We start from the raw sequence: 57671 nt of genomic DNA on the forward strand, positions 1-57671 counted from the left end.
TGCGTCTTGGTCGTGGTCATGGACTGCACCGAGATCGGGTGATCACTGCCCACTCCGACATTGCCCACCATCAGCTGGCGGGTCTTACGCCGGGGCCGCAGAGTCGGGCGGGGTGTGGTGGGGACAGGAAGATGGACCGGCGCATGCGTGGTCATGGCGCACTCCAGGTGACGGCGGGCGGGGGCGCCGGGGTGTAGTCGGGCAGCGCCTCCAGCAGCGTGCGGCAGCCGTCGGCGATGCCGGTGCTGGTGAGCCCGCAGTGGGACAGCAGCTCGGTCCGACTCGCGTGCGGGAGGTAACCGGTGGGTACGCCGAGGGCTCGGATCGCGACAGGCGAGCGGGAGGATCGTTCGGCGACGGCGTGCACGAGGCGGGCGCCGATGCCGCCCTCGACCAGGCCGTCCTCGACGGTCACGGTGGCGCGGTGGCGGGCGACGAGCCCGACCAGCGCCGGGTTGACAGGCGTCACCCAGCGTGGATCGACAACCGTGACTCCGATTCCTCGAGCGGTGAGGTCGGCGGCCGCGGCGACGCATGGTGTGGCCATGACACCGACCGCGACAATCAGGATGTCGAGGGGCAGGTGTGGGCTGCGGTAGAGGATGTCGAGCCCGTCCATCCGTGCGTCGGCCGGAATGGTCTGATCGACGGCGGATTTCGGGAAGCGCAGTGCGGTGGGCCCGGGGATGTCGATCGCTTCGCGCAGCAATGTCCGGAGGCGGTCGGGGTCGCGGGGGCAGGCGATCCGCATGCCGGGGACGCTGCTGAGCAGCGTCAGGTCCCACAGGCCGTGATGGCTCGGCCCGTCGGGGCCGGTGATCCCGGCCCGGTCGAGCACCAGTGTGACCGCTGCCTCGTGCAGGCCGGCGTCGTAGAGGATTTGGTCGAGCGCGCGCGGCAAGAATGTCGAGTACAGCGCGACTACCGGGTGCAGGCCGCTGCTGGCCATGCCCGCGGCGGCCGCCAGCATGTGCTGCTCGGCGATCCCGGAGTCGAAGACGCGGTGCGGATGCGCGGCCGACAGTGCGCCCAACCCGGTCGGCAACCGCATCGCCGCCGTTGCGGCGACGATCGTGGGGTTGCTGTCGGCGAGCGCGGCAAGCTCTTCGCCGAACACGTCGGTCCACGTCGGCGCCGGGGGTGTGGTCGGTTTGCCGGTGGCTGGGTCGATTACCCCGCAGGCGTGCATCCGGTCGGCGGCGTCGTTCTCGGCTGGCCCGTACCCTTTGCCTTTCTCGGTGATGGCGTGGACGACGATCGGTCGCTTCGCTTTCTGCGCGCGCGTCAGCGCGGTGGTGATGGCGTCGAGGTCGTGGCCGTCGACCGGCCCGACGTACTCGAATCCCATGAGCTCGAAGAAGTTTCGGTTCCCGGAGTTCCCGCGACGTAGTTGCGCGAGATGGGCGGCGAGCTCGCCAACGGACGGATCGTAGCTGCGGCCGTTGTCGTTGACGACGACGACCAATGGCAGGGCGTCGGCGCCCAGGATGTTGAGGCCTTCCCAGGCGACGCCGCCGGTGAGTGCGCCGTCACCGATGACGGCGACCACTCGACGGCCGGTGTCGCCGAGCAGGTGAAATCCGCGGGCGAGGCCGTGCGCGCGGGCGATACTCACCGAGGCGTGCGAGGACTCCAGCCAATCGTGCGGTGACTCGGCGCGGCTGGGATACCCCGACAGCCCACCCCGCCTGCGCAACGTGTGGAATTGCCCCGCGCGGCCAGTCAGCATCTTGTGCGTGTACGCCTGATGTCCCGTGTCGAAAATGATCGGATCGCGGGGGGAGTCGAAGACCCGGTGGAGGGCAATAGTCAGCTCTACCGTGCCGAGCGAGGCGCCGAGGTGTCCGCCGGTGGAGGCAACCGTCTGAATGAGGCGCGCGCGAACCTCGTCGGCCAGCACACGCAACTGCGCAGAGTCGAGTCCGGCGATGTCCTCCGGCCCCGCGAGAGAAGCCAGCACACCCGGCGCCGCCGGGGTGGCGTCCGGCCGGGTCATGACGGCCTCTCTTGCTTGGGGCTCGGCTGCTGTCGCGGCGGCGTGAAACGCATCGTCTCCGTGGCGATTTCGCGTTCGACCACGTGTACGGGTCCGCGGGCGCGCAGCGCGTCGACGACCTGGCCGACGAGTCCGGGCGGGGTGGAAGCGCCGGCGGTCACACCGATGGTTTCGGCGTGCTCGAGCCACGCCTGCTCGATGTCGCTGGCGTCGTCGATGAGGTACGCGGCGGTGCCTGAGCGGCGGGCAAGTTCGACCAGGCGCTGGGAGTTGGAGGAGTTGCAGGATCCGATGACGAGCAAAACGTCCGCATCGTCGATGACCGCGCGCGCGGCGTTCTGCCGGTTGGTGGTGGCGTAGCAGATGTCCTCGGACGGCGGCTCTTTCAGCCCGGGGTAGCGTGCCCGCAGCGCCTCGATCACCGCGGTGGTCTCGTCGACGGCGAGCGTCGTTTGTGTCAGCACCGCAACCGGGGTGTCGGCGGGCAGCTCGAGGGCTGCGACGTCCTCAGCTGATTGCACGAGCACCGTGGCGTCCGGCGCGACCCCGAGCGTGCCCACTGCCTCCTCGTGCCCCGCATGACCTATCAGGACGATCCGGTCGCCTCGGCGGGCGAATCGCTCCGCTTCGTGATGGACTTTCCGGACCAGCGGGCAGGTCGCGTCGATGACCGTGAGACCGCGGCGGTCGGCTTCTGCTCGCACCGCCGGGGACACACCGTGCGCGGAGAACACCACTACGGCGTCGTCAGGCGCTGGATCGGGGATGTCGTCGAGCTCATCGACGAAGATGGCGCCTCGCGCGGCGAGGGTGTCGACGACGTGCCGGTTGTGCACGATCTGCTTACGGACGTACACCGGGCCGCTCGCGTTCGCCAGGGCACGCTCGACGGTTTCGATCGCCCGCTCCACGCCCGCGCAGTAGCTGCGCGGCGACGCCAGCAACACAGTCGTGGTCTCGCTCATCGCCGGCGCCCGCCTGATGTCGCGTATCTCCACCACCCCGCGATCTCCGGATACGGGGGTGGCGTCAGGTCGTCGGGATCGGCCAGGGCCGGGGTGTCGGAGAGAACGACCTGCGCAGGTGTGAAACTCGTCGGCGTGCTGTCGGTGTGCTGGTGATAGCGGGGGGTCGTCGCCGCCCAGTGGATGCCCGCGGGGATCCAATTGGGCAGGTCGGCCGCCAGCCGGGCGACGGCCGGACGCGGGTCGGTGCGCAGCTGCTGCTGCAGATGCCACGCCAGGGCCACAGTCCGTTCGTACAGTCGCCAGGTCTCCATCACCGCGGCCGCGGGTTCGAGATCATGGTCGTGGGTGAGGATGGCGATCAGATTCGTGGTGGCGGTCCCGGCGCTGCGCTCCTTGGCGGCACTGTAGAGGTCGTTCAGCAGAGCGGTGGCCATCATCGTCGCCTTGACGAACGCATGCACCGGCGGGTCGTCGAGTGCACGAGGCGACAGCCGGCAGCCCATGGTCGCCGGGGTGAACGGCAGCAGCGTGCCGACACCGGATTTCGCCCACCGCATCCGCATGTACTGGCCGAGGCTCGGCGGCGTCGTCTGTCGCTGCAGCGCGGTGTAATGCTGCTGCCCGTTCAGCCACGCCGCGAATTCCGTCCGGAACCAGAGGATCTCGGTGTCGGTCAGCACGGTCTCGAGCTGGCCGCGCAGGTCCCGCAGCGCGGCCGCCAACCGATCGCCGGGTGGCAGCGGCACGTCGGGCCCGTCGGTCATCACCGCATGAAGGACACCGGCGTGCGCGACGATCAGCTCCAAGTGAGGGTGCGCATCCCAATGGTCATCCAGCTGCGTACCCCAGTAAAACAACTTCGTCGCGGCAAGGATCGTGGAGTCAGGGGCGTGCGGTAGCGCCGGGGCGATCCCTGCCGCGCACGCCATCCGAGTCGCGATACTGCCGGGCTCGCACAGGCTCTGGTCGAGACACCACATCACCGCTTGATCGTCGATGGCTCGGGTGTCGAACGGATGTGATCGCAGAGGGAACGGGCAGTACACCGCGACCTCGCGAGGCAGCGGCTGAACCGCCGGACGTTGGGCCGTGGACATGTCGACAGGCTGCGTCGCGGTCATGAATTCCTCCGAACTTCGGGGTGTCTCAGGCGGTGCGGTCGATGACAAGGCCCGCGAGCGCGATGAGCCGGTCGCGTCCATGAGCGGTGGGTTGGGCTCGATCCAAATGCTCGAGCCCAGAGGCGATCTGCTCGTTTGCGTAGTCGCGTACCCAACGACGGGCACCGGTCGCTTCGATCAATTCGGCGGCCCGCTGAACTTGGTCCTCGGTGAGCGGCTGGTCCCCGGAGTAGATGGCAGCCAGCTCAGCCGATTCCGGGGTACCGGCTTGCAGCGCAACCACAACGGGCAGGCTCTGTTTACGGCGACGCAGGTCGGCCAGCGCGGGCTTGCCGGTGACCTCGGACATGCCCCAGATACCCAGCAGATCGTCGACCGCCTGGAACGCCATACCGATATCGCGTCCGAACTGTCCGAGCGCTTCGATGCGATCCTCGGCCGCGCCACCGAGGCGGGCCCCCAGCGCGCATGCGCATTTCAGCAACGCGGCGGTCTTGTCCTGCGTCATCTTCAAACACTCGGCCACGGACACGCCGCGACGCGTCTCGAACGAAGTATCGACCAGTTCGCCCTCGATGAGCTGCAGGCCTTCGTTGGTCAAACTGTCGATCGCTTTCGCAGCGTGCCGCGGTGAACTTCTCAGCAGGGCTCGGATGGCGGCGACAAGCAGGGCGTCACCGGCGAGGATGGCGGTGGTGGGGGAATACGCCGTCCAGACCGCGGGCCGGTGCCGCCGCAGGGCGTCGCCGTCGATCAGATCGTCGTGGATGAGACTGGCGTTGTGCATCAACTCCACCGCGACCGCGGCGGGTACCACCTCTTCCGCGCGACCACCGACTGATTGCGCGCAGGCCAGCACCAGCGCCGATCGCAGGCCTTTGCCCCAGGAGCCCCCACTGTCACGGGCGGTGCCGTCCGCCTCTGACCAGCCGAAGTGATAGGCGGCGACCTGACCGATGCCGTCCGGCAGTGTATCGATCGCGGCACGCAGGGCCGGCGCGACGGCCGCCCGCGCCTCACCGAGAAGGTCGCCGACCACCGATGTCGGTGACGCGTCCAGCTTTTCGGGCGTGGCCGCGATCATCGGCGGGGCCGCCAGGAGCGGCTGGTGTGTGGATGCGATGTGCTGCCGCATGGGGTCTTCCGTTGCCGAGCATATGGTGCATCACCCGAGACCTGGTGTTTACCGCTGGGGACTGCCCCGGTTTCGGTTGACGCTTCACCTGTAGAGACCGTCCAGTCTCTACAGTAAGAGGATTAACCAAGGGGTGGCTCGACCCCAACAACAGCTAATCCCAGAGATGGGAATGCCAACCGGTCTTCCCGTAGTAGTACGGGCATCTCAATATGCCATCCGTCAAGTCAATTGGCGGTAATCCGCCAACGCGTTCAGAGCGGCGGAAAATACCCGAGCGGCGTCACGGCGGCCGAGCGCCACGGCACGGATCTGTTGCGACCAAGCAGACCCATCGGCTGCGGGAGAGTGCCGGGTGTCGCCGCCCTGCGGGGCCTATCGCTGCGTGGCCGGGTTTGCGAGCAGCTCGATCAGTGCCGTGATGCTCTGCTCGCCCCGGCCCTCGGCGACCGCTCGGCGCAGCAGGTGGTGCATGGGCGCGTGCCAGGACATGTCGACACCGGACTCCGTCCCGAGCTGCTCATCATTGCCGATTGCGGCGTGGAACAGTGCGATCGAAGAGCCGAGGTGGGTGTAGTCCCCGGCATCGATCTCCTCGGCCATGACCGGCAATAGCGACTCGATCATCTGTAGCCACTTGGCCGAATAGGGCACCATCGTGCGGGCGGCCAGACCGCGCGCGGCCAGTATCGCCGCGCCTTCGAAGAAGCCGAGCAATGCGGGCAGCAAAGTAGCGCCAACGGCGGATTCGTAGAGAGCGGCCAGATCGGGTTCGCCGCCCAGGTGCACGAGGTCGCCGCCGAGCGCCCGCAGCGTTTCCACGTGCTCGTCGAAAACGGCCTGCTCACCGCCGAAATACAGCAACGTGTCCGGCTTGCCCACGGCCGAAGGCACGTTCTTGATCGCGCCGCCGAGGAAGCGCGTCCCCTGGTCGGCTGCCCATTGCGCGAATTCGCGTGCGTCCGAGGGCGTTCCGCTATTGAGGGTAATGAGCGTGCATCCGCTGAGCGCCAGTCCCACCGAAGCCAGGCTGTCGTGGGTAGCTCGGAATGTGGTCATGCACGCAATGATCACCGGGCTGGCGGCGACGGCATCGGCGATGGCGAGTCGCTGGTTCGCGCCCGCGGCCACCAACGGAGCCGCCCGGTGCGGGCTGCGGTTCCACACTGTGGTCGGATGCCCTGCCGCGAGGAAGGCTTCGGCGAGCGCGCGGCCCATCGAACCGGTGCCGAGCACGGTCACCGGGGTGCGTTCCCGATCGATCATTTGCGACTCCAATCCCAGACAAATGCGGACCGATTCTCTGTGCCTCCGAGTCATTGCGACAAGTACGCACTTTTCAGGTCAGTTACATACGTTCAGGTAATCGGCCAGGTCGCGACAGCCGCACGACACGCGATATGACCGGAGTCACTGCCGGTACTTCGAGGTCGCGTCCGGCGTACCGCGCGACCAGCAATCCGCCGACGGCGCAGGTCGACCGCCTCGCGCAGGCGGGCGACGACGGCCGGATGCCTCGCTACCGCTGATGAGCGAAAGCCCGGCGAACAGACCCGCGACCACCTGCGCGCCTACGACAGAGACCGGTTGTGGCACAACCACACCACCGGCAACGCCGAGGAAGCGACGGCGCGAAACCTCCGGCCCGCCCGAATCAGCGTCCGGTTCCTCGACCGGGTTCGGTGTCGAGAGCACCAGCGCGATCAGCAGCGCGCCCGGGAGGGAACGTGAGCATCCGCGAATGCCACACTCTCACGGCATGGTTCAACGGGCGGGGTCGCGACATCTCGAATTCGGTCGTGCCGCCCGCCGACGGGGGCGGTGCGAGGTGTCCGGGGATGTGATCAGAGTCGCTGTCTACGTGGATACGCCTATGGGAATCGCTATCGGCTGCGCCCGTCGTCGTAGCCGATCGCGCGCCCGGGCAGGAGCGCGGGCAGTCGCGGATGCCGTACTCTCACGGCATGGTTCAACGGGCGGCGTCGCGGCAGCTGTCCGCCTGGTTCTCGCGTCGGCCTGCCTGGTTCCCGGATGTCCTGCTGGCGCTGTTCGTTACCGCGATCCAGGTTCAGAGTGCCGTGATCCCGGTGCCGCTCGAGCCGGTCCCGAAGCCGGTCTCGGGCCTCGGATATGCCCTGCTGATCGTGAGTGGCGTGGCCGTCGCCGCGCGCCGCAGGCAGCCTGTCCTGGTGTTCCTGGTCACGGCGGTGGCCAGCCTCATCTATTTCGGTCTCGACTTCCCCGACCGGGCTTCCTATCTCGCACTCTTCGTCGCCCTGTACACCCTCGCCGCCTATGGCGACGGGCGGCGATCGCTGATGATCGCTGGTGCGGGCATCACGGTCCTCGCCATCGGCTGGCTGATCGCCGGAGCGGATGTCGAGCCGGTCGTGGCCATCGGATGGGTGTTCTTCCGGATCGGCGCGTCGGTGATCAGCACGATACTCGGTGAATCCGTCCGATCCCGCCGGGTCATCGCCGCGGACGCGCAAGAACGGGCGGAACTGGCGGAACGGTCCCGCGACGAAGAAGCCAGGGCGCGGGTCGACGCCGAACGGCTCCGGATCGCCCGCGAAGTCCACGACACCGTCGCCCACGCGATCGCCATCATCAACGTGCAGTCCGGCGTCACCGCACACGTGCTCGACAAGCGACCGGAACAGGCCCGCGAAGCACTGCGCACCATCGAGCAGACCAGTTCGCGGGCACTGCGCGAGATGCGCGCCATCCTCGGTGTCCTGCGCGATGGCGATGACCGCGAACCCTATCCCGGCCTCGGTCAGATCGACGAACTCGTCGGCAAGGCCCGTGCTGCCGGGCTCGACATCGCTTTCGAGCAGACCTCGCCGGTGACGCCGCTACCGAGCGCGGTGGGCAGCGCCGCGTACCGCATTGTGCAGGAGTCGATCACCAACGTGATCCGGCACGTCGGCCCGACCCGGGTCACGGTGGCACTCGAACCCGGCATCGACGCCTTGCGGATACGGGTGACCGACGAGGGCCGCCGCGGCTCCACTCACGTCCCGGTTCACACCGGCAACTCCCCCACTACCGGCCGCGGCATCGTCGGAATGCGCGAACGCTGCCAACTGCTCGGCGGTGAACTCGACGCGACGTCGCATCCCGATGGCGGGTTCGAGGTCACCGCCCGGCTTCCCCTGGCCCCGGTCGGATCGCGCTCGTGAACTCCACGCCACCGATCAAGGTGCTGCTCGCCGACGACGAACGTCTGGTCCGTTCCGGCTTCAAAGTTCTGCTCGACCTGGAAGACGACATCACGGTGGTCGGTGAAGCCACCACTGGCGCAGAAGCTGTCGAACTTGCCCGCGCCACCCGCCCCGACGTCGTCCTCATGGACATCCGCATGCCACGGCTGGATGGAATACGCGCCACCGCGCAGATCGCCGAGGCCAACGGGATGGATCGGGTCAAGGTCCTTATCCTCACCACCTACGACACCGACGAGAACGTCTTCGATGCCTTGCAGGCGGGAGCGAGCGGGTTCCTGCTCAAGGACGCGGGCCCGGCCGAACTCTTGCACGCCATCAGGGTGGTCGCCGCCGGTGACGCGCTGCTCGCACCCCGGATCACCCGCCGCCTCATCAGTCAATTCACCGCGCAGCGCAGGGCTGCCAAGTCCGCCGAGGACCGGCTCGCGGTACTGACCGACCGTGAGCGCGAAGTGCTGGCACTGGTGGGGCAGGGCATGAGCAATGACGAGATCGGTGCCGCGTTGTTTCTCAGCCCGGCCACCGCACGCACGCATGTCAGCCGCGCGATGGTGAAGCTGGGTGCGCGCGACCGCGCGCAGCTGGTCGTGATCGCCTACCAGACCGGGCTGAGTGATTTCACCCCGTAGCCGCAACTGCGCGCCGAACTAACCATGCGTTGCGGCTGTGCACGTTTGGGTGTGCCCGGTGTCCGTTCAACGACCGATCGGCTACGACGACCGTCGCAGCCGATCGCGATCTTCGTACGCGAATTCACGTAGACAGCGACTCCCGTCGCCGGAAGCGGAGCATGCCTGATCGGCGCGAGCATCAACGGCATGATCATGGATCCCGAACTCGAAGCATTCGTCCCGATGTTCCCCCCGGCCGACCTGGGCGACCCGATCACCGCCCGCGCGAACCTCGCCGAGTTGGCCGCCGCGATACCGGTACCGGACACCGCGAACCTGGAGATCGAAAATTGCACGGTCCCAGGGGATTCCGATGTGCCGATACGGATCTATCGGCCGCACGGGGCGCGGGGAGCCATCCTGTGGCTGCACGGCGGCGGATTCGTCATGGGCGATTTGGACACCGAACATCCGTGGGCCACGCTGCTCGCCGACAACTCCGGAACGACGGTGATCTCGGGGGACTTCCGCCTGGCGCCCGAGCACCCCTTCCCCGCCGCGCATGACGACATCTACGCGGTGCTGACTTGGACGGCCGAGCACGCGGCCGAACTCGGCATCGATCCGGCGCGGATCGCGATCGGAGGCCACAGCGCCGGCGCGGGACTCGCGGCCGCGGTGGCGTTGCGGGCGCGTGACGAGCAAGGGCCGCCGATCCGCTTCCAGCTGCTCAACCAACCCGTCCTCGACGACCGGCAGCAGACATGGTCGGCGCGGCATTTCACCGATACGCCGTTCCTGACTCGCGGCAAAGTCGCCCAAATGTGGGGGCACTACCTGGGTTCCACGCCCGCCACGCCGTACGCCGCCCCGGCGCGGGCCACCGATCTGTCCGGCCTGCCACCCGCCTACATCGCCACCGCGGAGTTCTGCCCGAACCGCGACGAAGACATCGACTACGCACTGCGTTTGATGCAGGCGGGAGTGCCGGTCGAGCTGCATCAGTGGCCCGGCACGTTCCACGGATCGCAGGCGATCCTGTCCGCCGAGGTGTCACAGCGGCAGAATGCCGAACTCGCCGCTGCCCTGCGCCGCGCCCTCGTCGGGGATGCGAGCCGTCCGAATATCTAGACATTGACAAGTTCGTGCCCACCACCCTATCTTGCCACTGTCAAGATCGCTCTCGATCCACAGGAGACCCGATGGCACCGCCGGTTGTCCTCGCCGTCGTCACCGCAACCACCCGGCTCACCGGCTTCCGGCTGGCTCGATTCAGGGGCGCACGAGACCGCACTCGAACTGGCCGCGACGTAGCCGCGGCGAAATCGACGAAGACAGGAGAACGATGACGACTATCGACCTTGCCGAGGCGAGGGAGCAGTCCACACCACCCCCAGCAGACGTCGATTCCTCGGTAGAACCGAGCGTGGCAGCATTGCTGCGCCCTTATCTAGGCGGTTTCGCCGCCGTTGTCGTCCTGCAGATCATCGGCGCTGTCGCTGGTCTCGCGCCGTTGCTCGCGGTTGTCGAATTGGGTCGAACTCTGTTGTCGCCGGGTCCCATCGATCACGGTCATGTCCGGATCGTCGTGGTCGCGGGTGCGGTCGGCTTGTTCGTCCGGCTGCTGTTCACCGCCGCGTCGTCCGGAATCGGACATCTTCTCGACAGCCGGGTGCAACTGTCGTTTCGCAGGCAACTGGCCGCTCGACTGGGGCGTGTACCGATCGGCTGGTTCGCCCGGCGCCGCACCGGCGAGCTGGCGAAGATCGTGGGTAAGGACGTGAGTGCCGTGCACCCGTTCATCGCCCACACCCCCGGCGAGCTCGTCGCCGCATTCGTGGTGCCGCTGGTGTCGCTGATCTACTTGTTCGCCATCGACTGGCGGCTCACGCTGATCACGCTGGTACCGGTGGTGCTGGCAGTGGCGCTGGTTCCCCTGATGATGACCCCGGCCCGGCTGCGCGAGCAGAAGGAATTCGATGCGGGGATGAGCCGGATTGCGAGTGCGGCCGTCGAATTCGTGCAGGGAATCTCGGTGGTCAAGGCGTTCGGCTCGGGCGAGCGCGCTCACCGGAAATTCCGCACGGCCGCAGACGATTTCGCGGACTCCTTTCTCCGCATGGTGCACGGTCTCGCCGGAATCGCCGCGGGAATGCAGGTGGTGCTGTCACCGCCGTTCGTGCTGCTGGTCGTGCTGATCGGCGGCACGGTTCTGATCACGAACGGTTCTCTGGCCCCGGCGGATCTGCTGCCGTTCCTGCTGCTGGGCCTGGGCCTGACCGCTCCGGTGGCGGCGCTGGGCCACGGCTTCGACGATCTGCAGGCCGCCCGGCGCGCGGTCGGCCGGATCCGGGAAGTGCTCGAGGTGCAACCGCTATCGGAGCCTTCGCGTCCGGTCACACCACAGGGGCATCGGGTGGAACTGCGTGACGTTCGATTCGGGTACGAAGTCGATCACGAGGTGCTGCGCGGGATCGACCTGGTGCTCGAGCCCGGGACGGTCACGGCGATCGTGGGTCCGTCGGGAAGCGGAAAGTCCACGCTGGTGCAGTTGTTGCCGCGGTTCTTCGACCCGACCCACGGTTCGGTCCGGTTGGGCGGTGTCGATCTGCGCGAGCTCGGCAGCCGGGATCTGTACCGGATGGTCTCCTTTGTCTTCCAGGATGTTCGCCTGCTGCGCGCGTCGGTCGCGGACAATATCGCACTGGCGGTACCGCAGGCCGACCTCGATGACGTGGTTCACGCCGCCCGGCTGGCGAATATTCACGATCGAATTCTCGAGCTGCCGCGCGGATACGACACGGTGCTCGGTGCGGACGTACAGCTTTCCGGTGGCGAGTCGCAACGGATTTCGATCGCACGCGCTCTGCTCGCCGACGCGCCCATTCTGGTGCTCGACGAGGCGACCGCCTTCGCCGACCCGCACACCGAGCAGGCGGTGCGCCGGGCAATGGCGACGCTGGAGGGCGATCGCACGATCCTGGTCATCGCTCATCGTCTGGAGACGATCGCCGACGCCGACACCGTCGTGATGCTGGAGAACGGCTCGATCGTCGAGCGCGGCAAGCCCGCCGAGCTGCTGGCCCGGAACGGAAGGTTCGCCGAATTCTGGCAGTCCCATCGATCCGTGCTCGCCGACGAGATCGAAACCCACGGTGGCGTACTGGGGCGTGAGCTCAGGCAGCGGCCCGCGAACGTCGCCGATGACACTTTGCAAGGAGACGAGCCCCGATGATTCGAATGCTGCTGCGCGTGTTGGGACACGAGTACGCCCAGCCCGTGCGTCGCACCGTGGCCCTGATGACGGCAACCTCGGTAGCCGAAGGTTTGTCCTACGCACTGCTGTTTCCAGTGCTGCGCGCACTTTTCGGGAGCACGCCCGCAGATGCCTGGCCCTGGCTGATCGCGTTCGGGGCGGCGGTCGCCGGCTATGCGGCGCTGCGCTATCGCAGCGATCTGTCCGGTTTCCTCGTGGGGACCACGCTGCTGCGCGGTGTCTATCATCGTTTCGGCGATCGTCTGGCCCGATTGCCCCTCGGCTGGTTCACCGCCGGTCGTGTCGGGGAGGTGTCGGTCCTCGCCAGCGAGGGTGTGCTGCAGGCGATGAGCGTGATCGCGCATCTGCTGGCACCGTTGATCTCCGCCAGCGTGACTCCGCTGACGATCGTTGCCGTAATGCTCGCCTTCGACTGGCATTTGGGGTTGGCCGCGCTCGCCGCCGTACCGGTCGTGGCGGCGATCCAGATCTGGACGGGACGGTCGATGGCCGCTGCCGACGCGGAGCGTACCGAACGCGCCAAGGAGGCCACGGGGAGAGTCATCGAATACCTGCAGGCCCAGCCGGTGCTGCGCGCCGGAGGCCGAACTGCCGAACGATTCCGGTTGCTCGACGATTCGCTGTCGGAACTCGAGCGCGCGTCCCGCCGTTCCATGCTGTCGGCACTGCCCGGCATAGTGGGCCTGACGCTCACGGTGCAGGCGATGTTCACCGCTCTGCTGGCCTTGGGCGCATACCTCGCGCTCGGCGGGAATATCGGTGTGGCAGAGGTTTTGGCGATCCTGGTGCTTACCGCCCGCTGCGCGGACCCGCTGCTGTCGCTGTCGGAAATCGGCGGCCAACTGCGCGGCGCGCGTACCGGGCTGGCCGGACTCGACACGGTGTTGCGCACCGAACCGCTGCCAGAAGCTCCCGAACCGATTCAGCCGGCGGGCCACGACCTGGAATTCGAGTCCGTCACCTTCCGGCATGGCGGCCGCACGGTGGTGGACAACGTGTCACTGTCCGTGCCCGAGGGAGGGCGGCTTGCCGTTGTCGGTCCCTCGGGTGCGGGTAAGAGCACCTTTCTGCAAGTGCTCGCGCGGTTCTACGACGTGGACGAAGGCGTGGTGCGCGTGGGAGGTGTGGACGTGCGCGCGATCAGCACCGAAATGCTGATGCAGCAGATCGCCATCGTCTTCCAGGACGTCTATCTGTTCGACGGCACGATCGAGGAGAACGTGCGTCTCGGCCGTCCCGACGCAGGCGACGCCGAAGTGCGAGCGGCCGCGAGCGCGGCGCGGTTGGACGAAGTGATCGAGCGACTGCCCGGCGGATGGACGACGAAAGTCGGCGAGGGCGGCACAATGCTGTCCGGCGGTGAGCGCCAACGCGTTTCGATCGCGCGAGCGCTGCTGAAGAACGCGCCCATCGTGTTGCTGGACGAGGTGACCTCAGCACTCGACCCGGTGAACGAGGCGGCCGTCCACGAAGGAATCGAGCGCCTGATGGCGGGCCGGACAGTGGTGCTGGTGGCGCATCGCCTACGGACCGTCCAACGCGCCGACCGCATCGTCTTCCTGGACGCCGGCCGGATCGTGGAAGAAGGCAGCCATGACGAGTTGCTGCGCCACGGTGGCCGCTACGCCGACTTCTGGGAAGTCTCCAGAACACCGGTAGCGAGTGAATGAGCCGGCATGTTGTTCGAGCTTTGCGATCGTACCGTTGCAGGCATGCTGAAGACGGCCGCGCGCCGGACGCGGCCAAGAGGGGACGGGGAACGCGACGCGCTCGCGAAGATCGAGCCGGCTTCGACGACACGGCACCTCGACGAAGCACCATGCGGCCCACCGCTTTCACACTGACGAAGGCTGCCGACGAGGCAAGGATCGACGAGGGGGCGAAAACGGGCATTGGGCGTTGCCCCTCGCGATCGATAGGTGATCGATGCCACTGCTGTAGAAGTCGCGGCATTCTGACCTTGTCCCAAACCTGGAGGTAAGTAACCTGGCCCCGAAGTGCGGTCTTCCCGACGTGGCCAGCGGCAGTCACCATCGAGTCCGTCGCAGACACGATCTGGAAAACCGCATTCTAAGGAACGAAATGATGTCTCAGTCAGCTGTTTCGGTGACGGTTATCGGGCTGGGTCCGATGGGGCAGGCGATGGTCCGGTCGTTGCGTGCGGCCGGCACGAAGGTGACCGTGTGGAACCGCAGCCCCGAAAAAGTATCGGCGATGCTGGAATTCGGCGCCATGCGAGCGGATACCGTGGCACAAGCTTTGAGCGCGAGCGAGGTGGTTGTTTTCAGCCTGACCGATTACTCCGCGATGTACGACGTGCTCGAGCCTGTGGCCGAGCAACTGCCGGGCAAGACGATCGTCAACCTTTCGTCGGACTCGCCGGAAAGCACACGCACAGCCGGGGCATGGATCCGGGCACGTGGCGGTCGATTCCTCGCTGGCGGAGTCATGGCCGACAGCGATGGCGTCGGCGGTTCGGCCGCCTATATCTTCTACAGCGGTCCCCATGATGTCTTCGCTGCATGTGCCGATCTGCTCCGGCCGCTGGGCCGACCCGAGTATCTCGGCGAGGACGAGGGAATCGCACAGCTGTACTACCAGGCAGTCCTGGCGATGTTCCTGCCGGGGTTGCTCGCGTTCGAGCAGGCACTGGCCATGATCGATCGATCAGGCGAATCGATCGAACGTTTCCTGGCGTACGCGCAACGATCGATGGGCGACATGACGGATCTGTATGCCGCGGTGGCCGCCATGACCACCACCGGCGGTTGGCGCGATGTCGCCCACCTGCGGATGATGGCGGCTGGGGCGCAGCATGTCGTCCAGACCGCGACGGCCGCCGGAGTAGATACGGCGTTGGCGCAGACGGTGCTGACCTATTGGCGTCAGGCCGTGGCCGAAAGTGAGCGAGCAGGCGTACCGGTATCGACCTTCCAACTGCTGCGAGGCGATGTGAAACCAGCAGCCTGAAACCTGGCCTGAGCGGCATTCTCGGATCCCGTGCTGAACAGCAGGCCCGTTTGGAGGCTGGTGAACAGTTGCGGCAGTTCGCGGCGACTGTCCATCGATTCCTCCGGCCGAGCGAGTCCGACCGATGGCAGTAGACCAGATCTCACCGACATTGACAGGCAAGTGAATGCTTGCCTATTGTCGCTTCATGGGCGATATCTTCAAGGCCCTCGCCGATCCCACCCGGCGGACCATTCTCGATGAGCTGACCGAGCGCGACGGTCAGACCTTGTTCGAGATCTGCGTCCGCCTGACGAGTCGACATCAGCTGAGCCTCACCCGGCAGGCCGTATCCCAGCATCTGGCGGTGCTGGAGGAGGCCGGGCTGATCACGACGCGCAAGCAGGGGCGGTACAAGTTCCATCACCTCGACACCACTCCCTTGGCCGCCATCTTCGAGCGGTGGCCGGTCAGCAGGAAAGGACAAGCACCGTGAAGATCTACATCACCAGCGTGTTCGTTGACGACCAGCAGAAAGCTCTCGACTTCTACACCGAGGTACTCGGCTTCACCACGAAGCACGACATCCCACTTGGCGAGGCCCGGTGGCTGACAATCGTTTCACCGGAGGACCCCGACGGCACCGAACTGCTGCTCGAGCCGGACGGACACCCCGCGGTCAAGCCGTACAAGGAAGGGCTGGTCGCCGACGGCATTCCGGCCACCTCGTTCCAGGTCACGGACGTGCAGGCGGAATACGAGCGGCTGCGCGGGCTGGGCGTGACGTTCACGCAGCAACCGCTGGCGGCAGGGCCGGTGACCACGGCGGTCTTCGACGACACCTGCGGGAACCTGATCCAGATCGTCACCCCGGCCTGAACCGGCTCGACTCGGCCGAGCGGATGTCACCGTCGTCCGAAACAGGTGAGCAGACCGATCAGGAATCGAGAAGCGCCGGTCACCGAACTGCACATAGCGTTACTGCCATGAACATCACCGCTGATCAGACCACTATCGAGTCCGTCATCCTGGAGGTGCCCGACCCCACGGCCGCCGCGGCCTTCTACGCCGCCGCGTTCGGCCTCGGCGACAAGGTGCGCGTGCGCGCCTCCGATGCGCCGACGACCGGTTTTCGCGGCTTCATACTGTCGCTCGTGGTGTCTCAGCCGAGCACCGTCGACAGCCTCATCGGCACCGCTGTCGACGCGGGCGCGACGACGCTGAAGCCGGCCAAGAAGAGCTTCTGGGGCTATGGCGGCGTCGTCCAGGCTCCGGACGGGGCGATCTGGAAGATCGCGACGTCGGCGAAGAAGGACACTGGTCCGGCCACCCGGGAGGTCGACGATATCGTGGTGCTCCTCGGCGTCGACAACGTGAAGGCCACCAAGCAGTTCTACGTCGACCGCGGCCTGACCGTGGCCAAGAGCTTCGGCAGCAAGTACGTCGAGTTCGACGCCGCACCGTCCTCGATCAAGCTGGCGCTCTATGGGCGCCGCGCCGCCGCCAAGGACGCCGGCGTCCCACCGGAGGGCACCGGCTCGCACCGGATCGTCATCGGCGGCGGAATCGGGACCTTTGCCGACCCGGACGGGTTCGGGTGGGAGGTCGCCCCGGTCTGAGCCAGGCGGTCAGAAACTATGTCGGCCTATTCGGACCGAGCACACGTCCGACCGCGCGCGATTTTCTCGGTCGCCCGTGGGCCTCAAAGCTGCAGATCGGCCGGAGAGACTCGTGGAGCCTGCCTTCTCGATCCCGGCCGATAGGTCGCTTGTGCTATCGGGCGACGAATCTCCGTGTAGGACTCCAGGGCCGCAGCAATGGAATTCGCCCTACGCAGGGCCTTCGCCAAGACGATCGCATCCTCGATGGCGGAGGTCGCTCCCCGCCCTGCCGACGGCGAAACGGCGTGTGCGGCATCGCCTATCAGGACGGTGTCCGCGTTGTGCCAGCGCCCTTCGGGCTCGAGTTCATACAGCGCGATCGGTGCACTCACCTCGGAACGCTCCAGCACCTCTACCACCTGCGTTGCCCGCAGCGCCGCGAGAAACACGTCCGGGTCGGTCGACGCAGCCCCGGAATCGGCGTTTCGCCTGCTGAACCAGAACGACCCATCGCGGTCATCCCCCACGTACCCCGCTACACCCTCCGAGTGCGACCAAAAGTGCAGCACGCCAGTCGGTAGCCCACTCACCGGAACTGGGCAATGCCCGTATCGGATCATTTGTCCCGTGTACGTCGGCTCCTGGGGATTGCCGAGCAAACGCCGGGTAGCTGAACGAGCGCCATCGGCGCCGACCAGCAGATCGCCTGTGCGCTCGCTGGGGTCGCCCCCAGTCCCGTAATCGCAGGGTATGTCTTCTTGCTCCAGGCGTTCTCGCAGCAAGGCCAACAGATCCTTGCGCCACACATGGATACTCGACCAGCGATGACCCGGCTCGGTCCGGGCAAAGGATTTCGCTCGCCCAGTGCGCGTGTCGACAGTGCTGACACTGACGACCGGGAATCCGGCCGCCCTGACCTTTTCACCCAGACCGATCTGATCGAGCGCGGTCGACGCCGCAGGTCCTAGCGTGACCCAGCCGCCTACCTCGGCCGTGAGCGCCGACTTCTCGTAGACATGCACGCGGCCACCGACTTTCGCCATGGCCAGCGCCGCGCATGCCCCTCCGATACCGCAACCGATGACCTCCGCGCGAAACACCACGTCAGACCTTCGCCGTAGGGCGACGCAGTTGACCACGCACCCGAAACATATCCTCCCCGGACTCACCGCCGCAGCCACGAGCGATTTACGGTCTGCATCGAACGTATCAGCTTTGCCAGTGCCAGCTGGTCATGGAGGACTGTCTGAGATCTTCTGGGCGGGACGGTGATCGGAGGGGCTGAGGCGGCTTGGCCCGCCCCGAGCACGAACTCGCCGCTGACGTCGCGAGGGCCTCCACATTGCGGCATTCCGTCAACCTCGGCGACCTCGACACGCTCCTGCCCGGCCTGCTCGCCGACCTCCGCGTCGCATGGCACTGCGCTACCGGAGCCGAACGCGAGCGCATCTTCGGACTTCTCACAGAAGCGTTCGCAGCGACCGGACAGGTCGTGTACAAGCTCGGCTATTTCGACCTTTCGTGATCAGTTCGACGCGCGAGTTGCGCTAGCGGGATCCCGACCCTTGGGGTCGGCAATATGCTGGGCGACTGTGACCGAAACCAACCCCCGAGACACCAGCGACCCGACGATCCTGCCGACGACATTCGTACCGGTGGAGCTGGAAGGTGAGCTGTACGTACGGTGGGTGGACCGGGGTTATTTCAAAGCCGACGCCAACAGCGACAAACCGCCGTACGCGATCGTCATTCCGCCGCCGAATGTCACCGGCCGCCTGCACATGGGTCATGCCTATGAGCACACTCAGATCGATGCGCTGACCCGGCGCAAGCGCATGCAGGGGTATGAGACGCTGTGGCAGCCCGGCATGGACCACGCGGGCATCGCCACGCAAAACGTCGTCGAGCGCGAGCTTGCCAAGGAAGGGTTGTCCCGGCACGATCTGGGCCGCGCAGCATTCGAGCAGCGTGTGTGGCAGTGGAAAGCCGAATCCGGGGGCGCTATCTCCGATCAGATGCGCCGCCTCGGTGACGGTGTCGACTGGGACCGCGAGCGGTTCACCATGGACGAGGGCCTGTCCCGTGCTGTCCAGACGGTCTTCAAACGGCTCTACGACGACAAGCTGATCTACCGGGCCGAACGCATCATCAATTGGTGCCCGCGTTGCACGACCGCGATCTCCGATATCGAAGTCGACCATCAGGAACTCGACGGCGAGCTGGTGTCGATCCGCTATGGCGACGGACCGGATTCGATCGTGGTCGCGACTACCCGCGCGGAGACCATGCTGGGTGACACCGCCGTCGCGGTGCACCCCGACGATGACCGCTACCGTCGACTCGTCGGTCGCGAGATCGTTCTGCCACTGACCGGCCGCCGCATCCGGGTCGTCGCCGACACCCACGTCGACCCTGAGTTCGGCACCGGGGCGGTGAAGGTCACCCCAGCCCATGACCCGAACGACTTCGAGATCGGTCAACGCCACAACCTGCCCTCGCTGACGGTGATGGATGAGCGGGCGATCATCACCGCACCCGGCCCGTTCCAAGGGCTCGATCGGCTCGAGGCGCGCAGCGCGGTCGTCGCCGCGTTGCGCGCGGAGGGACGTATCGCCGCCGAGAAGCGCCCATATCGGCATGCGGTCGGGCACTGCTCGCGCTGCGGCACAGTCATCGAGCCGCGCTTGTCGATGCAGTGGTGGGTCGAGGTCGCGCCGCTGGCCAAGGCCTCGGGTGACGCCGTCCGCGACGGCCGGGTCTCCATTCATCCGCCAGAGTTGGCCAGCCGCTATTTCGACTGGGTCGACAATCTGCGGGACTGGAACATCTCCCGCCAGCTGTGGTGGGGACACCGCATTCCGATCTGGTACGGCCCCGGTGGCGAGACGATCTGTGTCGGGCCCGACGAGACCGCGCCCGAAGGCTGGGTGCAGGACCCCGACGTGCTCGACACCTGGTTCTCCGCGGCGCTGTGGCCGTTCTCCTCCATCGGCTGGCCCGACCAGACCGACAGCCTCGCCAGGTTCTACCCCAATTCGGTGCTGTTCACCGGCTACGATCTGCTGTTCTTCTGGATCGTCCGGATGATGATGTTCGGGCTCTACGCCACCGGCCGACCACCATTCGCGACGATCGCCCTGCACGGCATGGTTCGTGACAAGCACGGCAAGAAGATGTCGAAATCCTTTGGCAACGTGGTGGATCCGATCACTTGGATGGACGCCTACGGCACCGACGCGCTTCGCTTCGCGCTTGCCCGTGCCGCCAACCCGGGCACCGACGCCCCGATCGCCGAGGAATCCGTCGAAGGCGCCCGCAACTTCACCACCAAGATCTGGAACGCAACCCGCTTCGCCCTGCTCAACGGCGCCACCACCAGCGGACCACTCCCCACACCGGAGACGCTCTCGGCGGTGGACCGGTGGATTTTCTCGCGGCTGAACACCGTGATCGCCGAAGCCGATACCCTTTTCGACGACTACCAGTTCGCCAAGCTCACTGAGCTGCTGTATCACTTCGCGTGGGACGAAGTTTTCGACTGGTACCTCGAACTGTCGAAGGCCACCTACGCTGCCGGCGGGTCAGCGGCCGACGCCGCACGGCGAGTCCTCGGACATGTCCTCGACAGCCTGCTGCGGCTGCTGCATCCGATCGTCCCGTTCGTCACCGAGCAGCTGTGGACCACCCTGACCGGGCAGGAATCCGTTGTCATCGCCTCCTGGCCCACCGATTCCGGCTACCGCGACCACAACGCCGAAACCGAAATCGCCGAGCTACGAGAGCTCGTCACCGAGGTCCGGCGATTCCGCTCCGAACAAGGCGTCCGCACGAGCCAACCGGTACCCGCTGACCTCGAACTCACGGCCGCGCTGCGCTCACACGAACCCGCGATCCGGCAACTGCTGCGCCTCGAACCCGCCGCCGAGGGTTTCACGCCTACCGCGACGCTGCCGATCGGACAAGCCCGGGTCAGCCTCGATCTGTCCCAGGCCATCGACGTCGACGCCGAACGACGCCGCTTGCAGAAAGCCCTGGCCGCTGCGCAAAAGGAATTGGACAGCACCGCTGAGAAGCTGAGCAACAACGGATTCCTGGCCAAAGCACCCACCGACGTCGTCGAATCAATCCGCTCTCGAAGGCAGACAGCGCAAGAAGACACCGACCGAATCCAACGCCAACTCGATCTCCTCTCCGAGTAGCGCACGCCCTGAATCTCTTTGCGGCAGCATGAGTTGCCGCAACCAGCATCACGCGCACGGCTCGTCACCATTTCTGCCCTGGCCGCTCCTCGGCGATTTGTCCCGCATACCTTCCGTATCGCCGTTCACCGAAATCGGAAGGGCTATAGCGAGCCGAACGTCTGTCACGGCCGCCCGGACGCCGGAGTGTGAGCGAAGCTTTGCATCCGGCCGGCGACCTGTAACTGAACACGTCGCAACAAATCGGTGCTGAGGATCAGACGAGCGCGGTCGCGACGGCCAGGTGCAGCCGCACATCATCGGGTTCGTCGTCTTCGACGGCCCAGACAATTTCCTCCATGGCACGCATGAACGCCCAGCCACCGGCGCGATCTGCGTCGACGTCCAGTGCGGTCGCGGTGCGCTCGATGACCCTGCGGGCATGTTCCGGCTCGGGCGCGCTCTGCACCTGGATCATCGCCAGAAATCCCGCGTCGAAGGCCGCCTCACCCAGATACGCCTTCGGATCGATGAGCAGCCACGGCTCCCGTTCGGCCGCCACGATATTGCCCAGATGCGTGTCCCGATTGACGATCAGCAGTGGCCCGTCGGGCACCGCCAGCTCTTCGCACCATTCCGCCGCCCGCTCCATAAGCTGCCTGGGAATCACCTGCGCCACGGTGGGTTCCGGATCGACGAAGATCCGGATCCATTCCGCCACCATATCGGCCGCCGCGGGCAGCGCGGGATACCCCTCCGGAACGCCGACGGGCTCGCGGCGACACCGCCGGTACAACCGGCAGGCGAGCTCGACCTTCCCGACATTCTCCGGCCGCCCCTCGAGACTCGGAAACCCCGGCTGATACACCAGTTCCGTCCCCGGCCGCGCCCATTCGAGCAACATCGCCCCGGACCCGCCATCGAATTCATACAACCGGATCGCTCCCTCGCCCCGATAGCAGAACAGCCCGGTCGGCTCCCCCACATTCTCCTCGTCGACGACCGGAACCTTCAGCACCGCCACCGACCCATCGCTGCGTCGAACCGGAGCAACATACGAATGCGTGCCGCCCCCGAATCCGTCTCCGATCACTTCCAATCCCCATGCCGCGCATCGTGCATCCACGACAGCGGGCAACTCGGCGAGCCAGCGGACCCCTCCTTCTCCGAAAATCTGCTCGATATTGTCGGCGACGTCCTGCGGCAGTGAGATCGGCACCTGACCAGCCTGCCCGCCACCCGACCGAGCGGGCAAACCGCGCAGCGTGATCCGGTCTCTGCGACCGGAGCCGGGTGAACATTCGTAAACAACACAACCGCCCTCGCCGTTCCGTCGCCAGCGGTTGAGCCGCTTCGACGCGCAGACGCGGCAGATGCCCATCTCTGCGGCGACGTGAGCAATCGGCCTGGATTGGCAGCGCTCCACTGATCGGAGGCGTCCTTCGTAGGAGATCGGAGCATTGCGGTGTGTCATCGGAGCTGGTCTTCGACCGCCGTTGCCAGCCGCGCGGCGTCCTCGTCGTCGTGGTCGCCGACGGTCAGCGCGAGTTCCTTGCTGCCGCGGTAGGCGGCCCTTCCTGGGGTCGGGGCGTCCACGATGCCGATGATCGGGCGGACCGCAACATCTGGGCGTTGGCCGAGCAGCGTCCCGAGAACTGCGGCAGCGATTTTCATGCTTTTCCCCACTTCGCCAGCGAAACTGGAACGGACGAGCCGTGTGGGTCCCCAGGTCACGTATGCGAGGTCCGGGTTGTCGGTAACGGCGAGGATGCCGAGCAGTTCGTTGGCTCGGCGCTGTTGCGCGTTGGATCTCGCGAAGGTGAACCCCTCGCTCATCTCGAGGTCGTCGAAGTCGATGGCATCGGCTCGCGTGCCGGGAACTGCCGTGTTCACGATGACCGGCCGCTCGGCGGCACAGAGAGGCGCGGCGAGTCCGGTGACGAACAAATACTTGGAGACGAAGAACAGCACCCAGGACGCCTCACGTCCCTCGGCCGTGATGTGTCGATGTTGCCGGATGAACGAGGCCGCCAGAACCAGCGCGTCGATCCATGCGTGTTTCGCCTGCAAGTGCTCGACCACGCGACGGCTGTCAGCGACCAACGACAGGTCAGCCGCGAGGAACTCCGCCCGCGCCGCCGCCGACCGGTCGTCGCTCGTCACGGTCGCCAGCAACGCGTCGAACTTGGCGCGGCTTCGCCCGATCACCACGATGCGGTCACCCGCCCTCAGAAAGTGGCGCGCCAGCGCTGCTCCCATGCCGTCGGTACCTCCCGTGATCACGATCGTCCGCACAGCCCTGTCTCCTTATTCCGGAACGCATGTTCCGGAACAGATTAACATCAATCGGAACAAATGTTCCGGATCGCTATACTGAGTGGGTGGCAGCGGACCGGAAGACGCGGCGAGACGCCGTCGCCAACAGGGAACGGATCTTGGCGGCCGCAACCGATGCCTTCCGAGACAGCGGCATGGCCGTGGACATGCGCGCCATCGCCGCCGCGGCCGGCGTCGGCGTCGGCACCCTCTACCGGCACTTCCCCACCCGCGAGCACCTTGTGCAGGCCGTGACAGGAACCGACCTCGCCGAACTCGCCGGAGCATCCCTTCCCGGACGAGTGTCCGCGATTGCCGGTCTTCGCGAGTTCTTCACCACGACGATCGCTGAACTCACCAGCAACAAGGCAATGGTCGATCTACTCACCGCCGGATCACCGCTGGATGCGGATCTCCAACGATGCCTCTCGCACCTCACCGAGATCGGCCAGCAGGCTGTCGACCGCTCCCGCACCGATCACACTCTCGCCACCGATGTGACCGCTCGCGACATCGCCTATCAGCTCCTCGGACTCATCCGCATCGCGCAGCTGATCCCCGACTCCGAACCACGCACGATCCGACATCAAGTAGAACTCGCACTACGCTGCCTGGCCGCGAAATAACAGCCCGACGACTGCGCTGACCTACACGGAGTATTGCTGCCGACGCTGACCGCGAGCGGGTCTACAGAGTTCGATGTCGAACGCGACAACGACGACGTGGTAGACACGCCCTGCGAGTCGTTCGCAACGCGCGATCTTCCGCGTAATCGGCTTCTCGCGCGCGGATTTCCGTACTATGCGCAATGTTCGAACCGGGTGTGTGCGAGGGGGCTGCGGACGATGTCGCGCATTTTCATCAGTCATTCGAGCCGGGACAATGCGGCTGCGTTGGCACTGAGGCAGTGGTTGATCGAACAAGATCACGAACTGGCCGACGAAATCTTCCTCGACATCCACCCTCGTTCGGGCCTACCAGCCGGTCAGCGCTGGAAAGGCTCCTTGGTTGCCTTCACCGCGCGGTGCGAAGCCGTGGTGTGCCTGGTCTCACGGCACTGGCTGACCTCACGCGAGTGCCCCACGGAGTACCGAACCGCGGAGAACCTCGGGAAGAGGATCTTCGTGGCCCAACTCGAACCGGTACACGACGACGTCACCAGGGAGTGGCAACGTAGCGAACTGCACGGGCCGGGCGCGGTGACCAGCGTTCACGTCGAGGCGAATGCCGAACCGGTCACCTTCCGGACGGCGGGTCTGCATCACCTGCGGGACGGGTTACGGGAGGCCGGGATCACCGCGGCGCGTTTCCCGTGGCCCCCACCGCATGATCCCGATCGCGCACCCTACCGAGGATGGGATCCGTTCGAGGCTGTCGACGCCGCAGTATACTTCGGGCGCGAACAGCAGATACTGCGCGGTTTGGACCGCCTGCGGCAGCTGCGTGCATACTCCCGCAGCTTGTTCGTCGTCCTGGGGCCCTCGGGAGCGGGCAAATCGTCGTTCCTGCGCGCCGGATTGATCCCGCGGCTGGCCCGTGCCGATCGTGAGTTCGTACTGCTCGACATCCTACGACCGGAACGCCGGGCCATCACGGGAGATCACGGCCTCGCCGCCGCCCTGCACGTCGCGCGCAAGCGTCTCGGCCTCACCACGCCAACGCTCGGGCAGATCAAATCAGCGCTCACCGCGGGAGATTCGGATTCGCTGCGGCGGTGGTTGTCCGAGATCCACTCGACAGCGAGGACACATCTCCCCAACGATGCCGATCCAACGGTCGTGCTACCGATCGATCAGGCCGAGGAGTTGTTCACCGCTGACGCAGGCCCCGAGGGCCAGGCGATGCTGGCATTACTCTCACCGATTCTGGCCGCCGGAGCCGAGGACCGGGTGCCGCTTGTCGTGATCGCCGCCATTCGAACCGATCGATACGAACAGATGCAGTCGGCAGTGCAGCTGGCTGAGGTGGGCACCGAACTGTTCGACGAGCTCAAACCGCTGGGCCGCGACCGATTTCGCGAGATCATCACCGCCCCCGCCAGGCGCGCCCGCGCGGCCGGACGCCCACTCGACATCCATCCCGAGGTGATCGAACAACTGCTCACCGATTGCCGAGGCGGCGCCGATACGCTGCCATTGCTCGCGTTGACGCTCTCGATCCTGTACCGCGACTACGGAAGCAGCATCGGCAAGATCACCCTCGATGACTATCGCGAGATCGGTGGCATCGAGAAAGTGGTCACCGCCGAGATAGACCACATCCTCGACCGCGACCCCGACAAGCGCGAAAACCAGCTCGACCTGCTGCGATCGGCATTCGTGCCGTGGCTGGCGACCTTCTCCGCCGACACCGACGAACCGCTGCGCCGCATCGCACGCTACGACGACCTACCCGCATCGGCACGGCCACTGATCGATCGGTTCGTCGACCGTCGCCTGTTGGTCAAAGACCGCCGTGGCGCGGATACCACCGTGGAAGTGGCGTTGGAAAGCCTGTTGCGGCAATGGGGCGAACTCACGGGATGGCTACGCGAGCAAGCCGATACCTTACGCGCGGCCGACGCCCTCGAACAGTCCGCCGCGGACTGGAGACGACACGAACACGCCGAGGCATGGTTGCTGACGGGCACGCGACTGGCCGACGCCGAGAACCTCGCCGAACTCCCCGGCTACCGAGAACGGCTGCGCTCCTCGTCCGATCTACTCACCGCTTCTCGCAGACACGAGAACACCCGCGCCGCGACCGAGCTCGCCGTCGCCCGCAACCACGCCGACGCCTTGCGTCGGCGCGCCCGAGCCCTGAGTGCCCTGACGGTCGTCGCCCTGATCGCCGCGGTCTTGGCTGCGGCGGGTTTCGTCCGAGAAGCACGCGCCAGTGAGCGCGCTGACACCCGCGCCCGCGAAGCGATCGCCGCACGCCTCATCGAGGGGGCAAGCCAGATGCGCGCGGGAGCCCGAACCGAGGGCGACATCCGTGCCCTGCACCAGATCCTCGCCGCGCACGCCCTGTCACCGGGCACCACTCAACGCGACCTGCTCAACGCCCAATACGAGCTGCGTGATCTCACGCGGACACAGCAACTACCCGCCACGCCGTCCACCGTCGATGCCAGCGACGACGGGTCGACGATCGCAGCCGCCGTGAGCGACTCCGCTGTGTACGTCACTCGTAACGGTCAGCCTGACCGATCCCTCGAAGCTGCCAGAGGAGTGACCGATCTGGCGGTCAGCGCCGACGCATCGACTGTCGTCGTCGGCAACGACCTCACAGGAACTCTCTTCATCGCCCGAGCGGGGCAACCTGTTCGGACCCGGCAGGTCGGGGCGGATCTGTGGGGGCTGCGAGTCAGCGCCGACGGGTCCACGGTGGTCGTGATGCACAACGGGAGTCTGCTGATCGCACGCGACGGGATGCCCGATGTCACCAGCTTCATCATCGGCAATTTCCTCGACATCGCCATCAGCGCGGACGGAACCACAGTGGTCGCGGGCGACGACGACGCGAACCTGCACATCTTCCGAGCCGGCCAACCGAAACTGCTACACCCCGACGGTGGCAGAAGAGTAGCTATCAGCGCGGACGGAACCACCATCGCCGCAGGCAAGGTCTCGGGCGATGTCGTCGTCACACGCGCCGGAGGGCCCACCCGAATACTGCATTCCACAGCTCCCATCAGCGATCTTGTACTGGACGCGAACGGCACAACAGTCGCCGCTACAGACGACAGCGGCAACCTGCTGGTCTCCCGCATCGGCGAACCCGACCGAACCCGGAGCCTTTCGGGAGCAGTACGCCTTGGAATCAGCGCGGACGGAACCACTATCGCCGCCGGGGACGACCGCGGAACCCTCCTCATCCACCGCACCGGTACTCCCGACCAATTCCTGCACCTCCCCGACAAGATAGGGCTGGTCCGGGTCGCTACCGACGCCTCCTCCGTAACCGCGGCAGCCGCCAACGGAGTCCTGTTCAGCGTTCGAACCGCGACGCCACGTCGCACGCTTCTCCCGCCCTATACCCGGACGGATGCCCCCGCCGTCAGCGCCGACGGCTCGACCATCGTTCGCCGCGGTGGCAGAGGAATCGTGATGGTGGCACAGAAAGACGCGCCCGAGCGCGTCCTCCACTTGTCCGATTCGTGGCCTACTGCTCCTGCGATCAGCGCCGACGGATCAACAATTGTCATAGGTGACGGCAACAGCGCTGATCTGCATATCCTTCGGCACAACACATCGGACTACGTCCTACCGCTGCCCGGACCGGTGCCGAGCACCGGATATTGGCGGGTCACGGGAGTTGCCATCAGCGACGACGGATCGACGATCGCCGCCACCGCCGCGGACCCGCCGACACTGTTCGTCTACTACCGAACCGGTGCCGATCACAAGAGTTTTCCACTCCCGAGTGCGGCCACCGCGCTGACGGCGAATTCGGACGGCTCGACCATCGCAGCGGTAGACGACAAGGGGCGGTTACACATCGCACGAAACGGCGAGGTACAACACACCGCGACGTTCAGACCAGAGCTCATGAGCTCGACCCTCAGATGGGAGGACGCGAAACTGACCGTCAATCCTGACGGCCACACCATAGTCGCGGCCGATCGTGGGACCGTAATCGTCGCCCGCACAGGCTTACCAGCGCGGACACTATCTTTCAAACACGTTTCAGCGCTGGCCATCAGCGCAGACGGATCGACTGTGGCCATCGCAGGCGAGGGCGACATCACAGTCATCGGAACCGAAGACGGCCGCGTATCGAAAACGCTATCCATGCCAGGGTCCAATTACACATTGGGCATCAGCGCGGACGGGTCCACCATCGCCGCGAGCGACGACACCGGGAGCCTGGTCATTGCCCACCGCGGCAGCATCGATCGGACCATCCGGCTTCCCCAACCCGTACGCAGCTTGCACGTCAGCGCTGACGGAGCGGCTGTCGCGGCCGCCGGGGCCAGCGGAACAGTCTGGTACTGGCGACGCCCGGACCCCGTACCGGTGGTCATCGCCACCGAAGACAGCCACGTGCGAACGATCGCCCTCGACAAAGACCACAATCAATTCGTCCTCGTCACCGTCGACACCGTCAACCGGGTTCCCGTCCTGTCACCCGACACCCGCGCCCTGTGTGCCAAACTCCCCGCACCGATAACAGACAACGAGTGGCGACAATGGATTTCACAGGACTACCCACGCCAGTCCGAATGCTAGAACTCTGTGGGTGTCGCCTGGCAGGTCACGGGGTGGCGGGCATTATCGGGGGAACGTATTCGAATGTCATTCCGAGCAACCACACGAGAAGAAGTACCACCGGCAGGTGGAATAGGAACTGCAGGAACGTGAAGCCGACGAGGTCGCGCGCCCGCAGTCTGAGCACTGCCAGCAGTGGCAGCATGAAGAATGGGTTGATGAGATTCGGCAGTGCTTCTGCCACGTTGTATATCTGGACCGTCCAGCCGAGGTTCATGTGGACGTCTGTTGCTGCCTGCATGACGTAGGGGGCTTCGACCAGCCATTTTCCGCCGCCGGACGGGACGAAGACGCCGAGCACCACGGTGTAGAGAGCGATGACGACGGCGAAGCTTCCGCCGCCGCCGATGCTCGTGAAGAACTCCGCGAGGTGTTCGGAGACGGTGATACCGCCCCTGCCCTTGGCTTTGGTGAGGATCGCGGCCATGGCGGCGTACAGCGGGAACTGGACGAGAATTCCGGCCGTGGCGGGTACGGCGAGGGAGACGGCCTGCAAGAATTTGCGCGGGGTCCCGTGGAGCACCAAGCCCAGCATGAGGAAGACGAGCAGATAGCCATTCAGGCTGCTGACCACGGTGAGCACCGATTTGCTGAACAGCTGCGAGATCAACCAGCCCGCCGTTATCACCCCGGCCAGGATCGGCAGGAGACGACTGTACTCGAGCCACTCCCCGGGACGGGAGCGTGGAGCCACCTCCGCAGGCTGGTCATCCAGATCGACGTCCAGTTCCTGGGCGGTCTTGATCGCGGTGTCCTTCGGTGCCGAGAAGTGCGCGATCACCACCGTGAGCGCCATGATGACGGCGCACATGAGCATGGACTGCCACGTGAAGATCGTGTGCCCGAAGTCGAGGACACCGGTGATTCTCAGCAGGGCCGGAGGCAACGAGGTGGCAGTGGCCTGTAGCTGCGCGGCCGAGGAGGATATTCCCAGCGCCCACACGGCGCCCAGTCCCATGAACGCCGCGGCGCCGAGCGCGCGATAGTCCACGCGGAGATCGGTCCGACGGGCGATCGCGCGGGCGAGCAGACCGCCGAAAACCAGACTGAGGCCCCAGTTCAGCAACGATATCGACATGGCGAGCAGCGCGACGAAACTCACTGCGCTGCTGGCGGTTTGCGGCAAGGTGGCCAGCCGGTCGATCAGCCGGGCGACAGGTGGGGAGGTGGCGATGACGTATCCAGTGAGGACCACCATTGCCATCTGAAGGGTGAAGGCGGTCAGATCCCAAAACCCGTCGCCGAACGCGTTCGCGACTGTTCGCGGCGACGAGCCGTTGGCCAATGCGGCGACGGCCACGATGAATACCCCCGCCAGCGCGACGACGTAGGCGTCCGGGAACCATTTCTCCGTCCACCTTGCGAGCGACTGCGCAACCCGCGCAAGTCCCCGTTCGGGGCTGGTTGCTTCATCCTTTTCCGGGCTGGTTTCCGCACTGGTGGACGTCATCCCGCACCTCTTCCTTCTCTTTACGCATGAGGTCCGCTCGATGCATGTGACGCACCACACACGGCCCGGTTGGTGAGTATTGATGTCCCACTTGTGTGCGAGCAAGAGAGAAATACGCAGGTACCGTCTGCAAAAATGCAGAAACGGTTCACTATCTCCGACGTCGGAAGCGATCTGGTCGCCGTGGGTACTTGGTCGGTCGAATCCGGCCGGTGACTCGTAATGTCTCGACGGCGGCCCATTTCCACGAACACTCGTCCGCGTCGCACTCCCGATGCACCTGCATGAGCGCGTGGGCATCCGCAGGACTGAATTCCGGGCCGTCCACCGGCTCTACTGCCGGCCAACCCAACGGCGGCCAGCCCAGCAGGCACAACTGCTCATGACCCACGCGTTCCGCAATGTGGTACACACTCGGGCCGCGTAACGGCCTTCGCCACCACCTACTCGCCGTGCTGAAGACCGCGAGCAGTACCGCAACCACCGCCGCCGCAATGGCAATGGCCGTGCTGAACTCACCCCAGTCGGACATCAAGGTCTCACCAGCGTCTCGGGTGAACCGAACGGCGCCCACCGGTGCCCGCGCTCCCAGATCTCCTCGGGCGCAACGACGATGACGGTCACTCGCTCGACGAGTCCGCGCCTGGCGGTCCAGACGTGCTCGCGAGTCGGGGCGATGACAACCGACGCGCCGACCCTACGAATGGCTTGCATCAGCAGGAGCGTCGGCATCAGCGCATCGCGATCCACCACCAGCACTTCCGGTTCGGGGTAGCCCCTGCTGCCTGGCTAGAGCCCGGATCGCGCGTTTCTCGTCTGCGTGATCAGCGCCGGAGTGATCCAGCCGGATGTAGCCGACCGCGATTTCTGCCATGTCCGCCCCTCGTTCGATTCGTGTGATGCGGCACCCGGCGCAGGGGATCTCGCGACCCTTCCGGCGACGCCATCGCCGCCAGAGGTGTGCCCCGGATGAGGAACGGGCTCTCACCCCGCGCCGGGGCCGCTTCTGAGCTTCACCGACCTGCGCTTTCAATCCCAGGTACGAGACCGCATGCAACCGATACGCTTCCGATGAGGCGTTGCAGGGCGCGAGCAGGGGGCGACAATGATCACTGTCAGCACGTGGACGGGCGTAGAGGTGAAAGCCCTGCGCACGGCGGCACTTCGGATGACACAGGAAGAGTTCGCCGAGGCGACCGGCTACCAACCCCCGACCGTCAGGAAGTGGGAGCGCGCCACGGCCGCGCGTCCAGTGCGCGGGAAGTCCGCTCTGGATTTGGACACAACCCTCGCCGGGCTCGACGCTCAACAGCGACAGCGGTTTTGCGCCGCCGTCGCCGATGCGCGACACCGTATGGTGGCGCATGCTGGTAGTAGCGACATGACAAACGATGTCGTCGGTTCTGCGGTCGAAGCCCATCAGGATGAGCGGGAAGAGGACGAGTTGAAACGGCGGGAGTTCGGATTCTTGCTCGGGGCCACGTTGGTGGCTTCCGGCGTCAATTCGAATGTTGTCCCGAATCGCATCGGAGTCGCAGACGCGCGCCGCCTGGCCGACAGCGTTATTGAACTCTCGCAGCGCGAACAGGTCCTTGGTGGGGGGACGCTCGTCCAAGAGGCAGTGGCCACTCTGGAGGTCGCCATGGCAACCCTGGAGAGTTGCGCTTTCGATGAGGTTGCGGGACGCGGTTTCATGACCGCAACCGGCGAACTGGCGACCATCGCAGGCTGGGTGGCCTATGACGCCGACCTGAACTCCCTGGCGCGCCGCTGCTACGCGGACGCATTTGCACTCGCCAACCAGGCAGGTGACAACGGACTAACGGTTCATGTGTGCCTGAACGCCGCCCATCAGACAATCAATCTCTCCCGTACCGGAAGCGGCAGCCCCTATCGCGCGCTCGGGCTCATCGGCCGCGCAAAGGACCTGATGCGCGGCCACCCACCCGGCCGAATCCACGCGCTGATCGCGATCCGGGAGGCGCAAGCGTACGCAGTGCTAGGCGATCGACAGCCGTTCGGCCGCGCAATCGCGACCGCTTGGCGCGAGCTGGATTCCGCGCTCAGCCATGAATCCATAGACGAGTGTCCGGAATGGCTGCGGTTCGTCAGTCCCAACGAGATCCGCTGCCATGAGGCTCGCGGCGTCGGTGATCTCGGTGACCTCGAGAAGTCGGCAGTGCTGTCGTCCAGTCTTGTGCTCGAACAGGCCGGAGCTCGCAATGCCGCGGCCTACCGAGCCGGTTGGGCTGCCGCGCTGGCGAAGGCCGGGGACATCGGCGCCGCAGTCACCCAAGCCAGCGCCGTCCTGTCCGAGTTGGAGAAACAAGTGTCCTCCACACGGACACTGAAACTGCTCGAACCCGTACGGACGGCAAGTGGTGTGCATGATGATTCGTTCAATCAGCGTTTCGACGATCTGGTACGGAGGGCGACGGCGGTATGAGTGAAGTTGTCAATGACCTTGCCTTTCAACGCATGTCCGCCGCCGAGGCGCGAGACCACCGCGCCGAGGTCGAGGACATCTTCAGAGCCTCGTATGTCGAGGCGATCGACTCCGGAGAGGAGTTCGAGTCGCCCGAGGCATTCATGAAGCGCTTCGACGCCTACACCGATCCCAGCCGAGCAAGTGGGTTCGAGCTGGTCATGGCCCGAATCGGTGAGCATGCGGTCGGCCAGACGTGGGGATGGCCGCTCGGACCGCGAAGCCAGTGGTGGAACGGGTTGCGGCTGGGTACCGGTGATCTCGCCACATTCACGGCGGAGGACGGCACACGTACCTTCGCACTGTCGGAGACCATGGTTCAAGCGGAGTTCACCGGCCATGGAATCGCTCGCGCCCTGCACGACGATCTTCTGGGCAGGCGACCCGAACAGCGGGCCACGTTGCTGGTCCAGCCGGACAATCGTCGCGCATACGACACCTATCGCCGTTGGGGATGGGCCAGAGTTGGCGTGCTCACGCCGAGCTGGCCGGACGCACCGACGTTCGATGCCCTGATCCGCGAGCTGCACTAGCGGGATCACGACCGTTCGGGAGCGCCGGAGGACCCGAGATCGCTGGCGGACTGGAGTCGCAGCCTGCGACAACCAGTGAAGGCCTTGTCGCGGTGACAATGTCAAGCTCACGCGCGAGACACAGTGGACATCGTCGTACTCCACCATCGCGTCAGCCGCCGCGGCAAACACGCCGTCATCACCGCGAACTGGCCGCTCGGCCCAGTATGTGCGACCTGCTACGAGCACCGAACCCGGTATCCCGCCCGCTGCACCCCGTGCGGAATCACCGCCGTCCTTGTCGCCCGCACTCCCGACAGCGCGGAGATCTGTGGCCGCTGCGCCGGAGTACCCGAGTTGTTGTTCACCTGTCCCAGCTGCGGGCGATCCGGCGTCAAATACACGGGCGGAACGTGCATTCGATGCGCCGTCCCGCTGGCGTCCACTCGCTGCTCGCTGATTCAGCAGGCAACGTGGCGCCCCAGCTGCAACCGGTCGCACGAGCATCGGAGGCCGCGCATCCATGGTCGGTGATGCACTGGATTCGCTACAGCCCCTCGGCTGCGCTGCTGTCAGGCCTCGTGCGCCAAGGACTTCCCCTGACCCACGACACGCCCGGATCATCCGTCCCTACGCGGAATGGCACATTCGTTTCTCGGCGGCATCGAGGGCGGGGGCGAGTGGTGCGAGTGAGGTGCGCAGTAGGTCCGGCAACGCGCCGGACGGCACGACGAGTCCGCTGGTCGCCGGGGACGTGATGGTGGGCCGCAACCATTGTTCGAGGGCGACACGAACCGCGGCGGCCACGCCGGCCGCGAGCACGCGGGCGGTATGCAAGTCGGTGCCTCCGAGGCGTTCGGCGATCGCATCGATGAGGGGATGTTCGATCGCGGTGGCGGCGTGGACAAATGCGTCACGCAGTGCGGGGCGGGTGGCGATCAGCAGCAGCGCGTCGTGCCCGGACTCGCTCTGTGTCGTGTACTGATCCACGATCGCGTCGATGACAGCGTCGGCGAGACGCACGGTGGCGGGCCGGGCGGCCACTGCCGCCGCGACCCGTGTTTCCCGTTCGGCGGTTACGGCGGCGACGATCGCCTGTTCGCGACTGGAGAAGTAGTTGTTGTAGGTCCGCGGTGAGACGCCGGCGGCCTCGGCGATGTCGTCGACGCGCACATTGTCCGGACCGCGCTCGAGCGCCAGCCGAAGGGCTGCCTCACGCAATGCCTCCCGAGTGGCCTGCTTCTTCTGTTCGCGCAGCCCTCTCCGTTGTGTCACGGTCTTAGCATCTCACCACCGAGTGCGTGTACGCAAATTTGCGTGCACGCATGTTTTGCCTTTACCTTGGCGGCATATCCCCCCGCACCAAGGAACCCGATCGATGAGAAACAAGGGCATCAGCTACGACACCGGCTTCATCAGCAACGGCGCGCTCTCCCGTGCGCGCTTCGACCCGGACGAGGTCGAGCGTGAGCTGCGCATCATCCGACACGACCTGCACTGCACCGCGGTCCGTGTCATCGGCGGTGATCCCGAGCGGCTAGAACTTGCCGCGACTTTCGCCGCCGACCTCGGCCTGGAGGTCTGGTTCTCGCCCTACCCGCTCGAGTTGACCGCCGAGGAGATGCTGTCGCTGTTCGCCGACTGCGCCGAGCGAGCGGAGCTGCTGCGGCAGCGGGGCGCCGAGGTCGTATTCGTCACCGGCGCCGAGTTGAGCCTGATGAACAAGGGATTCCTGCCGGGCGACACGCAGCAGGACCGACTCGGGTTGCCGAGTAAGCGCGATGGCATGGCCGAGCGGATCGGTGAGCTCAGCACGCGGGTCAACGACTTCCTCACCACCGCTGTGAGATTCGTCCGCGAACGATTCGGCGGCAAGGTCACCTATGCCGCAATCCCGCTCGAGCGCGTCGACTGAGGGCTTTTCGACATCATCGGCATGGATCTCTACCGGTCGGCCGAGGTCGCCGACCAATTCGCCGCGGGCGTCCGCACCCTCGTCGCGCAGGGAAAGCCAGTCGCGATCACGGAGTTCGGCACCGCCGCCTACCGCGACGCGGGCGAGCGGGGCGGTCGCGTTCTGGAGGTGGTCGAGTACAGCGAGGACACCGGTGCGCCGCTCCGGCTGACCGGCGAGTTCGTCCGCGACGAGCCCGGGCAGGCCGGCTATCTGCGTGAGTTGCTGGAGGTATTCGACGCTGCGGGCGTCGACAGCGCCATTGTGTTCCTCTTCGCGCTCGACAACTACCCGCACCGTCTCGGGGGCGATCCCCGTGACGACCTCGACCTGGCCGGCATCGGCATCGGCAAAGTGCTGAAGAACCGCTGCGGAGAAACCTATCCCGGCCTGCCCTGGGAACCCAAGGCCGCCTTCACCGCCCTTGGCGAGTACTACCGCGGCTGACTACGTCGTGGATCGAACAGAAGGAGAAATGCACTCGTGACCGTCGATGTTGTGATCAGCGGAGGTGGGCCCAACGGGCTGATGCTGGCCTGCGAGCTGAGCCTGGCCGGGGTCCGGCCTCTCGTGTTGGAGCGGCTGGCCGCACCGAGCGAGGAACCGAAAGCCAACGGCCTGGTCGGCCAGGTCGTGCAACTGGCGGACCGGCGGGGCCTGTACGAGTCGCTCAGCGGCAGCGCGGCACCGCCGCAGCCGAACTCCACCTACTTCATGTTCGCCGCGATGGCGCTGGATCTGAGCCTGCTCGACGACAGCCCGATCTACGGGCTCGCCGCCCCGCAGCACCACATCACGCAGGTTCTGGAACAGCGCGCTGTCGAGCTCGGCGCGCAGATCCGGCGCGGACACGAGGTCGTCGGCCTGGCACAGGACGACGACGCGGTCACTGTGGACGTCGCGGGCCCGGACGGAACCTACCGGCTGCAACCCGGTTATCTCGTCGGCGCGGACGGGGCGCACAGCCTCACCCGCAAGCTGTCCGGCATCGGATTCCCCGGTGTCAGCTACGACCGCACGACCAGCCGGGCCGCACATGCAACCATCCCGCCCGACTGGGTGGACCCGACAACCGGCGCGTTGACCGTGCCCGGCTACGGGACCGTCCAGCCGTTCCTGCCGCTGCGCACCGAACGCGGAGGATTCTCCTACGCACCGTTCCCCGGGCAGCCGCCACTGATCAGCACCACAGAGTGGGACCAGCCCGAAACCGACGCTCCCATGAGCCTCGACGAGCTCCAGGCGAGCGTTGGCCGAGTACTCGCCGCCGAGCTGCCATTGGATCAACCCCCCGGCCAGGGCCCGCACGTACTGCGCCGACTCAGCGGTGGCAACACCCGAATCGCCGACCGATTCCGAGACCGCCGCGTGTTCCTCATCGGCGACGCCGCCCACATCTACACCGCAGGAGGCGGCCCCGGACTCAACCTCGGCCTGCAGGACGCAGTCAACCTCGGCTGGAAACTCGCCGCCATCATCCTCGACAACGCCCCAGCCGGACTGCTGGACAGCTACGAAACCGAACGCAGGCAAGCCGCCTCCCGCATGGTCACCTACGCCCAAGCGCAATCCGCGCTCATCGCCCCTGGCAGCGATGTCACCGCCCTGCGCAGCCTGTTCACCGAACTACTGCGCGACAAGGACACCGTGCAGCGTCTCGCCGCCCTCACCGCAGGCGCCGACATCCGCTACGACATGGGCGGACCCGACACCCACCCGCTCATCGGCCGGTTCGCCCCGGACATGGAACTGCTCACCCCGAACGGAACGATCCGGCTGGCCGAGCTGACCAGGACCGCACGGCCACTGCTACTCGACCTGACCGGCGACACGCGCCTGGCGGAAACGCTTCCCGAATGGCATGACCGACTCGATGTCGTCGCCGCGCGCGCTCAACCCGAATCGCCCGCCGCCCTGCTCCTGCGCCCGGACTGCTACGTCGCCTGGGCCACCGCGTCACCCCACCCGGACGCCGCGGACCGACAGGCACTCCGCGCGGCACTGCAACGCTGGCTCCGCCCCACCGACCCCGCTCGCACGTGACCGTCGCGGTCGACACCTCGTAGCCTTCGAATCACGCAGACCCGAAGCTACTCGGCTGGGGCCAGCTTCAGGATTCCGGGGCCGAGACGGCGAGTTGTCGTGGCCACGAAAATCCCCATTGGCGGCCATGTGGTTCGTGCCGTCTCAGCTGCCGAATAGCGCAACAACGAATACCGGTGAGACACGCCCGAAATGGGCGGGTCCCCACATGGCTCACCGCTGACTCGACAGTCCCAGCAAACTTTCCGCGAAGTCGAGTAGTGGACTACCCGCGTTATCGGAACTCGGGTGCGTGAGACTCGAAAAGTCCAGTTCATGCGTCTCGATCTGGGAGCGGGCGATAACGGATGCGTGCTCAGACTCCGGAGCAGCAGGCTCCACGGCAACGGGAGTCGTTCGATTACGACGCATTCCTCTCCTACGCCCATGATGATCGGCCGGTCGCGGCGGGGATTCAGAAGGGCCTGCACCGCATCGGACGGCGAATGGGCCGCCTGCGCGCCCTGCGGGTGTTCCGCGACGCCACCGACCTCACCGCCAGCCCCGACTTATGGGGAAGGGTTGCCGACGCGATCAATCGCGCCCGGTACTTCATCGTGGTGCTTTCGCCACACTCGGTCGCCTCGCGCTGGGTCAACAAGGAGGTTGCCCACTGGCTACAGCGGCGCGGACCGAAGCAGTTGCTGTTCGTCGTGGCCGAGGGACACCTCGCCTGGGACGAATACAGCCGACGGTTCGATCCGCTGCGGTCCGATGTGGCCCTGCCGGTGCTGATGGAGCCGGGGGCATTGCCCGCCGAGCCGTTCTACGTCGACGTCAGCAAGGATTCGCCGTGGGATCCTCGCGCACCGATCTTCCGGGAGAAGGTCACCGATCTGGCCGCCCCGATCCACGGCAAACGCAAGTCCGAACTGGCCAGCGAGGACTTGCGGGAGCAACGCCGGTTCCGGCGGTTACGGCGCGCCGCCATCGCAAGCCTGGCCGTGCTGACCGCCCTCGCGGTCGTCGCGGCCACGATCGCGTTCGTGCAACGACGAGAGGCGATACGCCAGCGCAACGAAGCGATCGCTCTACGACTGGTATCCGAGGCCCAATCCATGCTCGCCGATGCCCGCCCTGGCGGCGATCCACGCGCGATGCAGCAAATCCTGGCCGCACAGCGGATCGCGTCGAGGCCGGATACAGGTGCACTACTCAACGCCGCGATCACCCAACAAGACACGCTCAAGATCATCGAAAACACCGCCGAGGTATGGAGTGTGGCATTCGACCCGGACGGGCGGCGCATCGCCTCTGCTGGCGAGGACGGCGCCGTGCAGGTGTGGGATTCGTCCAGCGGCGAACCCGTCGGCGAACCGCTGCCCGGGCATCAGAGCTCAGCCTCGAGTGTGGGGTACAGCTCGGATGGGCGGCGCATCGTTTCCGGTGGGGCGGATGGCACCGTGCGAGTGTGGGACGCAGCCACCAGCGAACCCATCGGCGTACCGATGGCCGGGCACCGTGGCCGAGTGTGGAGTGTGGCGTTCAGTCCAGATGGGCGGCGCATCGTTTCCGGTGGGGCGGATGGCACCGTGCGGGTGTGGGATGCGACCACCCGCCAGCCGGTCGGCGTGCCGATAGCCGTTCGCCAAGACTATGCAACGAGCGTCGCGTTCGCCCCGGATGGACAGCGCATCGCGTCCTCCGACAAGGGCGGCACCGTGCGGGTATGGGATACGGCGACCGGCCGGCCCGTCGGCGAACCGATGACCGGACACCAAGGCTATGTGACAAAGGTGGCGTTCAGCGTGGATGGGCGGCGCATTGTCTCCGTCGGCGAGGACAGCACGATCCGGATTTGGGATGCGGCTGCCAGTAGATTCGCCGGCCAACCGATGACCGGGCCTCCAGGCGCAGTGCAGAGTGTGGCATTCAGCCCGGATAGGCAGCGCACCGTTTTCGGCGGTGACGACGGCACCGTGTGGGTAGGCGATGCGGCAGTCGGTCAACCTGTCCGCGAAGCGGGCATCCTGCACCGTGGCGCGGTGTCGAGCGTTGCGTTCAGCCTCGACGGGCAGCGCATTGTCTCTGGAGGCGAGGACGGCACGGTAAGGGTGTGGGACGCGATCGCCAGGAAACCTGTCGGCGCGCCTTCGACTGGTCATCGGGACGCGGTGTTGGGTGTGGCGTTCAGTCGAGACGGCCGGCGCATCGCCTCCGCGAGCGCGGATTCCACAGTGCGGATATGGGATGCGGCCACCGGCAACCCTGTCGGCGAACCGCTGACCGGGCATCAGAACAGGGTATGGAGTGTGGCGTTCAGCCCGGATGGGCAGCGCGTCATTTCCGGTGGCGAGGATGGCACCATGCGGATATGGGATGCGGCCACCGGCAAGCCCGGCGGCGAACCGCTGACCGGGCATCAGGGCAGGGTATCGACTGTGGCGTTCAGCCCAGGTGGGTGGTTCGTCATCTCCGGTGGCGAGGATGGCACCGTGCGGCTGTGGGATACGACCACCAGCCGACCTGTCGGCCGACCGATGACCGGGCGAACAGCCGTCGTGACGACCGCGGCGGTGAGCGGCGACGGGCGGTTGATCGCCGCAGGCGGCGGTGACGGCACCGTGCAGATGTGGGACGCAGCTACCGGCGAGCCTGTCGGCCATCATGTGACTGTGCACCGCCACCGCGTGGCGAGCGTGGCGTTCAGCGACGATGGGCAGCGCATTGTCTCCGGAAGTGTCGATGGCACCGTCCGGGTGTGGCCTGGACCCGCAGCGTGGCCGCGCATAGTATGCGACAAGCTCACCCACAACATGAGCCACCAGCACTGGCGTGAGTGGGTCTCGCCTGACATCGACTACATCGAGGTCTGCCTCGAACTACCGATTTCCCCCGACGATCTCCCTGCTGAGAAGTGAAGGCGAGGAGACGCCCGGCTGGCCGCCGACCTGGTTACGGAGTCCGACCGTGCAGGCTTGCCCCGCCAGAACGAAGGAATCCGCTCACAGAACACCCACGCCAGGGAGAGGTGGACCGTGCAGCCCAACGATCGCCGATCCGAGCTCTGCCGCCGACTCTGGATCGCCTCGGACGACAAGACCGGCCCCACCTACGACAGCGCGGTACTCGAGCAGTACCGGCTCTACGTGGAGATGGCCGACCGCATCAGCGCACGACGGGGCCTGACGAACTCGTTCTTCGTGACCCTCAATACCGGCATCTTCACTCTTGTCGCCGCATTCGGAAAAACTCCACCCGACAACAAAGAAGGGTGGCTGGCAATCCCCCTGGTCGCGATCCTCGGCCAGTGTTTCGCCTGGTTCTACCTGGTACGCAGCTACCGGCTCCTGAACAGCGCCAAGTACCAGGTCATCGGCGCCCTCGAAGAACGACTGCCCGCCTCACCCTTCTGGAGGGCCGAATGGTGGGCCCTGGGTGAAGGCAAGGACCGGGCACGGTACTGGCCCCTCACCCACATCGAGCAATGGATCCCGATCCTCTTCGGTCTCGCCTATCTCGCGGGGTTCCTCGCGATCGTTCTGGCTTGAGTTCGGCACATCGACTGCCGGTCACGAGTTGCCGACGGTAGACAAATGGTGGCTGTCCGGCGCTTGATAGCGGCCCTTTCACTACGCCCGATCAACCAGAGACCACGGAAGGCAGGCGGTGAATGCCGCCTGCCCTTGGGTTTCCGCTGGGATCAGCCGACTGTACGGAAGAACTCCCGGATGTCGCCTACCAGCAGCTCCGGCACCTCCAGCGCCGGAAAATGCCCGCCGGAGTAGAACTCCGACCAGTGCGTGATGTTGTGCGCGCGCTCGGCGAAGCGGCGGATGGCGTAGTCGCCGTCCTTGAACACCGCGACACCGGTGGGCACCGTGCCCTTCGGCTTCGGCGCGAACATGCTCGCGTCGTGGAAGCGCTCGTAGTAGAAGTTCGCGACGCTGCGGGCGGTGTCGGTGAACCAGTAGATGCTCACCGTGGTCAGCAGGCGGTCCTTGTCCACTGCCTGTTCGGGCAGTTCGTGCGAGAAGTCGGTCCACTCCTGGTACTTCTCCGCGATCCAGCCGAGCTGGCCTGCCGGGGAGTCGGCGAGCAATTGCGCGACGGTGTTCGGGCGCGAGCCTTTCAGGTTCATGTAGGCCGAGCCGTCGTCTTGGAACTTCTTCATCGCGCCCAGCCGTGCCTTCTCCGCGTCGGTCAGTGCGGCCATATCGGCGGGGTCGCCGGTAGGGAAGGTGACCAGCGCGTTGACGTGCACGCCGACCACGTGCTCGGTGTCGATCCGTCCGAGCGCCGGGGCGATGAACGCACCGTGGTCGCCGCCTTGCACGCCGTAGTGGTCGTAACCGAGGCGCGCCATCAGCTCGGCGAGCGCCGCCGCGATCCGGCCGTCGTTCCACCCGGTCTCGGTGATCGGGCCGGAGAAGCCGTGTCCCGGCAGGGACGGGATGACCAGGTGGAAGGCCGGGGCATCGGGGGCTCCGTGGGCGGCCGGGTCGGTGAGCGGGCCGATCACGTCGAGGAAGTCGACTACCGAACTGGGCCAGCCGTGCAGCAGCAGCAACGGGGTGGCGTCCTCCTGGGCCGAGCGGACGTGCAGGAAGTGCACGTTCTGGCCCGCGATGGTGGTGGTGAACTGCGGGTGGGTATTCAGCTCCGCCTCGACGACCCGCCAGTCGAACTTCTCGGCCCAGTACCCGGCCAATTCCTTCAGGTACGCGGTCGGCACACCGCGTTCCCAGCCGATGCCGGGCAGGTCGTCGATCCAGCGGGTGCGGGCCAGGCGCAGGCGGAGGTCGTCCAGGTCGGCCTGTGGGATGTCGATGCGGAAGGGGCGGATTTCGGTGTTCGTCATGGCAGTAATACTTCGGGTAACGAGGGGGTCGCCGGATCACGAGAATTCGTTATCTTGCCGCCGAATGTCTCTTTACCCGCCGCGGTTCTTTACCCGCGGCACTTGGCAGCGACCGCGCGCGCCGGGCATGATCGCGCCCGTGGTGAGCCTTCCCGTGTGCGGTGCCTTTGTCGGGCGGGCCGCCGAAGTCGCGGCATTGCAGGACGCCTACCGGGACCCGGCGGTGCGTACCGTGCTGGTCGCGGGTGAGGCGGGCATCGGCAAGTCGCGGCTGGTCGCGGAGTTCACGACGCGGGTGGGCGCGCAGACGGTGGTGTTGCGTGGACGCTGTCCGGAGTTCGGCGCCAAGGGCGTGCCATTCGCGCCGTTCGTCGCGGTCATGCGAGCGCTGTTGCGGGACCAGGGGGTGGACGGGCTGGCCGCCCTGCTTCCCGTGGCCCAGCCCGCGCTGGCGCGGTGGCTGCCCGAGTTGGCCGCGCGGTCGGGTGCGGCGGAGACCGGCACGGATCCGATCCGGTTGTTCGGTGAGATCCTCACCGTGCTGGAACAGCTGGCTTCGGTCAGGCCCGTGGTGGTGATCCTGGAGGACCTGCACTGGGCCGATGACGCCAGCCTCGAGCTGCTCGCCTTCCTGATGGCCAACCTCGCTCAGCGGGATCTGCTGCTGGTCGGCACCTATCGGCCCGCCGATTCCGAACCACTGCGCAGACTGGTCGCCGGGTGGCGCCGCGACCCCGGCGTCCGACTGCTGACTCCGGCACCGCTGACCAAGCACGAGGTGGGCAGACAGCTGGCCGCCCTGCTGGGCCGGGAGCCGGAACCCGGGACAATCGCACGAGTCTTCGAGCGCAGCAAGGGAATTCCGCTGTACGTCGAGGCACTCGGCCCCGCACCCGAGGACACACCCGCCGACCTGTCGGAGCTGTTGCTCGGGTACCTCTCCGACCTGCCCGGCCACACCGGTTCGGTGCTGCGGCTCGCGGCGGTGGCCGGGTCACCGATCCGCCACACGCTGCTGGAGGGCGCCACCGACCTCGCCGAGGACGCGCTCGCCGACGCCCTGCACCAGCTGGTGTACCAGCAACTGCTGGTCGCCACCGACACCGGCTACGAGTTCCGGCACACTCTCATCCGCGACGCCGTCTACCATGATCTGCTGCCGGCCCGGCGAAAACACCTGCACGCCAAGCTTTCCCAGGTCCTGGCCAGCGAGCGCGACGCAGGCCGGTCCAGCGAGCTGGCCTATCACGCGTACGCGGCTGGTGACCTACCGCTGGCGCTCGAAGCCGCGTGGCATGCCGCGGCGGACGCGGAAAACGCCGGCGCACATGGTGATCAGGTGCGTCACCTGGATCGGGTGCTCGAACTCTGGGACCGGACACCGGACGCCGCGAGCCGGGTGGACGCCGATCGCCTCGGCGTGCTGGAAGCGATCGTGGCGGCATGCCATCGCGGTGGCGTCATCGAGCGGGGCATCGCGGCCGCTGACGAGGCGCTCGCCGCCATCGATGCGACGGCCGAACCGGAGCGTGCCGCCCGGCTGCACCACTATCGAGCCGGATTGCGCAATCAGAGCAGCAGCGGCGGCGAAGACGACCTGCTCGCGGCGCTGGCGTTGCTTCCCGCGGACCGGCCGACGGTGCTGCGCGGCGAAGTGCTCGCCGAACTCGCCGCCGCGCGCGTATTCAGCGGTGACTCGGCCGCCGCCGAAAGCGATGCGCGCGCAGCGGTCGATGTGGCCGAACAGTTGGGCAACCGGGCACCGGCCGCGCGTGCCTACGCGTATCTTGGGCTGGCCACCGCGGACCGTCCCGAGGCCATGGCGCATTTCGAACGCGCCCATGCCGCCGCGACGGCCGCGCGCGATCCGGGCACGCTGCTGACGGTGGTGCTGTGGGAGTCGGCCCTGCTGGTCGCGTCGGGGGCGAACGAGGCGGCCATCGCCGCGATCCAGCAGGGGCTGCGTGCCGCGCACGCGACCTACCGTTTCGTCGAAGCCGGGCCGATTCTGCTGGTCAAATGGGCACAGGCGCTCACAGCGCTGGGCCGCTGGAACGAGGCGCTCGACCTCATCGACGAATCGCTGACCGAGCGGCTGCCGCCGCTGAGCACCGCCGCGCTGCTGCTGTGTCACGCCGAGATCATGCTGGCGCGCGGCGCCGCGGACGCCGCGGCGACCAGCACGAAAACCGCGCAGCCGCTGCTCGGCGATCGCCGATGGGCCAGGAAGTACCAGATCCAGCTGCACGCCGTGCAATCCGAGATCGCGCACGCGGCGGGCCACCCGCAGCGTGCCGCCGAGATCGGCGCCGCGACCCTGGCCGCCGACGACCTCGCCGCACATCATCACGAAGCGTGGGCACTGGCCGCCACGGTAGCGCGAACCCGCTGCGCGACAATGGTTCTCGACGCCGTCACAGAAAGGCTGCCGGTGACCACAGCAGTCGACGCCGCCCACCGGAACACATGCCGCGCCGTGCGCAGTGGCCGTCCCGCCGATTGGACGGCGGCGGTGTCTTCCTGGCGAGCCCTGCGCCAGCCCTACGAGCTGGCGCGCAGCCTGCTCGAATCCGGCGAAGCCGAGCTTGCCACGGGCGATCGCTCGGCGGCGCGCACCGCGTTGCGCACGGTCCTGGAGCTGGCGGGCGAATTGCAGGCGCCGCCGCTGCGCGAGCGAGCCGAGCAACTGGCCGACCGCGCCGGGATCCTTCTCGATGAACCCACCGACCGGGCGCCCGTGGCGCAGCGGCCGAGCACGGCGGGCCTGACGCCACGGGAACTCGACGCGCTACGGCTGGTGGCCACGGGCGCGAGCAATCGTCAGATCGCGGCCGAACTGTTCATCAGCGCCAATACCGCCGGCGTCCACGTCTCGCGCATCCTCACCAAGCTCGGCGCGGCCACCCGCACCGAAGCGGCCGCGATAGCGCGGGACCGCGGGCTGCTCGTTGCCGGCGGATGACCCACCGGCTACGGTCCTTAGATACACTGGCTCGAACATGTCTCGAAAGGACGGGCTGATGCGGTCGACCTTGCTGTCCCGGCGCGATCTCGATTTCCTGCTCTACGAGTGGCTCGACGCGGAGGGGCTGACCAAACGCGGGCGGTATGCCGAGCACTCGCGGGAGACCTTCGACGCCGTGCTCGAGCTCAGCGAACAGCTGGCCACCAAGTACTTCGCGCCACACAACAAGCTCAGCGACGCCAACGAACCGACCTTCGACGGCGAACGTGTCACCATCATCCCCGAGGTCCTCCAAGCGCTGGAAGCCTTCGCCAAGTCCGGGTTGCCCTCGGCGGCGATGGATTACGAACTCGGCGGCGAGCAACTGCCCGCCACCGTCGCGCAGGCCAGTTACGCGTGGTTCCAGGCGGCCAACCCGGGCACCGCGGGCTATCCGTTCCTCACCGTGGCCAACGCGAATCTGCTGGTCGCCCATGCCGATCGGGAGCTGGTGAAGAAGTTTGTCCGCCCGATGCTCGCGGGCCGGTTCTTCGGCACCATGTGCCTGTCGGAGCCGCAGGCCGGTTCATCCCTGGCCGACATCGTCACCCGCGCCGAACCCCGGGACGACGGCACGTACCGGCTGTTCGGCACGAAGATGTGGATCTCCGGCGGCGATCACGAACTCGGCGAGAACATCGTGCACCTGGTGCTGGCGAAGATCCCCGGCGGACCGGCGGGCACCAAGGGGATCTCGCTGTTCGTGGTGCCGCGCTTCCTGGTCGGCGACGACGGCGCGATCGGCGAACGCAACGATGTCGCACTGGCCGGGCTCAACCACAAGATGGGCTTCCGCGGCACGGTCAACACCGTGCTGAACTTCGGTGAGGGACGCTGGACGCCCGGCGGCGCGCCCGGCGCCATCGGCTACCTGGTCGGCGAACCGCATCGCGGGCTCAACTACATGTTCCACATGATGAACGAGGCGCGGATCGGCGTCGGCCTGGTCGCCGCCGCGCTCGGCTACACCGGCTACCTCGAGTCGCTCGACTACGCCCGCACCCGCACCCAGGGCCGGGCCAAACTGCCCGCCGACCCGGCCGCGCCACAGCGCCCGATCATCGAGCACGCCGACGTGAAGCGAATGCTCCTGGCGCAGAAGGCTTATGTCGAAGGCGGACTGGCGTTGGTGCTGTACTGCGCCCGGCTCGTGGACGACCAGAAGACCGCCGAGTCCGAGGAGGAGCGCCGCACGGCCAACCTGCTACTGGACATCCTGACCCCGATCGCCAAGAGCTGGCCCTCGCAGTGGTGTCTGGAGGCCAACAGCCTCGCCATCCAGGTGCTCGGCGGCTACGGCTACACCCGCGAGTACAACGTCGAGCAGCATTACCGGGACAACCGGCTCAACCCGATCCACGAGGGCACGCACGGCATCCAGGGCCTGGACCTACTGGGCCGCAAGGTGACCCAGCAGGGTGGCGCCAGCCTGCTGACCCTGGGCGGGCGGGTCGAGGCGACCATCGCCACCGCGCGCACGGCGGGTGGCGAGGCGGCCGAGCTCGCCGCCCAGCTGGATGCGGCGTGGCGCCGGCTGGTAGAGGTGACCGCCGGACTGTTCGCCTCCGGCGACATCGAAGGCGCGCTGGCCAACAGCTCGGTGTACCTGGAGGCGTTCGGGCACATCGTGCTGGCGTGGATCTGGCTCGAGCAGTTCCTCGCCACCGGAGAACGTTCCGGCGACTTCTACAATGGCAAGCGGCACGCGGCGCGGTTCTTCTATCATTTCGAACTACCCAAGACCGCCCCGGCACTGGATCTGCTCGCCCGCCTGGACCGAACTACGCTGCAGATGCAGGACGCCTGGTTCTGAGCGCGACCTGTTTCGATACACCTCCTAGAGGATGTATCATTCCTCGGTGATCGATTCCAGTCAGCGGACCACCCGCCCTCCCGGCCGCCCGGCCTCCGCGACCAGGGAACAGGTCATCGAACACGCCCGCAAGGCGTTCCTGGCCGGTGACCGCGTGGACATCCAGGCGATCGCCGGGCAACTCGGGCTCAGCCGCGCCTCGATCTACCGCTGGTTCGGCTCCCGCGACGGCGTGCTCGGCGCGGTGCTGGCCGGGGAGTTCGAGGCCCTGCTCAGCCGTGCCGACGCACGCCGGCGATCCACCGGCGCCCGGCGCATCCTGGATGTGCTCTACCGGGTCAACCGCTGGATGACCGACAACGAACCGTTCCGCCGCTACTTCGAGAACGAGCCGCTGTCCGGGCTGCGCATCCTCACCGCGGGCGACGGACCGGTGCAGCCGCTGATCGTCCATACCGTCCGGGAACTGATCCTGCGCGCGGCGCAGGAGGACGGGTACCGCCCGCCGCTCGAGCCCGCCCTGCTCGCCTACGCGCTGGTCCGGCTCGGCGAGGCGTTCCTGTACAACGACAACGTCGCGGGCATCCGCGGCGACATCGACCGCCTGCACGAGGTACAGGCGGCGCTGCTGGGCATCCCGGAGGCGATCACGCCATGACCGGGGCGCTGCTACACCAGCGCTTCCCCGAGGTGACCGGCACTTTGCCGTTCATCCGGCTCGGCACCGCTCCGACCCCGGTGCGCCGGTACGACCTCGGCACCACGGCCGAGCTGTGGTGTAAAGACGAGAGCGGATACGGCGACGGCGGCTGGGGCGGCAACAAAGTGCGCAAGCTGGAATGGCTGCTGCCCGAGGCGCGGCGCCGCGGCGCGCGCACCATCCTGACCGTCGGCGGCACCGGCACCAACTGGGGTCTCGCCACGGCCTTGTACGGCCGCGCCAACGGCATCGATACCGCTCTCGCCCTGGTCGATCAGCCCGTCGACGATCATGTTCGCGCACAGCTGCGGCGACTGGAAACCTCCGGCGCCACATTGCATTTCACGCACAGCAAGCTGCGGACGATACTCGCCGCGCCGTGGCTGTATCTGCGCCACCTGCGTGGCGGCACGCGCCCGTATTTCCTGCCCGCAGGCGGGTCGTCGCCGATCGGCGCCCTGGGTTACGTCGAGGCGGCGGATGAACTCGCTGCGCAGATCGACGCGGGCGAACTCCCCGAACCCACCCACGTCGTCACCGCTGTCGGATCCGGCGGCACCGCGGCCGGTCTCGCGCTCGGGCTGCGACTGGCCGGATTGCGTACGCGCGTTGTCGGGGTCGTCGTGAACGACACGCTCCCCCTCGACGCCGCGCACATCGTCCGCCTCGCCGAGCGCACCGAAAACCTGCTTCGTTCGCGCGGAGCCCGCTTCACCCCGGCTGGACTGCGGCCCGAGGACGTCACGATGACCACCGACTGGCTCGGTCCCGGCTACGGCCACACGACGCCCGCCGCCCGCGAGGCCCAGCAGCGGGCCGCCGCGGCTGGGCTGCGATTGGAGACCGTCTACACCGCCAAGGCATTGGCCGCGCTGCTCCACTTGGACACCACGGATGCCCTCGGCGCGGGCCCTGTGCTATTCCTCAACACCTACGGACCGCGCCCAGCGGCTCGCTGAATGGCCGAGCGAAACCGCACCAGGTGCCTGCGTCGCTGCCCGGTACCCCCGAGGTGATCGAGTTCTAGCGGGAAGTGTCGCCGTGAACCGCGCCCGACTCCAGAACCTGTGAGCACCGCGTTCGCCCAACTCGGCGCCGCGTCCGACGACGTCCGCGCGCTGGCGGCCGCGCTGCGCCATTCGGCCTGGCAGATCCGGGTGGACGCGGCGCGCGGACTCGCCGCCGCCGACCCTGGCCTCGCGGTCCCGATCCTGGCTGCGGCACTGGGCGATCCGCATCTGGACGTGCGCAAAGCGGCGGTCCTGTCGCTGGCGGGGTGGCCGGACCTGCCTGCCGCGCACGACGCGCTGCGCGGCGCGATCGACGACACCGACGCCGATGTCCGCGCGTATGCCCGGCGGGCGCTGGCCCCCCAGCCCACCGCCTAGGGGAAGCTGGTTGCCGCAGCTCGAATCGCTGATTAGATTAGCGGCTCGACCGTTGCCGATCCGCTAGCTGAGTCATAACCGGGGCGGCGACGCCGGCCGTCGGCGAGGAAATCGCCGGCGTTCTCGATGATCAGCGACGGGAGTGTGGCGTTGACCTTGCCGAACTGGCTGGATCTCGCCGTGCTCGTCGGACTCGTCGGCGCCGCGGCGCTCGGCTGGCGCCGCGGCGCGATCGTGGCGCTGCTCGGATTGGCGGGCGCGCTGGCCGGTGCGATTCTCGGGGCGACGCTGTCGGCCACGGCGCTCGCGAATCTCGCCCCCGGCGCCGTGCGGCTGCTGCTCGTGCTGATGGTGATCACCGGATTGGTCGCGTTCGGCGCGATCGCCGGGCACCGGGCGGGGCGTACCGCGCGCACGGCCGTGTCCACCTCCGCCGCGCGCCATGCGGACGCCGTCTGCGGATGCCTCGTCCATGCGCTGGCTGTTCCGCTGGTGGTGTGGTTGTTCGCCGCGCCGCTGGAATCGGCGGCCCTGGTACGCAATTCCACCACCGTGCGGACCGTCGGCGACGTCGCGCCATTCTGGTTGTCCGGGCTGTCCGAGGTAGTCACCGCGCCGATCGCGGACGCCGGGCTGGCCCGACCGCTGGCGCCGCCCGATCCGGGCATCGCCGAGGGACCCATGCCCGCCGAGTTGCGGCCCAGCGTGCTTCGCATCCAGGATCTGTCGCCGATCTGCGGAGTTCGCCAATCCGGATCCGGATTCGTGATCGCGCCGGAGCGGGTGCTGACCAACGCCCACGTCGTGGCGGGGTCCACCAAGGTCTCCGTCGACGCCGCGGACGGGCCGCTGACCGCGAGCGTCGTGCAGTTCGATCCGAGCATGGACGTCGCGGTGCTCGCCGTCCCCGGTCTCACCGCGCCCGCCCTCACCGTCGCGCCCCAGCCCGCAGGAACGGGTGCCGACGCGATCGCGCTCGGCTACCCGAGAGGCGGGTCGTACACCGCGGTAGCGACCCGCGTGCGCAGCCGCGCCGCACGCCAGGTGCGCGACATCTACCACACCGGTCTCGGCGAACGTGAGATCTACACTCTGGACGGCTCGATCCAGCACGGCAATTCAGGCGGGCCACTCGTCGACCGCAACGGCCGGGTGCTGGGCATCGTCTTCGGCGTGGACGAAAACAACGACAGCGTCGGGTTCGCCACGAGTCTGCCGGAAGTTCTCGATCGACTCGATTACAGTTGGATCTCCGACCAGCCCGTCGACACCGGCCCGTGCGCCACATAGCGCCCGACTACATCTCGGCGAGGAAGGTCTCGAACGACAGCGGGTCGGTCACGTCGATCGCCGCATGATGCGACGCGCCGATCTCGGCGGCGGTGACCGCGAGACCGTCCTTGTCGATGTCGCCGATCGTCAGCTCGCCGGCGCTCTGCTCCGCCGCGGGTGCCCGGACACTGTGTGCTTTTGTTCGCTCACCGACGCTCCCGCACAACTGCACCTCGTCCGCGCAGCTCCGTCGGGGCACGCTTCGCTCGCTGGGCTCGCTTACGACGCGTCCGCGACGATCACGACGCCGCTGGAGGCGTCCAGCAGCGGGATGGTCCGTTCGGCGGCGGCGTCGACGTGCACGCGCGGGTGCGTGGGCAGCTCGGTCTCGTAATAGGTGCCCGGACCGTAGAACTGGCCGTACTTCACCACCACGCCGTCGATATCCAGCACCGCCGCTTCGTGCTCGCGGATCACCGCGCCCCGCCCGGAGGGCGGCTCCCAAGCAATACTCTGCGCGAGAAAACGTTTCGCTCCGGCGGCCCGCGCCGCGGCGATCAAGTTGCGCGTGCCTTCGGTGCGAATGCGCGCGTTCGCCTCGGCCCGTTCTGGAAGCAGTGCCGCGTCGTCCGGCAGATCGGTGAGTTGGTGCATCACCATCTCCGACCCGAACGCGACCACCGCCGCGGTCAGCGCCTCCAGGTCATAGACATCGCACACCACCGGCTCGGCCCCCGCAGCCCGCACCTGCTCTGCCTTCGCCTCCGACCGGGTCATCCCCGCGACCTCATGCCCCGCCTCGATCAGCAGCGGAAGCAAGCGGACGCCGATCACGCCGGTGGCACCGGCCAGAAAGATGCGCACGGTGCTATTTTGCCGGACGTCGTCGCGGCATGTTCGCTGCACCCTTGTCGATGAAGTCGCTCGATCACCGCGCGGGCAGCCAGGTCGGGCGCGAGCCGCAACGGCGTCGTTCACGGCCGAGCACACCTCCGAGCGGGCGAAGCACACGCGCCGCAGAATCAGCGGCAGCCCACCCAGGCGGTGACCTCGTCGCCGTTCACCGAGTATTCGATCCCGCGGCTGGTCAGCATGCGCAGCACCGCCGTGTTCGCCGTCGTTGTGCGCACGAACAGTGCCGTGTAGCCCTTGGCGGTTGCCCGCTCGATCAACTGCGTCAACACCGCGGTTCCGATGCCACTGCCACGATGGGAACGGCCGACCCACACCCCGGCCTCAGCGACACCCGTTTCAACCGGGCACAACCGGGCGGCCCCGACCACCGCACCGTCCGCGACAATGCAGTAGGTCGATTCCATCGGCGGATCCGCCAGTGCCCTACCGCGATGGAACGCTCGGAACGCCGTTTCCCGCTGGGCATTTCCAGCCCGCGCCCGGTCCTTCCACCGGCATCACCTCGCCCGGATCGGCCTCCGCAACGGCGGCGTGCAGCAGCTCTGCAAGCAGCTTTTCGTCGAGGGATTCGAGCGTCACGTGGCCGGGCACAAGCTGATCCTGTCACCGGGGTCCTCCGCAGACGAGAGATTTAGCGGCCACGTCCGCTCTATGCTCACTGCGTCGCGTCCAGGAGAGGAGAGCCGGTGGCGGATCGGGAAGTGCTGACCTGGGAGATGTTCGGTGCGGCGAGCCGGGAACTCGCCGCGGCCATCGCGGAGGACGGCTTCGAGCCCGACCTGATCCTCTCGATCGCCCGCGGCGGGCTGTTCGTCGCGGGCGCGCTCGGCTACGCGCTGGATGTGAAGAATCTGCACGTGATGAACGTGGAATTCTACACCGGCGTCGACCAGCGGCTGGACATGCCGGTGATGCTGCCGCCGGTCCCGCAGGCCGTGGACCTGGCCGGCGCCACCGTGCTGGTCGCCGACGACGTCGCCGACACCGGCGCCACCCTGAAGCTGGTCCGCGACTTCTGCTCCGGCCAGGTCGCCGAGGTGCGCTGCGCGGTGATCTACCAGAAGCCGTGGTCGGAGGTCGACAGCGAGTACGTCTGGCGACGCACCGACCGCTGGATCAACTTCCCCTGGTCCACCGAGCCGCCGGTGGTGCGACGCCGGGCGCGGGTGCTCGACGCGTAACCCGCCTCAGCGCCGGTGCTGTTCGCACGCCACCGCGTCCAAACGCTCGCCGAGCGCAGTGACCTGATCGCGCAGGGCGACAACGGACGCGAGGGGATACCCGACGGCTTCCAACACCGATTCGACCATCTCCCTGGCTCGCCGCCGCAGCGCGAGTCCGGCCTCGGTGGACCGCAACTCGACCGATCGCCGGTCATGCGCGCAGCGCACGCTCTCGACCAGACCGCGCGCCTGCAAGCGCTGAATGAGCGGCGAGACGGTCCCGTAGTCCAACCGCAACTGTTCTCCGAGCTCCTTCATGGTCATGCCCGGTCTCTCCCACAGCGCGAGCAGGGCGATGTACTGCGGATACGTGACGTCCATCGAATCCAGGAAAGGACGATAGGCGGCGGTCATCGCCCGCGAGGTCGAGTAGAGAGCGAAACACAACTGGTTGGCGAGCGCGAGCAGGTCGTGGTCCGCGTCTCGTGCGGTGACGGGAGCCCCGGCCGGGTCGACACGCACCGCTGAAGAAGGATGCGCTGCATCGGACATCAGGACACCTTACTGGAACGAAATCGCCTCCCGAAACGTGTTGTCAGCGCGTCTTGCACGAGCGGCCCTGTACCCGGGCGTCCGCTGGCGCCCGGGTGGGCGCGATGCGGCCGGGCCTTGTGGCGCAGCAAACGGATGCCGACGCAATCAAACTGCGGTCCGGCGCTCGACATTTCATCCCAGGACGTTATCGGCACGGTCCTGATCGTGCGCGTGTCGTTACCATCCGGATTTTCAGGAATCGCAATATCCGAAATTCCGCAACTCGCAGGCGGATTCGCCGTCTACCATCAACCTCATCTCAAACCGTCTGCCATGTAAGACAATTCAACGACGCCTGGTTTGTCCAGGTTGACCTGCGCGTACCGATTTGCTGTTGCACCACCCATCAGATCCGACAGATCGCAGACTTGCCCCTTTCCCATCCGCAGTGCGCCGGGCCGCGCGCTCCGTTGCCGACGCCGCGGTCGCGAGATCCATCCGGATAGAACGGAGTCGCCGCATGGCCTTCGAGTTTCTCGTGCCTGCTCTCACCGCGCTGGTGGCGGTATCCGTACTCGTGGCCGGGGATCGCCTACATCCGAAGACCTGGCGGCAGACCGACGACGACACCGTCGGCGCATTGGTGCTCAACCTGATCAACACGATCTTCATGGCAGTGGTCGCGTTCATCGTCGTGATCGCCTGGCAGCAATACGACAACGCACGCAATCACACCATCGCCGAAGCAAAGGCGCTCATCGATACATATTGGTCGGCGCACGGGATGCCGGAACCCGACCACACGCGAATCCAAGGCCTGGTACGCGATTACACCGGACAGGTTCTCACCGAGGAGTGGGCCGTCATGGCCGACCACGGTCGGCTCAGTCAATCCACCCAGGACACCCTCGACACACTGCGCGATGCGGTGGCGTCGGTGAACGCGGCGGACCCGGAGATCGATACCCTTCGCGGAAGTGCCCTGGCCAGCCTGGAGGCAGTAGCCCAGGCTCGCGCCGATCGTGCGCTGGACGCCGGTTACCGAGTTCCCCGATTCCTCTACGTGGCCATGTGGGTCAGCACAGTCCTGCTGCTGCTCAGCGTGGTGCTCTCCGGCGTCCAGGTGACCAAACGCAGTGTCGTGACGACCGCGCTGCTCGGCGCCATCGTCGGTGCCGTGATCCGGGCGATCTACAACCTCGACGAGCCCTTCTCGGGCGGGAACCTGGTCCCGAAAGACGCCTTCGAACTCGCTCTGTCCCGCTACCAGCACACGACGTGATCTTCCGGCCAAGTTTCGACAACGACGGGGCGACTGCACATGCGACGCAATCGAGGCACGACTCGAAACCGGAAACTCGCAAAGGGATTCGCCGCGGCGATGCTCCCGCTGACCGTCGCCGCGCTCGCGGCTCGGCCGATAGAAGCATCCGCAGAGGCGCCACCGTGGCTGCCCCTCGGCGACCTCGCAACCGGAAGTTCCGGCCCCGGAACCGGCTCCGACCCGGCGGGCACGTCCGCAGGCAGCGCGTCGAGCCTCGGCCCCGGCGCTGTGCCATCCGGCAGCGCCTTCGGTTCCGATGCTGAGGGCGCGTCGTCCGGTGGGCCTTTGGGTCTCGGCTCAATTCGTACGCCTTCCGGCAGCGCGGGATCTGGGAGCGCTCGCCCCGGCAATCTCGCCACCGGCAGTGCCGATCCTGATGGCGCTGGCCCTGACATCCTAGGAACGGGTAATGGCACACACGCCACCGTTGATGCGGCGCCCCACCCGAACGGGATGGCAGGGAGTCCAGCCGAGGCACTGCAACTCGATACGGGCAGCGTCCAGATGGCATGTTCCGGTAGTGCCATGGCCGGAAGTGCCTTGCTCGTGCTCGGATCGGCCACCGGTAGCGGCTTCGGCTCCTTCGGGTCGAGCCTCATCGGCCCAGGATCGAGCCTCATCGGCCCGGGGTCGAACGGATCGGCGCTCGGCAGCGCCGCCGTCGGTAGTGCCGCCACCGGCAGCGCGTTGCTGACCTGCCTACTCCTGATTCCCGCCGCCCCGCCGGTACCTATGAATCCCCTCCAACTCGGCCCGCCCGCCCCCGGATTCATTCCGTTCCCAGCCACCGCCATCACGCAGACACCCCTGTTCCAGGCAGAGCAACCTCTCGCCGAGGTGCCCCCGAAAAACCGCCAGCGACCAAGGGACCTGAAAGCCGCCGAACCGACCGCAGACCCTATCGCCTGGAACCTCATGAAGCTGATGACGATATTGGTGGTTACCGTCCTCACCATCGTCCGCGTCCGTATGTCCCCCAGCCCTAGGCGAACCAACTGAAGCCGAGCTGAAGCCCGGGATAAAGGCTGCCGCAACACTTTTCGAAACAATGCACTCGGGACCCAGAGCTCTCGCGGAATTATCCGCCGCTATTGACGGTACCGTTGGCCAACGGTACGTTACACAGGTCACGGCAGATGCCGCGAACCGGACAGGCCTCAGCGCCCGTCGCCGAGTTCGCACTGGCTCCTGCTTCCTGAACAGAAGGACGGGTCATGGCCTTCATCGCTCTCGGGCTGGTATTCCTCTTCATCTTCGTGTCCGGTGGGCTGCGGTCCGTCGAGGTCGGGTTCCAGAACACGCAGAAAATCTATGTGCGGAACGTGTGGCTGTGCGCGGTGTTCTCGTATGCCGTTGCGCTGGCGGGCTTCTCGATCTTCCTGGCGGTGTCGAAGGTGGTCGCGCCGTCGGCGTGGCCGAGTCTCGACGACGTGCGGCACATGCCGTGGTGGGCGCCGTTCGGCGGCTTGATCGGCGGCGTGGCGGTGGTCGGCATGATCACCGTGGCCAAGTACGTCGGGGTGGCGACCTTCAACGCGGTGGTCATCGTGAGCGAGATGGTGGTCGCGCTGGTGATGGATCACCTAGGGCTCATGGGGTTCGACACCAGGGAAATCACCCTGCCCCGCCTGGTCGCCGTCGGGTTGATCACGGTAGCGGTCTACCTGATGGCCAGCGACTCGCCGGAACAAGCACCCGCCCCACTCACCACCGCCACAGCCGAGGGGATTTCCCGATGACCGCGACCACTACTACTACCACTGCGGAGAAACGTCCCACACTGGCGCGCTCGGCGATGGTTCTGATCTTCGCGCTCATGCTGGTCGGCGGCGCGTTGCGGTCCGTCGAGGCCGGATGCCAGAACACACTGAAGCTGGCGCTGAAGGACGTCTGGTTGTGCGGGGTGATCTCCTACGGCGTGGCCCTCACCGGCGTCGGCGCGATCCTCCTTGCCTCGCTTGTGGTTTCGCGTCGCCGGGAGTGGCCCACCCGAGCCGACCTCGCGGCCATGCCCAAGTGGGCGCCATTCGGCGGACTCACCGGCGGCGCGGCGATCTTCGCCATGATCGCGTTCGCCTCCAGCGTCGGAGTCGGCACGTTCAACGCCGTGATCATCGCCGGACAGATGTTCGTCGCGGCGGCGATGGACCACTTCGGAGTGCTGGGCTTCCCGCGTCGCCGGATCAGTGCCCGACGCGTCACGGCTTGCGCCATGATCATCATCGGCTCCTACCTGATGGCGAAATACTGAGACCGCGCGTAGCGATCTGCGGCACACCACACCCGCCACGAGCGACAACACGGCGGGGTTGACGAGTTCGACCGGGGCGAGGTTACCTGTCACAACTGTGCACGATCCGCGGTTGTGACGCGATAGTTTCGTTACGCTCTCCGCGGGTATTGGGTGAGGTGCCGTCCGGGCCGGACGGGGCCGCGTCGGAGGTAGGCATTACGCGTGACCAAGTGGGCCGAGCTGCGCAAATCCGCTGTGGGACTGGCGAGGTCGAGCCAGCGCAATGTCCGTGGTCGAGTCGGTGTGCGCGTGCGGCTGTTGGCGATCGTGCTCATCTCCAGCGTCACGCTCCTCGCGATCGGCGTCGGCGCGGCAGGCTATCTGGTGAATTCCAGCCGGGCGTCGCAGGAATGGGCGGAGCTGGCCAGCAGCACCACCGGACCGGCCATTCTCATGGTGCAAGCGTTCGAAGAGGAGCGGCGGTTATCGCTGCTGTACTTGGCAGGCGATGCCGAACTCGCGCAAGGGCTTGCCGCCGCGCGCCAACGCTCGGACGCGGCGCTGGCGGCGGTGATGGCCAAGGGTGATGCCGCCCGCAAACTCGACCACGGCGGTTCCGCCAGCGATATCGAGGGTTACAACAAGCTCTTCTCGATGGTTCCGACGCTGCGCGGCGGGGTCGACACGCAGCAGGTACCGCCGAATCAGGTGTTCGAATTCTTCAGCCAGGTCATCGGGACGATTATCGCCGCGTCCATGCTGGCCGCCCGGGTAGCGCCGGAAGCCGACATCGCCATCGAACTGGGCTATGGCGTCGATCCGCTGCGAGCCGCCGAGTCGTTGTCGATGGCGGACACACTGGGCGCGGTAGCGCTGACCCTCGGCGAACACACTCCCGCGCAACTCACCGAGTTCAACCGTCTGGTGGGCGAATTCCGCAGTGAGGTGGCTTATTCGGGCCGGGCGCTGACGGGTACCCGGCTCGCTCAGCTCAACGAGATCACCGCCGGACCGGCCTATCAAAAGGTGATCGCGATGCAGGACGCGGTGATGCTGCGCGGTGCGGTGTCGGCGAACGACACCGCCTCCGACGAGTCCACTCGTTTCAGCGACGGCACGGGACGGTCCCAGGACTCTCGCTCCACGTCCAAGACCGCCCCGCTCCCCATGAGCGTCGCGGCCTGGCAGGAGGCATCCGGCCAGGTGGTCTCGGCCCTGCTGACGCTCTGGGAGGACCAGAGCCGCGACGCGCACGACATCGCACGGGAACAAGGTGAGCGAACCGCGCAACAGTCGCTGCTCGGCGGTGCGGCGGTGCTGCTTATCGCGACTCTCGCCTTCCTGGCGGCATTGGTGCTGGCCAACCGCTTCATCGGGCGCATGCGCCGCTTGCGCCGCGACACCTTGGAA

Annotated in this window: 48 protein-coding genes and 3 pseudogenes (1 of these 51 running past the window's edge); 32 read left to right on the top strand and 19 right to left on the bottom strand. The window is 66.8% G+C overall.

Translation table 11 applies throughout. From position 1 onward, the window contains the following. From AB0M45_RS20950 to AB0M45_RS20975, 6 genes and pseudogenes are all read right to left on the bottom strand, one after another. A pseudogene (locus AB0M45_RS20950) lies at window positions 1-155 on the bottom strand (4-hydroxy-3-methylbut-2-en-1-yl diphosphate synthase); the annotation flags it as partial. After that, complete coding sequence (locus AB0M45_RS20955) at window positions 152-1996, bottom strand: 1-deoxy-D-xylulose-5-phosphate synthase (RefSeq protein ID WP_364331467.1); 1845 nt, start codon at window positions 1994-1996, stop codon at window positions 152-154. The gene AB0M45_RS20955 and the pseudogene AB0M45_RS20950, both read right to left, overlap by 4 nt. Further along, window positions 1993-2961: a 4-hydroxy-3-methylbut-2-enyl diphosphate reductase gene (ispH, locus tag AB0M45_RS20960; RefSeq protein ID WP_364331470.1), complete on the bottom strand. Its 969-nt coding sequence runs from the start codon at window positions 2959-2961 to the stop codon at window positions 1993-1995. Before ispH ends, AB0M45_RS20955 begins: the two co-directional genes overlap by 4 nt. Beyond that, a complete protein-coding gene (locus AB0M45_RS20965) occupies window positions 2958-4085 on the bottom strand; it encodes a hypothetical protein (RefSeq protein WP_364331473.1) in 1128 nt (375 codons plus the stop codon). Before AB0M45_RS20965 ends, ispH begins: the two co-directional genes overlap by 4 nt. A 25-nt stretch (window positions 4086-4110) precedes the next feature. Further along, window positions 4111-5220 (bottom strand): polyprenyl synthetase family protein, encoded by a 1110-nt coding sequence (locus tag AB0M45_RS20970; RefSeq protein ID WP_364331476.1) that lies wholly within the window; start codon window positions 5218-5220, stop codon window positions 4111-4113. A gap of 375 nt (window positions 5221-5595) precedes the next feature. Next, on the bottom strand, window positions 5596-6486 hold the full coding sequence (locus AB0M45_RS20975) for an NAD(P)-binding domain-containing protein (protein WP_364331479.1): 891 nt from the start codon (window positions 6484-6486) through the stop codon (window positions 5596-5598). A gap of 134 nt (window positions 6487-6620) precedes the next feature. On the opposite strand from AB0M45_RS20975, the gene AB0M45_RS20980 reads away from it, so the two are divergent. From AB0M45_RS20980 to AB0M45_RS21025, 10 genes are all read left to right on the top strand, one after another. Continuing rightward, window positions 6621-6749: a hypothetical protein gene (locus AB0M45_RS20980; protein WP_364331482.1), complete on the top strand. Its 129-nt coding sequence runs from the start codon at window positions 6621-6623 to the stop codon at window positions 6747-6749. 435 nt (window positions 6750-7184) lie between these two features. Continuing rightward, window positions 7185-8405: a sensor histidine kinase gene (locus AB0M45_RS20985; protein WP_364331486.1), complete on the top strand. Its 1221-nt coding sequence runs from the start codon at window positions 7185-7187 to the stop codon at window positions 8403-8405. Further along, window positions 8402-9079, top strand: a complete 678-nt coding sequence (locus AB0M45_RS20990; protein WP_364331489.1) for a response regulator transcription factor — start codon at window positions 8402-8404, stop codon at window positions 9077-9079. Before AB0M45_RS20985 ends, AB0M45_RS20990 begins: the two co-directional genes overlap by 4 nt. A 189-nt stretch (window positions 9080-9268) precedes the next feature. Beyond that, on the top strand, window positions 9269-10192 hold the full coding sequence (locus AB0M45_RS20995) for an alpha/beta hydrolase (RefSeq protein ID WP_364331492.1): 924 nt from the start codon (window positions 9269-9271) through the stop codon (window positions 10190-10192). Between the two features lie 214 nt (window positions 10193-10406). After that, entirely contained in the window at window positions 10407-12296 is a 1890-nt protein-coding gene (locus AB0M45_RS21000; protein WP_364331495.1) for an ABC transporter ATP-binding protein, read from the top strand. Next, window positions 12293-14008 carry an ABC transporter ATP-binding protein gene (locus AB0M45_RS21005; RefSeq protein ID WP_364331498.1) on the top strand — a complete coding sequence of 572 codons (1716 nt, stop codon included), beginning with the start codon at window positions 12293-12295 and terminating at the stop codon, window positions 14006-14008. The genes AB0M45_RS21000 and AB0M45_RS21005 overlap by 4 nt, the downstream gene beginning before the upstream one ends. Window positions 14009-14351: 343 nt before the next feature. Next, window positions 14352-15308, top strand: a complete 957-nt coding sequence (locus AB0M45_RS21010) for an NAD(P)-binding domain-containing protein (RefSeq protein ID WP_364331501.1) — start codon at window positions 14352-14354, stop codon at window positions 15306-15308. Between the two features lie 187 nt (window positions 15309-15495). After that, the gene (locus tag AB0M45_RS21015) at window positions 15496-15783 is read left to right on the top strand and encodes a metalloregulator ArsR/SmtB family transcription factor (protein ID WP_364331504.1); all 288 of its coding nucleotides are present in this window, start codon (window positions 15496-15498) and stop codon (window positions 15781-15783) included. After that, on the top strand, window positions 15780-16166 hold the full coding sequence (locus tag AB0M45_RS21020; protein WP_364331507.1) for a VOC family protein: 387 nt from the start codon (window positions 15780-15782) through the stop codon (window positions 16164-16166). The genes AB0M45_RS21015 and AB0M45_RS21020 overlap by 4 nt, the downstream gene beginning before the upstream one ends. A 107-nt stretch (window positions 16167-16273) precedes the next feature. Then, complete coding sequence (locus AB0M45_RS21025) at window positions 16274-16906, top strand: glyoxalase (protein ID WP_364331510.1); 633 nt, start codon at window positions 16274-16276, stop codon at window positions 16904-16906. A gap of 83 nt (window positions 16907-16989) precedes the next feature. Here the strand turns inward: AB0M45_RS21025 and AB0M45_RS21030 are convergent, their stop codons facing one another. Further along, window positions 16990-17991, bottom strand: coding sequence for an NAD(P)/FAD-dependent oxidoreductase (locus AB0M45_RS21030; RefSeq protein WP_364331513.1), 1002 nt, complete (start codon window positions 17989-17991; stop codon window positions 16990-16992). A 531-nt stretch (window positions 17992-18522) separates the two neighbouring features. Here AB0M45_RS21030 and AB0M45_RS21035 point away from each other — a divergent pair. Further along, window positions 18523-21087: a valine--tRNA ligase gene (locus tag AB0M45_RS21035; RefSeq protein ID WP_364331850.1), complete on the top strand. Its 2565-nt coding sequence runs from the start codon at window positions 18523-18525 to the stop codon at window positions 21085-21087. A gap of 256 nt (window positions 21088-21343) precedes the next feature. Here the strand turns inward: AB0M45_RS21035 and AB0M45_RS21040 are convergent, their stop codons facing one another. The 3 genes and pseudogenes from AB0M45_RS21040 to AB0M45_RS21050 all read right to left on the bottom strand — a co-directional run bounded on the left by AB0M45_RS21040 (window position 21344) and on the right by AB0M45_RS21050 (window position 23361). Next, window positions 21344-22285, bottom strand: a complete 942-nt coding sequence (locus AB0M45_RS21040; RefSeq protein ID WP_364331853.1) for an aminoglycoside phosphotransferase family protein — start codon at window positions 22283-22285, stop codon at window positions 21344-21346. A gap of 90 nt (window positions 22286-22375) precedes the next feature. After that, a pseudogene (locus AB0M45_RS21045) lies at window positions 22376-22540 on the bottom strand (leucine zipper domain-containing protein); the annotation flags it as partial. Continuing rightward, window positions 22537-23361 (bottom strand): SDR family NAD(P)-dependent oxidoreductase, encoded by an 825-nt coding sequence (locus AB0M45_RS21050; protein WP_364331517.1) that lies wholly within the window; start codon window positions 23359-23361, stop codon window positions 22537-22539. The pseudogene AB0M45_RS21045 and the gene AB0M45_RS21050, both read right to left, overlap by 4 nt. Before the next feature lie 86 nt (window positions 23362-23447). Here AB0M45_RS21050 and AB0M45_RS21055 point away from each other — a divergent pair, with 86 nt between their 5' ends. Together AB0M45_RS21055 and AB0M45_RS21060 are read left to right on the top strand one after the other, a co-directional pair. After that, window positions 23448-24008 carry a TetR family transcriptional regulator gene (locus tag AB0M45_RS21055; RefSeq protein WP_364331520.1) on the top strand — a complete coding sequence of 187 codons (561 nt, stop codon included), beginning with the start codon at window positions 23448-23450 and terminating at the stop codon, window positions 24006-24008. Window positions 24009-24227: 219 nt separating this feature from the next. Beyond that, window positions 24228-28592, top strand: coding sequence for a TIR domain-containing protein (locus AB0M45_RS21060; protein ID WP_364331523.1), 4365 nt, complete (start codon window positions 24228-24230; stop codon window positions 28590-28592). A 25-nt stretch (window positions 28593-28617) separates the two neighbouring features. On the opposite strand, the gene AB0M45_RS21065 is transcribed toward AB0M45_RS21060, so the two are convergent. Both AB0M45_RS21065 and AB0M45_RS21070 read right to left on the bottom strand, forming a co-directional pair. Then, complete coding sequence (locus AB0M45_RS21065; RefSeq protein WP_364331526.1) at window positions 28618-30081, bottom strand: TIGR00366 family protein; 1464 nt, start codon at window positions 30079-30081, stop codon at window positions 28618-28620. Between the two features lie 531 nt (window positions 30082-30612). Next, complete coding sequence (locus tag AB0M45_RS21070; RefSeq protein ID WP_364331529.1) at window positions 30613-30834, bottom strand: hypothetical protein; 222 nt, start codon at window positions 30832-30834, stop codon at window positions 30613-30615. 352 nt (window positions 30835-31186) lie between these two features. Between AB0M45_RS21070 and AB0M45_RS21075 the strand changes: the two genes are divergently transcribed. Continuing rightward, entirely contained in the window at window positions 31187-32527 is a 1341-nt protein-coding gene (locus AB0M45_RS21075; protein ID WP_364331531.1) for a helix-turn-helix domain-containing protein, read from the top strand. Then, window positions 32524-33099 (top strand): GNAT family N-acetyltransferase, encoded by a 576-nt coding sequence (locus AB0M45_RS21080; RefSeq protein ID WP_364331533.1) that lies wholly within the window; start codon window positions 32524-32526, stop codon window positions 33097-33099. The genes AB0M45_RS21075 and AB0M45_RS21080 overlap by 4 nt, the downstream gene beginning before the upstream one ends. Window positions 33100-33708: 609 nt before the next feature. Here the strand turns inward: AB0M45_RS21080 and AB0M45_RS21085 are convergent. Beyond that, window positions 33709-34353, bottom strand: a complete 645-nt coding sequence (locus tag AB0M45_RS21085) for a helix-turn-helix domain-containing protein (RefSeq protein ID WP_364331536.1) — start codon at window positions 34351-34353, stop codon at window positions 33709-33711. 103 nt (window positions 34354-34456) lie between these two features. Here AB0M45_RS21085 and AB0M45_RS21090 point away from each other — a divergent pair, with 103 nt between their 5' ends. From AB0M45_RS21090 to AB0M45_RS21110, 5 genes are all read left to right on the top strand, one after another. Further along, on the top strand, window positions 34457-34993 hold the full coding sequence (locus tag AB0M45_RS21090; RefSeq protein ID WP_364331539.1) for a hypothetical protein: 537 nt from the start codon (window positions 34457-34459) through the stop codon (window positions 34991-34993). A gap of 21 nt (window positions 34994-35014) precedes the next feature. Beyond that, a complete protein-coding gene (locus AB0M45_RS21095) occupies window positions 35015-35479 on the top strand; it encodes a hypothetical protein (RefSeq protein WP_364331542.1) in 465 nt (154 codons plus the stop codon). 36 nt (window positions 35480-35515) lie between these two features. After that, window positions 35516-37075 carry an FAD-dependent monooxygenase gene (locus tag AB0M45_RS21100; RefSeq protein ID WP_364331545.1) on the top strand — a complete coding sequence of 520 codons (1560 nt, stop codon included), beginning with the start codon at window positions 35516-35518 and terminating at the stop codon, window positions 37073-37075. Between the two features lie 347 nt (window positions 37076-37422). Further along, window positions 37423-39975: a TIR domain-containing protein gene (locus tag AB0M45_RS21105; protein ID WP_364331549.1), complete on the top strand. Its 2553-nt coding sequence runs from the start codon at window positions 37423-37425 to the stop codon at window positions 39973-39975. A gap of 117 nt (window positions 39976-40092) precedes the next feature. Beyond that, complete coding sequence (locus AB0M45_RS21110; protein ID WP_364331552.1) at window positions 40093-40605, top strand: hypothetical protein; 513 nt, start codon at window positions 40093-40095, stop codon at window positions 40603-40605. A 152-nt stretch (window positions 40606-40757) separates the two neighbouring features. Here the strand turns inward: AB0M45_RS21110 and AB0M45_RS21115 are convergent, their stop codons facing one another. Then, the gene (locus AB0M45_RS21115; RefSeq protein WP_364331555.1) at window positions 40758-41915 is read right to left on the bottom strand and encodes an epoxide hydrolase family protein; all 1158 of its coding nucleotides are present in this window, start codon (window positions 41913-41915) and stop codon (window positions 40758-40760) included. Between the two features lie 139 nt (window positions 41916-42054). Here AB0M45_RS21115 and AB0M45_RS21120 point away from each other — a divergent pair, with 139 nt between their 5' ends. The 6 genes and pseudogenes from AB0M45_RS21120 (at window position 42055) to AB0M45_RS21145 (ending at window position 50110) form a co-directional block, all read left to right on the top strand. Then, on the top strand, window positions 42055-44877 hold the full coding sequence (locus AB0M45_RS21120; RefSeq protein ID WP_364331558.1) for an AAA family ATPase: 2823 nt from the start codon (window positions 42055-42057) through the stop codon (window positions 44875-44877). Window positions 44878-44935: 58 nt separating this feature from the next. Further along, on the top strand, window positions 44936-46732 hold the full coding sequence (locus AB0M45_RS21125) for an acyl-CoA dehydrogenase (RefSeq protein ID WP_364331856.1): 1797 nt from the start codon (window positions 44936-44938) through the stop codon (window positions 46730-46732). 46 nt (window positions 46733-46778) lie between these two features. Continuing rightward, window positions 46779-47390, top strand: coding sequence for a QsdR family transcriptional regulator (locus AB0M45_RS21130; RefSeq protein ID WP_364331561.1), 612 nt, complete (start codon window positions 46779-46781; stop codon window positions 47388-47390). Continuing rightward, the gene (locus AB0M45_RS21135; protein ID WP_364331564.1) at window positions 47387-48391 is read left to right on the top strand and encodes a pyridoxal-phosphate dependent enzyme; all 1005 of its coding nucleotides are present in this window, start codon (window positions 47387-47389) and stop codon (window positions 48389-48391) included. The genes AB0M45_RS21130 and AB0M45_RS21135 overlap by 4 nt, the downstream gene beginning before the upstream one ends. Before the next feature lie 114 nt (window positions 48392-48505). Further along, window positions 48506-48820 (top strand): annotated as a pseudogene (locus AB0M45_RS21140) (HEAT repeat domain-containing protein); the annotation flags it as partial. Window positions 48821-48946: 126 nt separating this feature from the next. Then, window positions 48947-50110 (top strand): MarP family serine protease, encoded by a 1164-nt coding sequence (locus tag AB0M45_RS21145; protein ID WP_364331567.1) that lies wholly within the window; start codon window positions 48947-48949, stop codon window positions 50108-50110. Window positions 50111-50117: 7 nt separating this feature from the next. Here AB0M45_RS21145 and AB0M45_RS21150 read toward each other — a convergent pair whose 3' ends face one another. The 4 genes from AB0M45_RS21150 to AB0M45_RS21165 all read right to left on the bottom strand — a co-directional run bounded on the left by AB0M45_RS21150 (window position 50118) and on the right by AB0M45_RS21165 (window position 51598). Then, on the bottom strand, window positions 50118-50351 hold the full coding sequence (locus AB0M45_RS21150; protein ID WP_364331570.1) for a hypothetical protein: 234 nt from the start codon (window positions 50349-50351) through the stop codon (window positions 50118-50120). 20 nt (window positions 50352-50371) lie between these two features. Then, complete coding sequence (locus AB0M45_RS21155; protein WP_364331573.1) at window positions 50372-50956, bottom strand: NAD(P)H-binding protein; 585 nt, start codon at window positions 50954-50956, stop codon at window positions 50372-50374. Between the two features lie 158 nt (window positions 50957-51114). Continuing rightward, window positions 51115-51411 (bottom strand): GNAT family N-acetyltransferase, encoded by a 297-nt coding sequence (locus tag AB0M45_RS21160; RefSeq protein WP_364331576.1) that lies wholly within the window; start codon window positions 51409-51411, stop codon window positions 51115-51117. A 19-nt stretch (window positions 51412-51430) separates the two neighbouring features. Further along, entirely contained in the window at window positions 51431-51598 is a 168-nt protein-coding gene (locus tag AB0M45_RS21165) for a hypothetical protein (RefSeq protein ID WP_364331579.1), read from the bottom strand. 95 nt (window positions 51599-51693) lie between these two features. Between AB0M45_RS21165 and AB0M45_RS21170 the strand changes: the two genes are divergently transcribed. Continuing rightward, a complete protein-coding gene (locus AB0M45_RS21170) occupies window positions 51694-52188 on the top strand; it encodes a phosphoribosyltransferase (protein WP_364331582.1) in 495 nt (164 codons plus the stop codon). 6 nt (window positions 52189-52194) lie between these two features. Here the strand turns inward: AB0M45_RS21170 and AB0M45_RS21175 are convergent, their stop codons facing one another. Further along, entirely contained in the window at window positions 52195-52722 is a 528-nt protein-coding gene (locus AB0M45_RS21175; protein ID WP_364331585.1) for a MarR family winged helix-turn-helix transcriptional regulator, read from the bottom strand. A 502-nt stretch (window positions 52723-53224) separates the two neighbouring features. On the opposite strand from AB0M45_RS21175, the gene AB0M45_RS21180 reads away from it, so the two are divergent. From AB0M45_RS21180 to AB0M45_RS21200, 5 genes are all read left to right on the top strand, one after another. Further along, complete coding sequence (locus AB0M45_RS21180) at window positions 53225-53986, top strand: DUF4239 domain-containing protein (RefSeq protein ID WP_364331588.1); 762 nt, start codon at window positions 53225-53227, stop codon at window positions 53984-53986. Window positions 53987-54553: 567 nt separating this feature from the next. After that, window positions 54554-55027: a hypothetical protein gene (locus AB0M45_RS21185; protein WP_364331591.1), complete on the top strand. Its 474-nt coding sequence runs from the start codon at window positions 54554-54556 to the stop codon at window positions 55025-55027. Window positions 55028-55242: 215 nt separating this feature from the next. Further along, entirely contained in the window at window positions 55243-55767 is a 525-nt protein-coding gene (locus AB0M45_RS21190) for a DMT family transporter (RefSeq protein WP_364331594.1), read from the top strand. Next, on the top strand, window positions 55764-56279 hold the full coding sequence (locus AB0M45_RS21195; protein WP_364331596.1) for a DMT family transporter: 516 nt from the start codon (window positions 55764-55766) through the stop codon (window positions 56277-56279). The genes AB0M45_RS21190 and AB0M45_RS21195 overlap by 4 nt, the downstream gene beginning before the upstream one ends. 204 nt (window positions 56280-56483) lie before the next feature. Then, window positions 56484-57671, top strand: the start of a protein-coding gene (locus AB0M45_RS21200) for a nitrate- and nitrite sensing domain-containing protein (RefSeq protein ID WP_364331599.1). The gene runs 1251 nt beyond the window's last position; 1188 of the gene's 2439 nt are visible here — the first part of the coding sequence; the start codon lies at window positions 56484-56486; its stop codon lies off the right edge, out of view.

The sequence above is a fragment of the Nocardia sp. NPDC051787 genome (assembly GCF_040681325.1).
Lineage (GTDB): Bacteria > Actinomycetota > Actinomycetes > Mycobacteriales > Mycobacteriaceae > Nocardia.

Excerpts from the sequence above, each read along its gene's own strand:
- AB0M45_RS21180 (WP_364331588.1), top strand. The coding sequence starts at position 53,225 with ATGGCCTTCGAGTTTCTCGTGCCTGCTCTCACCGCGCTGGTGGCGGTA.
- AB0M45_RS20980 (WP_364331482.1), top strand. The coding sequence starts at position 6,621 with ATGACCGGAGTCACTGCCGGTACTTCGAGGTCGCGTCCGGCGTACCGC.
- AB0M45_RS21135 (WP_364331564.1), top strand. The coding sequence starts at position 47,387 with ATGACCGGGGCGCTGCTACACCAGCGCTTCCCCGAGGTGACCGGCACT.
- AB0M45_RS21090 (WP_364331539.1), top strand. The coding sequence starts at position 34,457 with ATGAGAAACAAGGGCATCAGCTACGACACCGGCTTCATCAGCAACGGC.
- AB0M45_RS20995 (WP_364331492.1), top strand. The coding sequence starts at position 9,269 with ATGATCATGGATCCCGAACTCGAAGCATTCGTCCCGATGTTCCCCCCG.
- AB0M45_RS20970 (WP_364331476.1), bottom strand. The coding sequence starts at position 5,220 with ATGCGGCAGCACATCGCATCCACACACCAGCCGCTCCTGGCGGCCCCG.
- AB0M45_RS21095 (WP_364331542.1), top strand. The coding sequence starts at position 35,015 with ATGGATCTCTACCGGTCGGCCGAGGTCGCCGACCAATTCGCCGCGGGC.
- AB0M45_RS20955 (WP_364331467.1), bottom strand. The coding sequence starts at position 1,996 with ATGACCCGGCCGGACGCCACCCCGGCGGCGCCGGGTGTGCTGGCTTCT.
- AB0M45_RS21015 (WP_364331504.1), top strand. The coding sequence starts at position 15,496 with ATGGGCGATATCTTCAAGGCCCTCGCCGATCCCACCCGGCGGACCATT.
- AB0M45_RS20965 (WP_364331473.1), bottom strand. The coding sequence starts at position 4,085 with ATGACCGCGACGCAGCCTGTCGACATGTCCACGGCCCAACGTCCGGCG.
- AB0M45_RS21185 (WP_364331591.1), top strand. The coding sequence starts at position 54,554 with ATGGCCGGAAGTGCCTTGCTCGTGCTCGGATCGGCCACCGGTAGCGGC.
- AB0M45_RS20985 (WP_364331486.1), top strand. The coding sequence starts at position 7,185 with ATGGTTCAACGGGCGGCGTCGCGGCAGCTGTCCGCCTGGTTCTCGCGT.
- AB0M45_RS21075 (WP_364331531.1), top strand. The coding sequence starts at position 31,187 with ATGATCACTGTCAGCACGTGGACGGGCGTAGAGGTGAAAGCCCTGCGC.
- AB0M45_RS21145 (WP_364331567.1), top strand. The coding sequence starts at position 48,947 with ATGATCAGCGACGGGAGTGTGGCGTTGACCTTGCCGAACTGGCTGGAT.
- AB0M45_RS21115 (WP_364331555.1), bottom strand. The coding sequence starts at position 41,915 with ATGACGAACACCGAAATCCGCCCCTTCCGCATCGACATCCCACAGGCC.
- AB0M45_RS21005 (WP_364331498.1), top strand. The coding sequence starts at position 12,293 with ATGATTCGAATGCTGCTGCGCGTGTTGGGACACGAGTACGCCCAGCCC.
- AB0M45_RS21000 (WP_364331495.1), top strand. The coding sequence starts at position 10,407 with ATGACGACTATCGACCTTGCCGAGGCGAGGGAGCAGTCCACACCACCC.
- AB0M45_RS21190 (WP_364331594.1), top strand. The coding sequence starts at position 55,243 with ATGGCCTTCATCGCTCTCGGGCTGGTATTCCTCTTCATCTTCGTGTCC.
- AB0M45_RS21105 (WP_364331549.1), top strand. The coding sequence starts at position 37,423 with ATGCGTGCTCAGACTCCGGAGCAGCAGGCTCCACGGCAACGGGAGTCG.
- AB0M45_RS21060 (WP_364331523.1), top strand. The coding sequence starts at position 24,228 with ATGTCGCGCATTTTCATCAGTCATTCGAGCCGGGACAATGCGGCTGCG.
- AB0M45_RS21195 (WP_364331596.1), top strand. The coding sequence starts at position 55,764 with ATGACCGCGACCACTACTACTACCACTGCGGAGAAACGTCCCACACTG.
- ispH (WP_364331470.1), bottom strand. The coding sequence starts at position 2,961 with ATGAGCGAGACCACGACTGTGTTGCTGGCGTCGCCGCGCAGCTACTGC.
- AB0M45_RS21080 (WP_364331533.1), top strand. The coding sequence starts at position 32,524 with ATGAGTGAAGTTGTCAATGACCTTGCCTTTCAACGCATGTCCGCCGCC.
- AB0M45_RS21065 (WP_364331526.1), bottom strand. The coding sequence starts at position 30,081 with ATGACGTCCACCAGTGCGGAAACCAGCCCGGAAAAGGATGAAGCAACC.
- AB0M45_RS21175 (WP_364331585.1), bottom strand. The coding sequence starts at position 52,722 with ATGTCCGATGCAGCGCATCCTTCTTCAGCGGTGCGTGTCGACCCGGCC.
- AB0M45_RS21025 (WP_364331510.1), top strand. The coding sequence starts at position 16,274 with ATGAACATCACCGCTGATCAGACCACTATCGAGTCCGTCATCCTGGAG.
- AB0M45_RS21125 (WP_364331856.1), top strand. The coding sequence starts at position 44,936 with ATGCGGTCGACCTTGCTGTCCCGGCGCGATCTCGATTTCCTGCTCTAC.
- AB0M45_RS21160 (WP_364331576.1), bottom strand. The coding sequence starts at position 51,411 with ATGGAATCGACCTACTGCATTGTCGCGGACGGTGCGGTGGTCGGGGCC.
- AB0M45_RS20975 (WP_364331479.1), bottom strand. The coding sequence starts at position 6,486 with ATGATCGATCGGGAACGCACCCCGGTGACCGTGCTCGGCACCGGTTCG.